Source organism: Kumtagia sp. (assembly GCF_059502445.1).
Window position 1 is genome coordinate 1 of the sequence record NZ_JCACER010000006.1, and the last position, 54,440, is coordinate 54,440.

The window sequence follows — 54,440 nt, forward strand, 5'->3', positions numbered from 1 at the left end:
CTACTGCCCTACTGCCCTACTGCCCTACTGCCCTACTGCCCTACTGCCCTACTGCTCTCCCGGCACCGGCTTCGGCCGCCCCTCTCCATCCAGCGCCACCATGATGAAATCGGCATCGGTGACCTTCTCCATGAGATCGGTAAGGTAGCGCTGCGCCCAGGCTTCGACCTTCAGCGTCATCGAGGTACGGCCGACGCGCGTGACGTTCGTATAGATGCACAGCGTGTCGCCGATCTTCATCGGCTTGGCGAAGGACATCTCCTTCACCGCCGCCGTCACCACTCTGCCCCTGGCGCGCTCGGCGGCGCGGATGCCGCAGGCGAGGTCCATCTGCGCCATCACCCAGCCGCCGAAAATGTCGCCGGCCGCGTTGGCATCCGCCGGCATGGCGAGCGTGCGCAGCGTCAGGTCGCCCGTCGGCTGTCCGTCGGCGTAGTGAACCATGCGTCCGTCTCCTCGTGCTGCGGCCTCTGCCTAGCCGCAGCGGCAAAGGCGGTCAACGCGTGATCGGCCACCCGATGTAGCGAGCGCATCCGTACGCCGCGACCGGCATCTGTCAGTCGCTTTTCTCACAGCCGATGCCGGAAGCCCGGACGACCCGTCGCACGGCATGCGGCTAGTCTCCGCCTGAAAATCGCCGGCCGGGAACACCGCATCCATGCAGACCTACGACTTCATCATCGTCGGCGCCGGTTCCGCCGGCTGCGTGGTGGCGGAGCGCCTGTCGGCCAACGGCCGCTTCTCCGTCCTGGTGCTGGAAGCCGGCGGCACCGACCGTCGCTTCTTCGTGCAGATGCCGCTCGGCTACGGCAAGACCTTTTACGACCCCAAGGTCAACTGGAACTACAAGACCGAGCCGGATCCCGGCCTTGCCGGCAATGCCGACCACTGGCCGCGCGGGAAGCTGCTTGGCGGATCGAGCTCGATCAACGCCATGGTGTGGATCAGGGGCCACCCGGCCGACTACGACGCCTGGGCGGCCGCCGGCAATCCGGGCTGGAGTTTTGCCGACCTGCTGCCCGCCTTCAAGGCGATCGAGGATAACGCAGCCGGCGCCGACCGGTGGCGCGGCAGCGGCGGTCCGGTGCACGTCACCGACTGCTCGGCCGCCGTCCATCCGCTGACAAAGCGCTATCTGACCGCGGCCGAGCAGGCGGGCCTCCCCTTCAATCCGGACTTCAACGGCGCCAGCCAGGAAGGCGTCGGCATCTACCAGATCTCGACCCGGAACGGCCGCCGCATGTCGGGGGCGCGCGCCTTTCTGCGCCCAGCGATGAAGCGTCCCAACCTGCGTGTCGAGACCGGCGCGCTGGCGACGAAAATCCTGTTCGAGGGCAGGCGCGCGGTCGCCGTCGAATACGAGCGCAACGGCGCAACGCACAGGGTCGGCGCGGCCCACGAAGTCGTCCTGTCCGGCGGCTCGATCAACTCGCCGCAATTGCTGCAGCTTTCCGGCGTCGGTCCGGCCGGCCATCTGAAGGCGCTCGGCATCGAGGTCGTCCATGGCAACGACAACGTCGGCCGCAACCTCGAGGACCATGTCGGCATCAACTATACCTTCAAGGGGCGCCAGGCGACGCTCAACCAGTTGCTGCGGCCCTGGTGGGGCAAGCTGTGGGTCGGCATGCAATATGTGTTCCTGCGCTCCGGGCCGCTGTCGCTGTCGATGAACAATGCCGGCGGCTTCTTCCGCACCGACCCGGCGCTTGAGCGGCCCAACATGCAACTCTACTTTCAGGCATTCTCGACCGTCATCCCGAAGGCCGGCGAGCGGCCGATTCTCACGCCGGACCCTTGGCCCGGCTTCTCCATCGGCCTCTCCAACTGCCGGCCGACCAGCCGCGGCGAGATTCTGATCCGCTCGAAAAATCCGCGCGACTATCCGAAGATCGTCGCCAACGCCCTGTCGACCGACGCCGACGTCGCCGAGATGCTGGCGGCGGTGAAATTCGTGCGCAGGATCGCCGCGCAGCCGGCCATGGCCGAGTTCATCGTCGAGGAAATTCTGCCCGGCCCGTCAGTCACTTCCGACGAGGACCTGATTCAGGATTTCAGGAAGCGCAGCGGCACGGTCTACCACCCGGTGTCCACCTGCCGCATGGGTCCCGATCCGGCCAAGTCCGTCGTCGACCCGCGGCTGCGCGTGCACGGGCTGGAGGGCCTGCGCGTCATCGATGCGTCGATCTTTCCCGGCAACATCTCCGGCAACACCAACGCGCCGTCGATCATGACCGGCTGGAAGGGCGCGCAGATGGTGCTGGAGGATTGGAAATGAAAGCGATGATGATGGAGGCGGCGCGGGCGATTGGCGTTTCCTCGCCCCCACAGAATGGGGGAGAGGTGCCGAGCGAAGCGAGGCGGTGAGGGGGCCATGCCCGACAAAGATCGCAGCCGCCGCAAACAATCGACTACCGATCGTGCCCGCTCGCTGCGAAAAGGAGACAATATCGCCGAGGCGCGGCTTTGGATGGAATTGAAGGACCGCAGGCTCGGCGGACACAAATTCGTTCGTCAGTTCCCGATCGGTCCGTACTATGCGGATTTCCTCTGCAGGAAGGCGAGGCTAGTCATCGAGGTCGACGGTAGCCAGCATGCCGACAGCGTCACCGACCGAGGCCGGGACGAATTCATGCGGGCCGAGGGATATTCTATCCTGCGGTTTTGGAACATCGACGTTCTGAAGCAGATCGGGCCGGTTTGCGAGACGATCCTGGCGGCGCTCGAAGGCCGGTATGCCGAGGATGTGGTAGCCACCGATCTTCGATACATCCATGCGCCGGTTTCCCATCGTGAATGACCCCCTCACCGCCTCGCTTCGCTCGGCACCTCTCCCCCACTTCGTGAGGGAGAGGAAACGCTAATCCCGGAGGACAGCCAATGAGAATCACCGACGTCAAAACCTGGGTCGTCGCCAATCCCCCACCGGGAATAGGCGGGCGCTATTTCATCTTCGTCAAGCTGACGACCGACTCCAACGTCGTCGGCTATGGCGAGGCCTACAACGCCACCTTCGGCCCGCATGTCACCGCCAGGATGATCGAGGATCTGGCGGCGCGCTATCTCGTCGGCCGTGACCCGCACGATATCGAAACCTTCTTCCGCCGCGCCTATTCCTCCGGCTTCTCGCAGCGGCCCGACATCTCCGTCATGGGCTGCTTCTCGGCGCTGGAGATCGCCTGCTGGGACATCATTGGCAAGGAGGCGGGAAAACCGGTCTACAAGCTGCTCGGCGGCCAGGTGCACGAGACGCTGCGCTCCTACACCTATCTCTACCCCAATGCCGGCAGCGTCGTTCCGGCGGAAGCCGGTCCGGTCAACGTCTACAACGATCCGGACCTGGCCGCGGCCTGCGCGCTCGAATATCTACGCCAGGGTTTTGACGCGGTAAAACTCGATCCGGCCGGCCCTTATACAGTCTATGACGGCCACCAGCCGCGGCTCTGCGACATCGACCTCTCCGCTCGCATGCTGAAGACGATCCGCGAGGCGGTCGGCGACAAGGCCGACATCCTGTTCGGCACGCATGGCCAGTTCACGGCGTCGGGCGCGCTGCGTATGGCGGCGGCGATCGAGCCCTACGATCCTCTCTGGTTCGAGGAGCCGGTGCCGCCGGACATGCCGGAAGTGATGGCAGAAGTGGCGCGCGGCACGAAGATCCCGATCGCCACCGGCGAGCGGCTGACGACGAAATTCGAGTTCGCACGCGTCATCGAGAACCGCGCCGCCGCCATCCTGCAGCCGGATCTCGGCCGCGCCGGCGGCATTCTCGAGACCAAGAAGATCGCCGCGATGGCCGAGGCCTACCACATCCAGATCGCACCGCACTGCTACTGCGGCCCTATCGTCGGGGCCGCCAACATCCAGCTCGCCGTGACGCTGCCCAACTTCCTCATCCTCGAATCCCTGAAGCAGTGGGACGGCTTCCACGAGACGCTGTTGAAGAAGAAGATCGAGTGGCAGGACGGCCGCGTCATCCCGTCGAAGGAACCCGGCATCGGGGTCGAGCTCGACGAGGCGGTGTGCGAGGCGCATCCTTATGACGGCAGCCTGCTGCACCTCGAAATGACGCAGGACGCGCTGTTTCCCTGACGGTCGGCCGATACCGGTCACCACAACCGTTTCCTGCCCGGAATCCGGCCTTCCCACCGTATCATCCGGGGCCGGACGCCCCGACGCGTGCGTCGGGAGGTCCGGGCGTTCACCTTCGTGGCCGCAGGTATAATCAGAGCACGAAAGAATAGACCTGCTCGGACATAGAATATCGACGATTCACCGGCCCACCAAGCAAACTGAACCAAATGGCTGTTTACTATACGAGAATCCCCGAGGAGGGACCTATTCCAAACGACAGAAAAGGATGTATGATTTGTTAACGACAGGTAAAGGGTCGCGGCAGTTACACACGCGTCAGTAGCAAGGGTCAGAAGACATGAATCTAGCCAACATCCTTACGCGGCGGGACCCGCTGAAAAGGGCGTTCGTAACCCTTGAAGACGACATGGCCGACGCGCTCGACGAAGAGTTCTTGCTGCCGGTGGAGGCGTCTGCGAATCCGGAAGACAGCGCTGAGACGCAAGCAGGTGAGGATAATCTTTCCCGGCCGGAGGAAGAACAGGTCGAGGAAGAGCAGGCGGCGCGGTGGCAGCCGGAGCAGCCTGGTCCGGGGGAGGCGCAGCGCATCAGCCCGCACACGCAGAACCGCCTCGCCAGCCACGCCGCTTTCGACGAGGCGCGCTCGCGCGCCCAGGACGACCTCAACCGGATCGCCGAGGCGCTCGCCGGCATCGTGGCCTCGCATCACATGGGCCGCGAGTTCCTGCAGGATTCCTACGCCGACATCCTGCGCGCCAACGATCTCGAGAACGCCAGCATCGCCCAGGCCGCGGAGAACCGGCGCCTCGCCGAACGGGTCGACAAGCTGGAGCGGCTGCGCGCCCGCTACGACCAGCTGGTCGAAGTGCTGAAGCGGCGCGAGGCACGGCTGCTCGACGAGGCCGACGCCATGCGCGAGGCGCAGAGCGCCCTGCGGCTCGAACTGGTGGAGGCGCGCAGCGCCATCGCCCGCAGCGAGTCCCTCTACGGCGAGTTGCAGACCACCCACGCCGCCCGCAGCAGCGAGGCGGAGCGCTACCTGCGCGAGGCGGAAATGCTGCGCGAGAAGAATGCCGGCCTGTCGGTCGAGCTCGAGCTCGTGCAGAAGCGGCAGGCGGAATCGCGCCGCCGCGCCGAGGAGCTGTCGTCCATGCATGCCAGCGACTCGGCCAGGCTGGCCGAGATCATGGCCCGGCTGGTGACCGAGGAGGCGGAGAGCACCCGCCTGCAGAAGCTGAACGACGCGCTCGAGGCGAAGCTGATCGAGGCCAACGAGCATGCCGGCCGGCTCGCCGCCGACCTCGCCGAGCGCGACACCCGCCACCAGAGCGAGACGCAGGCATTGCGCGGCGAGATCCAGGCGCTCAATGTCCGCCTGCAGAACGCCGCCGGCGAACAGCGGGGCGCGGCATCGGAGCTCGCGGAAATGCGGGCGAAAATGGCGGAATTCGAAACGGAACGCACGGTTTTGGAGAAGAAGCTCGCCGCTTTTGCCGCCGAGATGGAGCAAAATCGCGAAGACCGGCCATCTGCCGACCAGGCAGACGTGCCTTCCGACCAGCAGCAACTGCGAAAGCAGGCCGAGCAGATGCGCCGGCAGATCGCCGAATTGCAGGGGACCGTGGAGCATCTCAAGCAATACGAGGCGCTGCATATGGCGACGAAGGCGCGGAGCAAGGGCCGGGCCGAGGTGGCCAGCGGCTTCAGCGTCGCCGGCGGCAAGATCGTGCCGGAATTCGCCGCCGTGAAGCAGGCCGGACGGGCCTGAGCGGTCAGGCGCCCGGCCGTCCGGTCCGGCCGCGCTCGGCCACCGCGACCAGCAGAAGCAACGACACGACCGCGACCGCCGCGAAGCCGGCGGCGTAGAGCGGCGGCACCGGCAGGCCGGCCGAGGCGTTCATCAGGCAGGCGCCGACCACGCCGACGCCGTAGCTCCCGGCGAAGGCGAGCGACAACCGCGCCCGTCCCGCGTCATGGCGCGACAGCATGAAGGCGGCCGCGATGGTGAACAGCATGGCGGCGATCAGCCGCGACGTCAGCGAATCCCTGGCCCAGTTGAAGACCAGCGGAAAGGCCGTCGTGGGTGCCAGGAACAGGGCGATCCCCCACAAGCCGAGCAGAATGCCGGCGACGTAGAACCAGAGCGACACGGCCGGGCCGGGCCGCTCCGGAGCGCCATTATCGGCCGCGCCGCGCGTCAGCGCGGCCAGGGCACCGGCGACCAGCACGATCACGACGGCGAAGAAGCCGTAGGTGACGGGTGCGGCGAAGTCGAAGCGGTCGAGATGCAGCAGCAGGACGGCGACCGCCAGCGGCAGCAGATAGATGACGATCAGCAGCAGATAGAGCCGGGTGCGCGGCTCGCTCGGCCGCTCCAGCACCAGCCCACCGGCGAGGCCGAAGGCGAAGGCCGCCGCCGCCAGCATGCGCGAGGCGACCGGCGGCAGGTCCCAGGCGAAGCTCGGCGGCAGGTCGAGCCACCAGAACGGCGCGCCCAGCAGCCCGCCGATCGCCGTCGAGACGAGCACGAACTTTGCCGCCATCCCCTCGCCGCTCGGGCCGAGGTCGCGGCCGCCCAAGCGGCGGAAGCCGAGCGCAAGGCAGAGGATGAGCAGCGCCACCGCGACCGCGAACCAGCCGGCATCCGACATGACAGTCCCCTTTTTCGCGCCGGCAAGCATGGCACGAACGGCGGTGGCCGGAAAGATCGGGGCTGCCGGCCGTTGGATCCGCACCTGTGGGGAGGCGGTCGGCGATGGCGCAGACGGCCCTGTCCCCGTTGAGAAGAGCGCCCGGCGCACCGCCCCGCGCCTATCCGGCCGGCGCAGCCTCGTCAGCGCTGCCGACCTTGCGCACCAGCGCAGCGGTGGCAAGCAGCAGCGCCATGTCGGTGATGATCGGCTCGACATGGACCTTGTAGTCGAGCGGCTGCGAAACGGGCGGCAGCTCGAAGAAATTCTTCGCCGTCGGCAGAAGCAGAAAACCGTCGCCGCCGCGCAAGGCGATGCGCGCCGGCTCGCCGGGCCAGGTCTCCGCCAGCCATCGCAGCGCCCGCGCCAGCCGGCCGCGCACCAGCGGCTCGGCCGCCGCGGCGTTGTCGGTGCGGAACTCGTATGTCTCGTCCAGTTCGGCGACGCCGCTCGGTATCTCCTGCAGCGGCTTGCCGAACAGGCCGCCGAAGAAGGACCGCACCTGCTCCTGCTTGCGCGTCGCCACCAGCAGGCCCGGGAACGGCCGTTCGGTGGCGAAGGTGACGACGACGCCCCTGAAGCCGGTGAGTTCGGCACTGCCCGTCTTCTCCTTCAGCACCGCTTCGTAGAGCTCGAAGGCGAAGCCGTCATGCCTGCCGGAAACCACGTCGTCAAAACTCTGCCGGGCGAAGTCGCCGATCACCTCCCTCGGCAGCCGGTCGAAGGATTCCGGCGTGATGCCCTTGCCGTAGCGTAGATCGTCGATGAAGCCGAAGATGGCGGGCAGCAGCCGCGAGCGGGAAGACCGCTCCAGCACGGCGACCGGTCTCAGGCCGCGCCACCAGGCGAAAAGTGCGAGCGCGAGCGCGATCACGTAGAGCAGGACATGCGGTGTAGAGGTCCACTGCTCGTGCGGATCGGCGAAGCGGTTGAAGGCGATCGCCAGCAGGACAGCGGCAGCGAGGACAAGACCGAGGAACAGCGGCAGACGCCACATCACCCGGCGCCGAGCCGAAACGCGCTCCTGCTCGTAGCGGGCGATCTCCTGCCGGATCGCGGCGATGGTTTCGTCGTTTGGCAGGAAATTCCGTGAGTCCATCGCCCTTCCCCCAGTCGAGCGCCATTCTGGGGAGGTTCCGCCATGCTGGCAAGCGTCGCCTGACGCTCTTGCGGCAGTACCGGCGCGAGAGCGTCCTGCTGACACCGCCGTGTCAGGATCGCGCGCGCCGCTCAGGCCATGGGCCGGGCCGGGCTTTTCTTCCCGGCCGATTCCACCCATATTCGGACCATGGCCAGATCCCCCGAAAAGAAGCCGCCGGCGGCGAAGGACGACGGATACCGCAAGCGTGGCAACCCGCTGACCGATTACCTCGACGCGTCGGAACCGCTGCATCGCGACGGCTTCGAGGAAGCGCCGCAGCCGGAACTGTCCGGCACGCCGCTCTCCGGATCGGTGTCGGACTGGGCGGAGCAGATTGCGCGGGAGGCGGAGCAGGACGGGCGCCGGATCTCCCCCCTTGAGGGGGAGACGGCCGCGAAGCGGCCAGAGGGGGTAACCTCGGAAGGCACCTCCAAGACGCCGGGCGCTGCCGAAACGACCCCACCCGGCCGCTCCGCGGCCACCCTCCCCTCAAGGGGGAGGGAAAACAAGAAAATCCCCGAGCGCTCTTCCGCCCCGACAAAAACCGCACGCGGCACCTCGATGGGCGGCGCGGCGAGCGCGCGCGAGCGCACGGCGGCCGGGCTCAATCCGATCCCGGGCCTCGACATCAGCCTCGAGGACGCCGAGGCGATGCCGAAATCCGGCGTCACCGCCACGGTGGAAGCACTGTCGGCACTGATCGAGAGCGGCAATCCGCTACACAAGAACGGCCAGATCTGGACGCCGCACCGCCCCGCCCGCCCTGACAAATCGGAAGGCGGCATAACGATCAAGATGGTGTCGGACTTCGAGCCGGCCGGCGACCAGCCAACCGCCATCAAGGACCTCGTCGAAGGCGTCGACAACGCCGACCGCACCCAGGTGCTGCTCGGCGTCACCGGCTCGGGCAAAACCTTCACCATGGCCAAGGTGATCGAGGAGACGCAGCGCCCCGCCCTCATCCTGGCGCCCAACAAGACGCTGGCCGCGCAGCTCTATTCCGAGTTCAAGAAATTCTTCCCCGAGAACGCGGTCGAGTATTTCGTCTCCTACTACGACTATTACCAGCCGGAGGCCTACGTCCCGCGTACCGACACCTATATCGAGAAGGAATCCTCGATCAACGAGCAGATCGACCGCATGCGCCACTCGGCGACGCGCTCGCTGCTGGAGCGCGACGACGTCATCATCGTCGCCTCGGTGTCCTGCATATACGGTATCGGCTCGGTCGAGACCTATACGGCGATGACCTTCCAGATGACGGTCGGTGACCGCATCGACCAGCGCCAGCTTCTCGCCGACCTCGTCGCCCAGCAGTACAAGCGCCAGGACATCAACTTCGTGCGCGGTTCCTTCCGGGTGCGCGGCGATACGATCGAACTGTTCCCTGCCCACCTCGAGGACCGCGCCTGGCGCGTCACGCTCTTCGGCGACGAGATCGAGTCGATCACCGAGTTCGATCCGCTCACCGGCCAGAAGACCGGCGACCTGAAGAGCGTGAAGATCTACGCCAACTCGCACTACGTGACGCCTCGGCCGACCTTGAATCAGGCCATCAAGTCGATCAAGCAAGAGTTGCAGCAGCGCCTGCAAGAGCTTGAAAAGGCAGGGCGCCTGCTGGAGGCGCAGCGGCTGGAGCAGCGCTGCCGCTTCGACCTGGAGATGCTGGAGGCGACCGGCTCCTGCGCCGGCATCGAGAACTATTCGCGGTATCTGACCGGCCGCATGCCTGGCGACCCGCCGCCGACGCTGTTCGAATACGTGCCCGACAATGCGCTGATCTTCATCGACGAAAGCCACGTCACCATTCCGCAGATCGGCGGCATGTATCGCGGCGACTTCCGGCGCAAGGCGACGCTGGCCGAGTACGGCTTCCGCCTGCCCTCCTGCATGGACAACCGGCCGCTGCGCTTCGAGGAATGGGACGCCATGCGCCCGCTCTCGGTCGCGGTTTCGGCGACGCCGGGCGGCTGGGAGATGGAACAGGCCGGCGGTGTCTTCGCCGAGCAGGTGATCCGCCCGACCGGCCTGATCGATCCGCCCGTCGAGGTGCGTCCGGCCAAGACGCAGGTCGATGACGTGCTCGGCGAAATCCGCGACACCACGCGCGCCGGCTACCGGACGCTGGTAACGGTGCTGACCAAGCGCATGGCCGAGGACCTCACCGAATACCTGCACGAGCAAGGCGTGCGCGTGCGCTACATGCACTCGGACATCGACACGCTGGAGCGTATCGAGATTCTGCGCGACCTGCGCCTCGGCGCCTTCGACTGCCTGGTCGGCATCAACCTGCTGCGCGAGGGCCTCGACATCCCGGAATGCGGCTTCGTCGCCATCCTCGACGCCGACAAGGAAGGATTTTTGCGTTCCGAAACCTCACTGATCCAGACGATCGGCCGCGCGGCCCGCAACGTCGACGGCAAGGTGATCCTCTATGCCGACAACATCACCGGCTCGATGGAGCGGGCGATGGCGGAGACCAACCGCCGCCGCGAGAAGCAATTGGAATACAACGAGGCCAATGGCATCACGCCGGAGAGCGTGAAGTCCCGCATCGCCGACATTCTCGATTCCGTCTACGAGAAGGACCACGTCCGCCCCGACATCTCCGGCTTCGCCGAGAGCGGCGCGATGATGGGCAACAATCTGAAGTCCCATCTCGAGCATTTGGAAAAGGAGATGCGGAACGCCGCGGCCGATCTCGACTTCGAGCGCGCCGCCCGACTGCGCGACGAGATCAAGCGGCTGCGCGAGATGGAACTGTCGATCGCCGACGATCCGCTGGCGAAATACGCGGATATGGAGAGCCCGGTTTCAGGCCGAGAGAAAGGCAAGCACAACAAGGGCATCGCCAAGCACCGCACGGCCGAGGAGCAGGAGCGGTTCCGCAAGCTCGATGCGGCGCGGGCAGCAGAAGCCGCGGAAAAGGCCGCGCGGCCGAACCTGTTCCGCAAACCGGAACTCGACGAGATGGGCCGCGCCGGCGACTACGCAACGCCGGCCGGAAGAGAAAAGCCGGGCAAGCCGCTGTTCCAGAAACCGTCGATCGACGACATGGGACCGGGCACCGACATGCCGACGCCGGCCGGCGCGGTGTCGCGTTCGCTGTTCAAGAAGCAGAGCGCGCGCGAGGCGCACGGCGCCGACTATGGCACGCCGGACGACGGCGGAAAGTCGCTGTTCCGCAAGAACACGCTGGACGAGATGACGGTGCGGCGGACCGAGAAGCCGGTGGAAGGCGCCAAGCCGGTGAAGCGCGAAAAGATCGGCATCGGCAGCTACGAAGATCCGGCCGAGGAGCGCGCCCACGGCCGGCGGTCGAAGAAGAGCGGCCGGCCGGGACAATAGCGCTTTTCACTGAATCGACGTTGGTGCGAGGCAGATTGCACGACGACTTGATCGGCCTTGGTGGCTTTTGGCCACCACGCGTCCTTGCGCGGCCCTCGCCATCCTGACATTAGTCGCCGATGCAATCAGCCTTCGCCAAGCCTCAGACCGACCAGGCCTCCCCCGCTTGGCCGAAAATCCTGTCCTCCTACGCCAAGCCGGATCGAGGCAGGAGTCTGTTCGAACTGGCCGTCACGATCATTCCCTTCTGCGGCCTATGGGCGCTCGCCTCGGTCGCCGTCTACTACGGATGGTGGATCGGCCTGTTCCTGACCATACCGGCGGCCGGTTTCCTTCTGCGGCTGTTCATGATCCAGCACGATTGCGGCCATCGATCCTTCTTCGCGCACCGTCAAGGCGACGACTGGACCGGCCGCGCCCTCGGCGTGCTGACGCTGACCCCCTACGATTACTGGCGCCGCGCTCACGCCGAGCATCATGCATCGACCGGCAACCTCGACCGGCGCGGCATCGGCGACATCACAACGCTCACGATCGGCGAATATCGCGCCCTGTCCCGGTTGGGCAGGCTCGGATACCGGCTCTACCGCAACCCGCTGGTCATGTTCGGCATCGGTCCGGTCTGGCTGTTCCTGCTCAAGCAGCGGCTGCCGATAGGGATGATGCGCGACGGCGCCGAGCCATGGGTGTCGACGATGGCGACCAACGCGGCGATCGTCGTCCTGGCCGGGGGATTGATGTGGGCGATCGGGCCCTGGGCTTTCCTCGCCGTGCACCTGCCGATCGTCATTCTGGCCGGCGCGGCAGGCATCTGGCTATTCTACGTCCAGCACCAGTTCGAGGACACGCACTGGGACCATAACGCCGACTGGCGGTTCCAGGAGGCGGCGCTGCATGGGTCGTCGCATTACGATTTGCCCGGCATATTGCGCTGGCTCACCGGCAACATAGGTGTCCACCACGTCCATCACCTGTCGAGCCGCGTTCCCTGCTACCGGCTGCCGGAAGTGCTGCGCGATCACCCCGAACTTGGCGGCATCGGCCGCATCACGCTGTTGCGCAGCTTCCAATGCGTGAAACTCGTGCTGTGGTGCGAGACCCGCCGAAAACTGGTCTCCTTCCGCGAGGCTCGCGTGCTTGCATGACATCCGCTTCTTGAGACGGTCTGCCACCGGGCGCCCGACCGCATCTCAAGGAATCCGGCTAAAGCAGGTCGCGTGAAAAGAATTCACGCACTTTCGGCAGACATGCCTTACGCCCCGACCGCCTCGAAGCCGGCGCTGACGAGATTGAGCGGCTGCCGCCTGCCATCCCGCCAGGTAGAGGTGATTCCGGAAGTGATCCGGGCGCGGCGCTCGTCCGGGCGCTGACCGAGGCCGAGTTCGGCGCAGACCGCTTCGATGGCACGCTCGATCTCGGCGCGTTCCACCGAGTCCAAAGTGATGTCGCGTTCGATGGCGTCGGCATCCAGGCCCGCAGGCGTAATCCGGTGACGTGTCATGGCCGAGGCCTCCTTTCGCACGTTCGGCACAGGCATTTCCCCCGGCCGCTCTGACCGTCAGCCTTCCCTATAGGGAACCTCCTGATTCGGGATTTACCAAGTCCCAAAAAATCACTTTTGAAATCGTTCCGTAACCTTTCGTGACAATTGCGTTACCGCGAACCGTCGGCGGCGGCGTGGTCGGCCGTGTCCGCCGAATGGACTTGCCGACGGCGCACCGATAGACTCGGCGGCCAAACGGTCCCGAAGGTGATCGCCGAGATGACCAACGAACAAGTCCGGCGCCGGCTCGCGGCCATCCTGGCCGCCGACGTCGTCGGCTACAGCCGCCTCATGGAGCGGGACGAGGCGGGCACGCATGCCTTGCTCACCCGGCGGTGGAAGGACGTGCTCGACCCGCTGGTGGAGCGCCACCAGGGCCGCGTGTTCAAGCGCACGGGGGACGGCGTGTTCGTCGAGTTCGCCAGCGCCGTCAACGCGGTCGACTGCGCGGCGGCGCTGCAGCGGGACATGGCGGCGGCCAATGCGGACATGCCGGACGAGCGGCGCATCGTGCTGCGCGTCGGCGTCAATCTCGGCGACGTCATGGTCGACGGCAGCGATCTCTTCGGCGACGGCGTGAACCTGGCGGCCCGCATCGAGACGCTGGCGCATCCCGGCGGCGTGGCGATCTCGGACGCCGTCCGCCAGCATGTCGAAGGGCGCGTCGGCGTCGATTTCGCCGACGGCGGCCGCCATGAGGTGAAGAACATAGAGCGGCCGGTGCATATCTGGGTCTGGGCCCCAGGCGGGACGGCGCGCCCGCCGGCAACCGCACTCCCGGAAACGCCCCCTGCCCTTCCGGACAAGCCCTCGATCGCCGTTCTGCCCTTCGACAACATGTCGGGCGACGCCGAGCAGGGCTATTTCGCCGACGGCATCACCGAGGACATCATCACCGACCTGTCGAAGGTGTCGGGCCTGTTCGTGATCGCGCGCAACTCCTCCTTCGCCTACAAGGGCAGGTCGACGGACATCCGCCAGGTCAGCCGCGAGCTCGGCGTCCGCTACGTGCTGGAAGGCAGCGTGCGGCGGGTCGCCGGGCGCGTGCGCATCAATGCGCAGATGATCGACGGCAGCAATGGCGGCCATCTCTGGGCGGATCGCTTCGACCGCGACATCTCCGACATTTTTTCCGTGCAGGACGAGGTGACCCGCACCATCGTCGGCGCCCTCAAGGTCAAGCTCACGGCCGGCGAGGAAATCCGCCGCGAAAGCCGCGGCAAGGTCGACCCGGAGGTGTACGACCTGCTGGTGCGCTCGCGCCAGACGCTGATGCAGCTCAACCCGGCTTCCGCCGTGGAGGCGCGCAGGATGCTGGAGCACGTGCTCGCCATCGACCCCGGCCAGGCGCTCGCCCATGCGCGGCTGTCGATCATCGCCTTCGCCGACTATGCCAACCAGTGGAACGGCGCCACGCCGGAAAACCTCGATCAGGCGCTGGTACTGGCGCGCAAGGCGATCGACCTGGACGAGACCGAGCCGATGGGCCACATCGCCCTGGCGCTCGCCCTGTCCTGGCTGAAGCGCCTCGACGAGGCGGCGGCCGCGGCGGAACGCGCGGTCGAGCTCGGCCCCAGCCTGGCGGACGCCTATGCCGGGCTCGGCAACGTCCGCGACTTCCAGGGACGGCACGAGGAGGCGGCGGCGCTGTACACGCGGGCGCATCGGCTTGATCCGCAGTTCGACATGGCGCTGCATTTCCTCGGGCGGGCGCTGCTGGCGCTGGGTCGCTACGACGAGGCCGAGATCGCTTTCAAGCGCCGGCTCATGCTGTCGCCGCACTCCGACATGACGCGTTTCTATCTCGCCTGCCTCTACGGCCTTTCCGGCCGCCCGGACGAGGCGCGGCGCTGGTGGCAGGACACGCTCAAGGTGAACCCGAACTTCTCGGTCGCTCATCTGAAGCGCGCTTTGCCCTACAAGGATCCGTCGCTGATCGACCGGCTGGCGAGCGGCCTGCGCGACGCCGGGGTGGAGATTTGAGCATCTATCAGCAGTTGTAGAGCCGGTATCCTTGGTAACCAAAGGCTCCCAATAAATATCCGTCGCTTACCATAGATGCTTTTTCTTTATTTCTGCTTGCGGATTCTTTGGATAGGATCGCGCCGGACGGGGTTCTGCACATGGCCGGGCGGCGTGACCGCGACGGCCTCTGAGGAGGATAACCCAATGGCAACTACGCTCGCCGCGGGCGACATCGCCGTCGTCAACTACAATGCCGACGATCCCGACACCTTCGCCTTCGTGTTGCTACGCGACATCGAGGCAGGCACGACCATCAACTTCACCGACAATGGCTGGAAAGCCGCCGGCGGATTCCTGGCGAGCGAAGGCACCACCACCTACACGGCCGGAGCGGACGTCGCGGCCGGAACGGTCATCGAGATCACCGCGCCGGGAATCGGCGCCGTTGCCTTCAACGTCAACGGCGACCAGATCATCGCCTATCAGGGCACGGCGGGATCTCCGACCTTCATCTATGCCGCCGATTTCGCCGACAGCAATGAAACATTCGCCGGCGACGCCACCGACACGCTGACCTCGGCGCTGCCGACCGGGCTGACGCTGGGCGAGACCGCCCTCGCCTTCGGCTCCGACAACGGCACCTATACCGGCCCGACCAGCGGCACGCGCGCCGAACTCCTGGCCGCCATAGCGGACCCGACCAACTGGACGCTCAACAGCACGACGCGGCAGCCGGCGCCGGCCGGCCCGTTCACCATCACCGGAGCGCTGGCGCAGGACGACGACGTGACGACCGCCGAGAACGCGCCGGTCAGCGGCGATGTCTTCGCCGACAACGGTTCCGGAGAGGACACCGATACCGGCGGCGGCACCCTGGTGATCGCCGAGGTCAACGGCGTCGCGGCCGATGTCGGCGCCGAGATCACGCTGGCCTCCGGTGCGCTGCTGACGCTGAATGCCGACGGCACGTTCAGCTACGACCCGAACGGCAAGTTCGACCACCTGCCCGGGTCGGCCTCCGGCGCCACCAACGCAACGGCTGAGGACAGCTTCACCTACACGCTCGACGGCGGCAACACCGCGACCGTCACGGTAACCGTGTCGGGAGTGGACACCGACGGCGACGTGCTGGCCGGCGATGCGTCCGACAATACGCTCGACGGCGGCATCGGCGCCGACACGATGAATGGCGGCGCCGGCAACGACCTCTATTACGTCAATCACGCCGGCGACACCGTGATCGAGGCGGCCGCCGGCGGCACCGACCGCATCGCCGTCAAGGGCATCAGCTACACCCTTGCCGACGGCCTCGAGATCGAACTGCTGACCACCAACAGCACCAGTTCCACGCTGGCGATCGATCTTCGTGGCAACGCCCTGTCGCAGACCATCGTCGGCAACAACGGCAACAACTTCCTGCATGACGGCGGCACCGGCCCCGGCCCGGACGACGGCTCGCCCGACACGCTGCGCGGGCTGGGCGGCAACGACACCTATGCCGTCTACGACTCCGAGGCCGTGGTGATAGAGCTTGCCGACCAAGGAACGGACAGGGTGGCGGCCGGCGTCGACTACGTGCTGGCCGAGGGCGTGCATGTCGAGCTTCTCAACACCACCGCGCTGCACGCGACCTACTCGGTCGACCTGACCGGCAACTCCTTCGTGCAGGTCGTACGCGGCAATGACGGCACCAACCGGCTCGACGGTGGCGGCGGCTCGGACACGCTGCATGGCGGGCTCGGCGCCGACACATTCGTGTTCTCAACGGCGCTCGGCAGCGGCAATGTCGACACCATCGGCGACTTCACCGTCGCCGACGACACGATCGAGCTTTCCGCGGCGATCTTCACCGCGCTCGGCGGATCGCTGGATCCGGCCGCCTTCCTGGCCAACAGCACCGGCCTGGCGGAAGCTTCGGACGATCGGATCATCTACAACATGAGCACAGGCGAACTCTTCTACGACGCCGACGGCAGCGGTGGCGGCGCCGGCATCCACTTCGCCACGCTCAACGGTCTTCCAGGGCTAACAGCCACGGACTTCACGGTGTCTGCGCTGGTCTGACCTTCAGTGAATGCAGAAAGGGGCGCGCCGATCGCGGCGCGCCCCTTTTTGCGTTTACTCGTGCGGCGGCTCGACAAGCTTGCGGTAGAGATGCCAGGTCGCATGGCCGAGCACCGGGATCACGATGATCAGTCCGGCGAAGACCGGCAGCGAGCCTATGGCAAGCAGCGCCGCCACGATCAAGCCCCAGGCGGCCATCGTCACCGGATTGGCCGCCACCGCGCGAAAGGACGTCGCCATCGCTTCGTAGGCTCCAACGTCGCGGTCGAGCAGAAGCGGGAAAGCAATTACCGTCGTGCACAATACGAAGGCGGCGAACACGAAGCCGGCGAGGCAGCCGAAGATGATCAATTGCCAGCCTTGCCCGGTGGTCAGCACTTCCGAGATGAAGCCGCCCAGCGAGGGCGGCGCTACGTCGCCGTAGACAGCCATGTAGACACCGCGCGCCACGAGCAGCCAGGCGATGAACACGACGAGCAGGAAGGCGCCGACGGCGACGATCGCCGGTATGGCCGGCGAATGCCGGACGTCGAGCGTGTGCCACCACGACGCCTCGAGCCCCGCCTCGCGGCGGCGGCTGATCTCGTAGAGACCGATCGCGGCGATGGGACCGATCAGCGCGAAGCCGGACATCAGCGGGAACAGCATAGGTAGCGCGTTGCTGCCGGACGTCCAGGCGGCCAGGACGACACCCACAAGAGGGTAGACGATGCAGATGAACATGATGTGCGAGGGCTTCGCCATGAAATCATCGAGGCCGCGCCGCAACGCGTCCGTCAGATCCGAAAAGCCGATCCGGCGAATGTCCGGATGGACGATCCTGTCGTCCGGGCCTGCGATGACGTGAAATCCTGCCATGACCGTTCCTCCTGTCGGGTCGGATCGGTCGCGCCACGGCGGGCCGTGATCTGGTCGCTCGGCCACCAAGGACGCGACCTAAGGTCGCAGTATAGCGTCTTTGCACGGAAAGTCGCGTGTTCTTCCAAAACTTCGTTCGCAAAAACCGAACGTACGGACCTGGGGATCTCGGACCCATGCCAAGGGCAATCGCTTGAAGAGGTTGCCCTTGGGGGCAATGCTAACGCTTGCATGCCTGCCATATGATCCAGTATCGTTGAGGTGCTATCTGATAGTGCTCTTTGTATATTTTCTACAATTCCTGTTTGAGATTGAGTTCCATATTCAATTTCTGATTGTAGCTGCTGAATATTTCCAACGGGTTGGGAAAAGAGATGGCAGCAGACGGGCGCGAAGTAACCGCCATCACAATCGAGCGCGGTTGGAAGCTCAATACCATGCTGGCGAAATACGGGACCGGCTTCAAATGCTTCGCGTTTGCGCCGAAGGACCCGTACGACTTTGTCGATATGACGATCGCCTACGGTCACGACGCCGGCGACCTGATTCAAAAGGTGATCATCATCGGCCACGGAAACGCCAGCGGAATCCAGATCGGCGGTCATTTTGTCGAACTGAGCAATTTCAAGGACTATGAAGGCCATTTCGCCAAGATTCGCGAGGTGATCAGCGGCGAAAGTTTCGTATATCTTCGCGGCTGCACCGTCGGCCAGAACGAGAGGCTGCTGGCAAGCTTCGCGCGTGCCTTCGGGGTTCCCACCTACGCCGGAACAAGCGCGGAGAACGTCTTGTGGGATTTCAATTTCGGGGACATCATGGTTGCTTATCCGGGCGGCAGCGTGTCCAAGGCATCGCGTCCGTAAAGCCTCGAAACAATTCGACAAATCATTCCATCGGCAGTCAGGAACGCGCGAACGGCGGTACCGCAACGCCGCGCGGCAGCACGGCAAGCACCTTGAACAGCTCGCCCATCTGGTCCGGCCCGGCCAGGCGCTCGACGGCGGCGCGGATTTCCTCGCGGCCGGCCTCGTCGGCGGCGGCGCCGAGCCGGCCGGCACGCTCGAGCAGCCCGAGGCCGAGCAGGAACTCACCCTGGGTCGCGAAATGGGCATCCAGCCCCGCAACCCTTGCCCGGTCGGCGAGGGCGGAGAAATCGACATGCGCGGTGAGATCGGCCTCGCCGGGATTTTCCAACGGGTCCTCCGGCTTGTGCCTGCGCACCGCCTGCAGCGTGTCGCCGAAACCGTGCCGGAAATGGCCGTAATCGATGAACAGGCCGGCGCCGCCGGCGGCGGCGATGCGCTCGGCGATGCCCTGCATCACCGCCTCGCGTGCCGGTGCGGTCTCGAAGACGGTGCCCTCCGGCACCTCGGCCGCGTTCTGCGGCAGCAAGACAGGATCGAGCGAGCCGGCGCCGGCGACGAAGGCCAGCTTTCCGCTATCGCTCAGCCCGATCGCGCGCTCGCGCCAGCCGCCGCCCGCCTTGACGAACTGCCGGATGGGGATCGCGTCGAACAGTTCGTTGCCGACGATGAGCAGAGGCCGGTCCGGCAGGTCGTCGAGGCTGTCGTGCCATTGGATGTCGACGCCCGTTCCCTCCAAGGTCACCCTCTGCACGGTCTTGAGTCTCGGGCTGGTCTCGACCAGCCGGAAGGAGGCGGAGGAGCGGAGGCCGGGCTCGACCTTTTCCAGTGTGCGCAGCACATCCCTCGCCAGGGTGCCCCTGCCCGGCCCGATCTCGACGACCAGCGGGCGCTCTGGCCGGCCGACCGCCCGCCACGCCAGAGCAAGCCAGACGCCGACCAGTTCGCCGAACATCTGGCTGATCTCCGGCGCCGTGGTGAAGTCGCCGGCGCGGCCGAACGGCTCGCGCGTCATGTAGTAGCCGTGTCGCGGATCGGAGAGGCAGAGCGCGAAGTAGCTGGCGACACTGATCGGCCCGTCGACGGCGATCAGCCGGGCGATCCGCTCCGTCAGCGCGGTCATGCCGGCTGCGGCGTCTCGGTTCGGCGCGCCGTTGCCATCGCCCAGATGCCGAAGAGCACCATCGGCGTCGACAAGACCATGCCCATGGTCAGCCAGCCGCCGAGGAGATAGCCGAGCTGGGGGTCTGGCTCGCGGAAGAACTCGGCGAAGATGCGCGCCGCGCCATAGCCGGCGACGAAGGCGCCGGAGACGAAGCCGGGGCTTTTCAGCTTGCCGAAGGAGTGGGTGAGTATCCTCAGCAGCACGAACAGCACCAGCCCTTCCAGCAGCGCCTCGTAGAGCTGGCTTGGGTGGCGTGTGAACGGACCCCCGTTCGGAAACTCGATGGCCCAGGGCAAGTTCGTCGGCCGCCCCCACAGCTCGGAATTGATGAAGTTGGTGCAGCGCACCAGGCCGATCGCCACCGGCACGCCGGCCGCGATCACGTCGAACAGCGTCCACACGCGGATGCCCCGCTTGCGGGCGAACAGGATCATGGCGAGCGTCGTGCCGGCGAAGCCGCCATGGAAGGACATGCCGCCCTGCCAGACCGCGAAGATGTCGAGCGGGTTCTGCAGGTAGCGGGCAAGGTCGTAGAACAGAACGTAGCCGATACGCCCGCCGAGCACGATGCCGACCGCCGCCCAGACGAGGAAATCGTCGATGTCCTCCGCCCGCATCGGCCGCTGCCCACCGGCCCACAGGCGCTCGTCGGAGACCAGGCGCTTGGAATACCACCAGCCGAACAGGATGCCGACGACATAGGCGATGCCGTACCAGTGGACCGCCAGCGGGCCGAGCCGGATGGCGACCGGATCGATGTTGGGAAAAGGCAGCGCCGCGAGCGGCAAAAGCAGGAAGTCGGGCAAATCGGCCTCGCGGTCGGGGTGCGGACGGCGCGGACCATGTGCCAGCCTTGGGGCGGGGTCAAGGCGGCTTGCCGTCACCCTTGCATTGGCGGCAGAGCGGGATTACCTCGAATGAAACGAAGGAGCTTCGCCATGGCCGCCGGACCGAACCGCATCCTCGACGAATTCGCCAAGCTGCTGACCGATGCCGCCGGCGCCGCTCAGGGCGTGCGACGCGAGGTGGAGACGGCGTTCCGCTCGCAAGCCGAAAGAATCCTCAACACGATGGAGGTCGTCCAGCGCGAGGAGTTCGAGGCCGTCCGCGACATGGCGGTGAAGGCGCGCGCCGAGAACAAGAAGCTTACCGCGCTGGTCGATGCGCTGGCGGCCAGGGTGGCCGCGCTCGAGGCAGGGGCCGATGTCATCCCGGGAGAGGAGCCGCCGGAGACGCCGCGCGGCCGGGTAAGACGCTCCACCAAAAGCGATCCCCAGAAATAATTCAGTAGATTTTCCACAGCCGCGGCCGAGAAAAAGCGCTTTGCCGTGAATCGTTTAAGCCGTTTGCGTGAATCTGTTCCGCAACTGCTTTCCACATCTGGCGGCCTCTTCCGGAAAAAAGGGGCTGGTCACGCGACTCCCGATCAATACACTGAATTTGCTGCATGATTCGGGACGGATCATGCGCCGGCAGGCGGAGCCCGGCTCGGGGTAGGTTGCGCCAGCGTCCCTGTCGCTTCGGTTTGACGAAATATAACCTGCTGCCGGTCCGCCGGCAGGCGTGGGGACACAGGGAACGCATGATGGAATTGGTCGAACTCGACGTCGGACGTGACATTCACCCCGTCGATGTCATCGAGCAGGTCGCGCACAACAACGACTGGGCGTTCGAGCGCACGGGCGACGACGAGATCGCGATCTCCGTGGTCGGAAGCTGGACCGACTACCATGTCTCCTTCTCCTGGATGGAGGATTTCGAGGCGCTGCATCTCGCCTGCGCCTTCGACATCAAGGTGCCGGAGAACCGTACGCTGGAGATCCTGCGGCTCCTCTCGCAGATCAATGAGCAGCTGCTGTTCGGTCATTTCGATCTGTGGGAGCAGGAAGGCGCGATCATGTTCCGGCAGTCGCTGCTGCTCGCCGGCGGCGTCGAGCCGTCCAGCCAGCAGGTCGAGGTGCTGCTGTCGAGCGCGCTCGAAGCCTGCGAGGGCTATTTCCAAGCCTTCCAGTTCGTGATCTGGTCGGGCATCTCGGCCAAGGATGCGCTGTCGGCGGTGCTGTTCGAGACCCAGGGCAACGCCTGATGGCCGGCGGGCCGGCCAAGCCGGAGATCACCTACGCGGATTTCGACAAGGTCGACATCCGCGCCGGCACTATCGTCGAAGCCGAGCCCTATCCGGAGGCGCGCAAGCCGTCGATCAAGCTGAAGATCGATTTCGGGACCGAGATCGGCGTGAAGAAATCGTCGGCGCAGGTCACCAAATATTATACGCCCGAGACGCTGGTCGGCCGCCAGGTCTTCGCGGTCGTGAATTTTCCGCCGCGCCAGATCGGCAAGTTCATGTCGGAGGTGCTGACGCTGGGCTTTCCCGACGGCGAGGGCGACGTCGTGCTGGGCGCCATCGAGCGCAGGGTGCCGGACGGCGGCCGTCTGTTCTGATCTCCCGACGAGGAACCGTTCCGGCCCCTTGATGCTTTCCGTTCCGCTTGTCGCGAATGGAGCGGAAGTTGTTGAAGCAGCCCGACGCGGCGGATCTTTCCGCCAGGCCTGATCCCGAGATCTCCGCCAGGGAGGCATCGCTGGTCTATGTCAGCGATGAGGAGCCCGGCATCCGGCGGATGCGCGCCGGCAAGGGATTTTTCTATCGCGGTCCCGATGGCAACCGGATCGGCGACGCTGGCACGCTCGATCGGATCAGGATGCTGGCGATTCCCCCCGCATGGACGGACGTGTGGATCGCTCCGGTCGAGAGCGGCCACATCCAGGCGACCGGCCGCGACGCCAGGGGACGCAAGCAGTACCGCTACCACGAACGCTGGGCGCTCTGCCGCGACGAGGCGAAATTCTCCAGCCTCGCCGCCTTCGCCGAAGCCCTGCCCGCCCTGCGGGCGCAGGTGGACGCCGACCTGCGCCGCCACAACCTGCCGCGCGAGAAGGTGGTGGCGGCGGTCGTCTGGCTGCTCGACAACACGCTGATCCGCGTCGGCAATGCCGCCTATGCGCGCGACAACAAAAGCTTCGGCCTCACCACGCTGAAGGACCGGCATGTCGACATCGAGGGCTCGCGCCTGCGCTTCGCCTTCAAGGGCAAGTCCGGCAAGGAATGGCGCCTCCAGCTCGTCGACCGGCGCATCGCGAAGGTCGTGCGGCGCGCGCAGGACCTGCCAGGCCAGCAGCTCTTCCAGTATGTGGATGCCGAAGGCAGCCGGCATCCCATCGGGTCGCAGGACATCAACCGCTACATCCAGGACGTCTGCGGCCGCGATTTCACCTCGAAGCATTTTCGTACATGGGGCGGGACGATCCACGCCGTCTCGCTGTTCGCGCAAACGCCGGTGCCGGGCTCGGCTGCCGCGCAGAAACGGGCGATCAACGCCGTGATCGATGCGGTCGCGGCCCGGCTGGTCAACACCCGCGCCGTCTGCCGCGCCTGCTACATCCATCCGCGCGTGCTGGAGAGCTGGAGCGCCGGCAGGCTTGCCGGGGAACTCGCCGCCGCCCGCCGGTCGCGCCGTAAGGCGGACGGGCTCGACGAGCAGGAAGTGCTGGTCCGTGATTGGCTGGCGGGCTGCTGATCTTCCAATTCAACGTCGACCGCTCTCTTTTTGCTTCGGCGTTGCTAGCCCACCGAAAATGGCCGATAGATTAGGCGGGCTGTTGGAGGGGTTGGATGAGCGATTCGGTTCGCGAGGTTACGTCCGTATCTTGGTTCGGGCGCATCTGGCGCTCCCTGGCGGGGCTGATCATCGGTCCGCTGCTGGTCCTTGGCATGATCGTGCTGCTGTTCTGGAACGAGGGCCGGGCGGTAACGACCGCGGAGGCGCTCGATGAGGGCGCCGGCCTCGTCGCCTCCGTCCAGGCCGGCACGATCGATCCCGCCAATGACGGCAGGCTGGTGCATGTCGCCGCCAAAGCCGCGACCGACGTCAGCCTGACCGACCCGGACTTCGGCGTTTCGGCGGCGGGGCTTCGCCTCGTCCGGTCGGTGGAGATGTATCAGTGGCGGGAGGACTCCAAGTCCGAGACCACCACCAAGCTGGGCGGCGGCGAGGAGACGGTCACGACCTACACCTACTCCAAGAAATGGTCGGATCGTGCGATCGACTCGACGGACTTCAAGCAGCCGGCGGGGCACGCCAACCCATCGATGGAGATCGAGGGCCGGCGCTTCCAGGTGGATCGGGCGCGGCTCGGTGCCTTCGACCTCGACGAACCGGTCCTCGACCTTGTCGGCGGCGAAAGGGCATTGCCGATGGCGCCGGCCCAGAAGGACGCGATCCGCGACGCCTTTTCCGGCTCCGCCAAGGTGAGCATCGTCGACGGTCGCATCTTCATCGGTCGCGATCCGGCGTCTCCGGCGGTCGGCGACTACCGAATTCGTTATTCGGTGGCGCCGGCGGGCGACCTCAGCATCGTCGGCCGGCAGGCGGGCGACAGGTTCGAGCCTTACCAAACCAGGGCTGGGCGCGATCTGCTGATGGTCGAAACCGGCTCGGTGCCGGCCGAGAAGATGTTCGCCGATGCCGTCACGGAAAACACCGTCGTGACCTGGATCGTGCGCATTGCCGGACTGCTGTTCCTGTTCGTCGGCTTCGCCTTGTCCCTCGGCCCTCTCGGCGTGATCGCCGACGTACTGCCCTTCCTCGGAAGCATCGTGCGCCTCGGCACCGGGGCGCTCGCCCTGGTGCTGGCGCTGCTGGCCGGCTTCGTCACCATCGCCGTTGCCTGGTTCTGGTACCGGCCGCTGCTGTCGCTCGGCCTGGTCGCCATCGCGCTGGCCGTGGCCTTCGTGCTGTCGAAACTCGGCAGGGCCCGCGCGACCGCCGCCGCTCCCACCCCGGCGGCAGGGCCTTAGGACAACTTCATCTTGCCGACCGTGCCGGGTGCCCGCAGCGTCGCCGGCTGCGCGTGCGCATCGCGAGCATGCCGCAGGAACAGGCCGGCGCAGGCGGCCCAGCTGAAGGTTTCCGCCTTGCGCCGCGCGGTGTCGCGGCCGATCGACAGGGCGGCCAGCGCCGCTTGGTGCAGATCGTCCGAAAGCACCCCGCCGATACCATCGGCCAAAACATCGGCCGGCCCGGTGACCGGATAGGCGGCAACCGGCAGGCCGCTGGCGAGCGCTTCCAGCAGCACGATGCCGAAGGTGTCGGTACGGCTGGGAAAGACGAAGACGTCGGCGGACGCGTAGATGTCGGCGAGATCCGTGCCAGTCCGCGTGCCGAGGAACGTCACGTCGGGGTGGCTTTCGCGCAGCGTTGCAAGCGCGGGACCGCTGCCGACGACGACCTTGCTGCCGGGCAGGTCGAGGTCGAGGAAGGCCTGCAAGTTCTTCTCCACCGCGACCCGACCCACCGACAGGAAGATCGGCCGCGGCAGGTCGAGCACTTGCGGGCGGTCGGGCCGGTAGAGCTCGGTGTCGACACCGCGCGTCCACAGCCGCGCCTTGGTGAACCTCCGGTCTGTCAGCTCGCGCGCCAGCGACGGCGTGGCGACCAGCATGCCGTCTCCGGCATTATGGAAGCGCCGCAGCAAGGCATAGACCCAGCTTTCGGGGAACGGCGCACGGCTGCTCACATATTCCGGGAAGCGCGTGTGGTAGCTCGTCGTGAAGACCAGTCCGCGCGACAGGCAGTAGCGCCGCGCCAAAATTCCGAGCGGGCCTTCGGTGGCGATGTGGACATGATCGGGCCGGAACGCCTCGATCCGGCGCGCGACCCGGCCAGGGCCAGGCAGGGCAAGCCGGATGGCCGGATAGGAGGGAAGCGGCACCGTGCGGAAGCCGGCAGGGGTCAGGAACTCGACCGTAACGCCGGCCTTGGCCAGATGCTCGGCCAGGTTCTGCAGCGTGCGCACCACGCCGTTGACCTGCGGATGCCAGGCATCGGTGACGATGAGGATGCGCTTGAGCATGCCGGTCGCAGCCTCCGCGGCCGGCGCCGTTTCGGCTCCGAAGGTGGCGTTCTGCGCGGCTGGCCGTGGCATGCCGCCTTATTGTGCAGATTCCGTGACAGGGGGATGACGCTGCCGGCGGCTCTCTATGCCGGTATGCGAACGATCACCCTCAGCCCGCCCAGCGGGCTGTCCTCCAGCTTGATGTCGCCGCCGTGGCTGCGCGCGATGTCGCGGGCGATCGACAGGCCGAGCCCGGTACCGCTGGCATCGAGATTACGCGCGTTGTCCAGCCGCACGAAGGGCTTGAAAACCTCCTCCCGCTTGTCCGCCGGGATGCCCGGCCCGTCGTCGTCGATCGTGAGGCGCAGCGTGCCGCGTGTCCGCGATGCCTTGACCTCGATCGTCTTGGCATAGCGGAAGGCATTGCCCGTCAGGTTCGACAGCAGCCGGCCGAAAGCGTTCGGCCGCACATGGATTTCGGTTATGCCGGAGAGCGTCGTGGCGAGCTTGCGTTTGCGCAGCTTCGCCTCGTCGCCGAGTTTTTCGAAATAGCCGGCGAGATCGAAGCGGCCGGGATCCTCCAGCGCCTCGCCGCGCGCGAAGGCGAGATAGCCCTCGAGCATCGCTTGCATGTCGTTGACGTCCTGGTTGAGCGCCTCGGTGTCCGGCTTGGATCCGCTCAGCGCCAGTTGCAGCTTGAAGCGCGTCAGGATGGTGCGCAGGTCGTGGCTGACGCCGGTCAGCATCGCGGTGCGCTGCTCGATCTGCCGCTCGATGCGCTCGCGCATCTGGATGAAGGCATAGCCGGCGCGCCGCACCTCCTCGGCGCCGCGCGGGCGGAAGTCCGGCGGCAGCGGCCTGCCCTTGCCGAAGCTCTCGGCCGCCTCCGCCAGTTGGGTGATCGGCTTGATCTGATTGCGCAGGAACGGGATGGCAATGCCGAGCAGCAGCAGCGAGGTGCCGACCATCCAGACGAGGAAGATATGCGAGTTGGAGGCATAGGCCTGGTTGCGGCGCACGAAGACGCGCAGCACCTTGTCCTCGAGCTGGATCCGCAGTTCGACGATCTTGGACTCGCCGACCGTGTCGATCCAGAACGGCCGCCTGATCTGGTCGCGGATTTCCTCCGACAGCGCCTGATCGAGGATCGAGAAGAATGGTTTTGGCCCGGGCGCCGGCAGCGGGTCCGGCGGCAGGATGTCGATCTTCATGTCGAGCCGGTTCTGCGCGATGCGGACGAGCTCGGAATAGTCCCCGTCGGGATGCGGATAGGTCTCGATCAGGTCGATCATCGCCGCGACGTCGCGCACCACCGCTGTCGACAGGCGCTGCGTCACCAACTGCCAGTGGCGTTCCATGAACACCAGCGTCACCACCGACTGCAGCAGGATCATCGGGGCGATGACGATGATCAGCGAGCGTGCGTAGAGCCGCTTCGGCAGATAGGCCGAGATCCGCCGCCAGAACACGTTCCAGACCTTCTGGACGAGCCTGTAGGCCGGCCTGCCGCGACGGCGCCAGTCGGCATAGGCCGTCCGATCGGTGTCCGAAGTCGCCATTGCGCCTTTCCATGCGAGCGACGGGACCATCCCGGCCGCGCCGCCTATTCTAGGGCGTAGGCGGGCCGGAGGAAACCATGCGCCGGATGGTCAGGCGGATAGGCCTCAGGCGGATGCGCTCGAGCGGCGCTGCGCCAGTTCCTTGCGGAACTCGGCCTGCACGGCCTCGAAGAAGCGCAGCACCTCCCGGCGTGCGGCATCCATGTCGCGCCCCTGCTCGGTCAGCTCCTGCAACAGCCGGCGCGCGGTTGTGCGCCAATAGCCGTTCGCAGCCTCGCCGCTCAGCGCCGACAGTTCCCCTGCCGCCCGCTTGACGAGCGCCATCCGCCGGTCGATCGGAAAAGCGATCAGCTCGGCCGTTTGTTCATGCATTACGAAAATCCCCACCACTCACACGCGGCGAATCATCCCCTGCCGCGCGGCGAGAGTGGGGGTCGGGTTCAAACAAATGCTTAACGCAGCGACGGCCGCTTATTCGACACTCAGCCGGTAGCCGACGCCGCGCACCGTCTGCAGCCATATCGGATTGGCGGGGTCGCGCTCGATCTTGCGGCGCAACCGGTTGATCTGCACGTCGATGGTGCGCTCGCTGACCTCCGAATCGCCGGCGACCAGCTCGTGGCGCGGAATGGTCTCGCCGGCGCGCGCCGCGAAGATCGCGAGAATCTCCTGCTCGCGGTCGGTGAGCTTCAGCGGCTCGCCGCTCTTCTTCAGCTCGCGCCGCGCGATCTGGAACGTGTAGGGGCCGAAGACGAGTTGCTCGACCTTGGGCGTCGGCGACGGCCCGCCGCGGCGCAGGATGTTGTTGATGCGCAGGATGAGCTCGCGCGGATCGAACGGCTTGGGCAGATAGTCGTCGGCGCCGGCCTCGAGGCCGGCGATGCGACTGTCGGTCTCCGAGAGCGCGGTCAGCATCAGGATCGGCACCGACTTCTGCTCGCGCAGCGATCTGGTCAGTTCCACTCCCGATTCGCCCGGCATCATGATGTCGAGGATGAGCAGGTCGAAATCGAGGCCGGAAAGCTGCCGCCGCGCCTCGTCGGCGTTGCCGGCGACGGTGACGCGAAATCCGTTCTCGGTGAGATATTGCTTGAGCAGGTTGCGGATGCGGGTGTCGTCGTCGATCACCAGCAGATGCGGCGCATCGTCGTCCGGAGCCGAAGATAGATCCGTCATCAGCCTTCCCCCTCGTTCAACCCATGCGCGTCCTGCCGGCGATCGGAGAGCTGGTCAATCTGCTGCCTGAGATCGCTGTTGACCATGGCTTTCAGGAACCCTTCCACCGTTTGTCTTTCGTCCGCCGAGAGCGCCTTCAATGCGGCATCGATGCGGCGCGACTGTGGCCGCGCAAGGTCCAGAGCGAGCTGCCTGCCAGTCTGCGTCGGATAGAGTTCGCGCTGCCGCCGGTCGCGCGGTCCGGGCACCTGGATGATGTAGCCGGCGTCGACAAGCTGCTTGAGCACGCGCGCCAGGCTCTGCTTGGTGATCTGCAGCACGTCCAGCAGTTCCGCCACCGTAAGTCCGGGCTTGCGGTTGACGAAATGCAGGACGCGATGGTGCGCCCGGCCGAAACCGTAAGCTTCCAGGATCTGGTCTGGATCGGAGGTAAAGTCGCGATATGCGAAGAAGAATAGCTCTATGATGGAGAGATCGATCCCGTCCTCGCCGCTGAGCGGCGTACGGATTGGTCTGGGTGTGGTCTGGATCCGATCAGCCATCAGGGCCTGCGCTCGCAAATTTATGTCAGCCTTATTGACATATTTTACCCGCCTTGATAATTTTTGCCAAGCTTTTCGGCGGATTGCGATCGAAAAGGCAAGCCGGAGCGGAGATATCCGACACTTCGTGAGTTTGCCTTGGGTCGCGCATCGCCCTAATCTTTCACCATCAAGGACGGTAGCCGCAACGGCTGCCGTCACTGCAAGAAACGACAAGGGCTGCGGCCCGCGGGAGGCAGAAATGGCATCCGTTCCCTTCGACCAGCTCGATGGCTTCATCTGGATCAACGGCCAGTTCGTCAAATGGGCCGACGCTAAGATTCATGTGCTGACACACGGCCTGCATTACGCGAGCGCCGTCTTCGAGGGCGAGCGCGCCTATGGCGGCGAGATCTTCAAGCTGACCGAGCACACCGAGCGCCTGCACGAATCGGCGCGGATCCTCGGCTTCACCATTCCCTGGTCGGTCGCCGAGATCGACGAGGCCTGCCGGCAGCTGCTGAAGAAGCAGGGTTTCGCCGATGCCTATGTCCGGCCGATCGCCTGGCGCGGCAGCGAGCAGATGGGCGTCTCGGCGCAGAACAACAAGATCAACTGCGCCATCGCCATCTGGCAGTGGCCGAGCTATTTCGACCCCGCGCAGAAGCTGAAGGGCATCCGCCTCGACATCGCCGAATGGCGCCGCCCCGATCCGCGCACCGCGCCGTCCCGGGCCAAGGCCGCCGGTCTCTACATGATCTGCACGCTGTCCAAGCATGCGGCCGAGGCCAAGGGCTATGCCGACGCCCTGATGTTCGACTGGCGCGGCTACGTGGCCGAGGCGACCGGCGCCAACATTTTCTTCGTCAAGGACGGCAAGATCCACACGCCGGCCGCCGACTGCTTCCTTAACGGCATCACCCGGCAGACGGTGATCGATCTTGCCCGGCGACGCGGCTTCGAGGTCAACGAGCGGATCATCGAGGCGTCGGAGCTGGAAGGCTTCGAACAGTGCTTCCTGACCGGCACCGCCGCCGAGGTGACGCCCGTCTCCGAGATCGGCCCGTACCGATTCGAGGTCGGCGAGATCACCAGGACGCTTCTGGAGGATTATACGGCCGCCGTGCAGCCGAAACGGGCAATCGCTGCCGAGTAACCCCGGCATATCAGCCCTGGACCCATAAAAAGCGGTGGACGGCGTCGACGTCCACCTTTCCCCCACGTCAAGTGAATTGACTGCGGCCCTGATCCGAGTCTCTCATCCGTTGCCGGCACATGCCGGTGTCCGAGGAGGGAAATGGACATGGAAGCTCTTCTTCCCATCATCATCCAGGCAGTCACCGGTGCGATTGGCGGATACGGTGTCAGCGCCGCGATGAAACAGGTGGCGATGAGCGCAGTCACCAAGGTCATCTCGGGTGTGATCGGCGGTGTGGCCGGCGGCCAGATCCTGACCAACGTGCTCAGCGATCCGACGATGGCCAGCGCCTTCTCCGGCTCGCTCGGCGATGCGGTGGGTGGCGTCGTCGGCGGCGGCATCCTGACGGGTATCGTCGGCGCGGTGATGAAGTCGATGAGCAAGGCCTGAGGCCTTCCAGGGCAAGGCGCTTCGGCGCCTTGCCCTCTAAAGCGTGACCCGAAAAGTTGCAGACTTTTCGGGCAAGGTTCCTGCGACAAAGCAAATAGATGGAGGGGCATTGCCGTCCATCTTGATCGGGTTTTGCTTTCGGTTTTCGACCGGCACAGGACCGGTGGAACGCATACGGACCGGAAGCCCGGCACGTTCGGGCCGGCTTAGGGTATTGCCCGCTCCGCAGAGAAAGCTTTCAAAGCCCGGCGCTCCGGTGCATAGGAACGGCTCGCGTTCCGACCGGTGAGCACGAGGAGCAGCATGGGCAAGCTGAATGCGGGCATCGTCCCGGTGACCCCTTTCGAGCAGAACTGCACGATCCTGTTCGACGACGAGAGCAAGCAAGGCGTCGTGGTCGATCCGGGCGGCGACGTCGACCGCATCCTCGCCGCCATCTGCGACAACGGTCTGGAAGTCGGGCAGATCTGGATCACCCACGGCCATCTCGACCACGCCGGCGGCGCCATGGACCTGAAGGACGCGCTCGGTATCGACATCGTCGGCCCGCACGAGGCCGACCGCCCCTTGCTGGAGAACCTGGCGAAGCAGGCGCAGCGCTTCGGCCTGCCCGGCGCTTTCCGCAACTGCGTACCCGACCGCTACCTCGCCGAAGGCGACGAGGTCTGCTTCGGCGATCACAGATTCGAGGTGCTGCACTGCCCCGGCCATGCGCCGGGCCATGTCGTCTTCTACAACCGCGCGGCGCAGTTCGCGCATGTCGGCGACGTGCTGTTCCGCGGATCGATCGGCCGCACCGATCTTCCCGGCGGCGACCATGCCGCGCTGATCGCGTCCATCAAGGACAAGCTGCTGCCGCTCGGCGACGACATCGGCTTCCTGTGCGGCCACGGTCCCGGCGGCCGTTTCGGCGAGGAACGACGCACCAATCCGTTCCTGGTGTGACGCCGAGCTGGCATTCCACGGACCAGCAACAGGCAAACGGCATCGGGTTCGCTCTGCCCCGCAAGCGAAACGGCGCCGCTCCGAGAGCAGCGCCGCCCGATCCTGCAACCGAAATGTCGCTCAGTTCGCCTGGCAGAAGCGCTTCACGCCGTCATAGCCGGTGAAGGTGCCTGTGCGCGCGTTGAACGAGCGATATCGCGACGAGCAGTAGTCGTACCATTCGGGCGACCAGGGCTCGAGCGCGCCGCGATAGGCGTAGTAGTCGCGGGCCGGCTCCACTTCGCGATAGACCCGCACGCGCTCGCGATAGACGGGCTCGCGGTACACCGGCTCCCGATAGACCGGCACGGGCTCGCGGTACACCGGCTCGTAGTAGTCGGGCTCGGGAGCGGTCGCCACGCCGGCGGCGAGTGCCCCGACCGCAAGACCGAGCACGCCCGCCGCGACCATGTCGCCGGAATCGTAGCGATTGTGGTGATGGCGGCGCCAGCCGTCGCCGGCCTGGGCCGCCGGCAACGTCGCAAGCGTGGTCGCCGCAACGGCAAGGCCGAGCACGGCGGACTTCAGCAAACGGTTCATGTCGAATCTCCTTCGGCGATCCGGGCGGGCGTCGAGGCTCCGCCCTTACGTCGGATCAAGCAGTAGGCGCCTGCACCTGAACGCAGGCTGAACGGCGGATTCGGCAAAAAGATGTCGCGCCACGGCGCCGTAGGATGTCGCGTCGGCACATCGTTCCCGCTCGACGTTACTGCCGCGGCACATTTCCGGCGTGGGTACGGACATCTCGGCCGTCCGCAAACACCCTTTGGCAAGACCGCTGCGCGTGGTCCAGCAGAATGTCGCCATGCCGGCGCCCGAAGGAAGGCGCCGGAGGTACGGAGCAAGCGGCGCCGCTTATCCGACCTGCAGGTTTACCGCTTTCGGTCCCTTGCCGCGCTTGTCAGGCTCGGTGTCGAATGTGACCTTCTGGCCGTCCTCCAGGCCTGGCAGGCCTGAAGCCTGCACGGCCGAGATGTGGACGAACACGTCCTTCGCGCCGTCGTCGGGCGTGATGAATCCGAAGCCCTTGGCATGGTTGAAGAACTTGACGGTGCCGTGCTGCGGCATGGGTAGCTCCTTATCGCCCCATCAATAGAAGTCCGACGGGGATCCACCCGCACGGCTCCCGGTCATCTGGTGGAGGAGAAGAAAGGTCGCGCCGGGCTTCAATGCCTATTCCGGGGCTTCGAGCGCCCTCTTCTCGTTCGCTTACGCTTCGCCGACTAGTCTTCCGACGCCGTCGGCGCATGCCACTCCCATCTCCGGGCCCGCAAATGCCCGAGGTGGAAATTAGTCCTTCATTTTTTGACAACGGGCAAGCGAAAGTTTCTCCGCCCGCTCGCATGCGCGACGAAGAACCCGAGAAACATTCGAATATGGCGGCCGAACGGGAGTGATTTCGGCTGGAATATGATTATAGCTGCCGTTTCAGCCATAAAAAAGGCGCGGCGGTCAAACCGCCACGCCTTTCCTGTCATTGGGCCACTCCGGCGCACTCGGCGCAAGCCACAAACCATCGTGTCGGTCGACGGCGATCGCACCGATGGGCACGCCGCGCGTGTGCGCCGGAACGGCCGGCACAGTTCGTGGGTCAGTCGCCGGCGACGCGCAGATTGACCGCCTTGGGGCCCTTGCCCATGCGGTCAGGTTCGATGTCGAAGCTCACCTTCTGGCCGTCCACCAGAGTGCGCAGGCCCGACTTCTCGATAGCCGAGATATGGACGAAAACGTCCTTGGCGCCCCCATCCGGGGTGATGAAGCCGAAGCCCTTGGCTGCGTTGAAGAATTTGACGGTTCCGGTCTGAGACATGGGGGAAGCTCCTTCACCCGCTGCAGTTGGTCGGGCGGTGCGGGCCCGGGCGGACCCGGAGCTCGAACACCGGTGACTTGGCGGCAGTGCATGGCGCACCATCGGCCCACCGCCATGGGGCCGTCAGATATTTACGAGAGCGGGGAAAGGTTTCGTCCAAGAACGTCCAGTCTCCGGGTCAGCAAATGCCCGAACACGAAATATATCGCACGGAAATCCTCCTTGCGCAAGCGAGGTTCATACCGGTTCATACCGCTCCGCCATACGTCCAGGCGGTCAAGGCATTTGCCGGATCGCGGAGCCGCCCGAAAGGTGTGGTCTGGAGAAGGTGGATTGCCTTCTGCAAGAGAATCGCGATCATCACCGATGCGTCCGGCTGCAGGACGGTTCTGGAGGGGTCACTATGCTGTCAACGATCTGGTCGCGCTGCGCGATGCTTTTCGCGGTACTCGCCGTGCTCACGTCCTGCACCGTCGTGGTCGACGAGCCGGGTCCCGGCCCCCGCCCGATCCCGGACGACAGGTTCTGCACCCAGCAATACGATCCCGTCTGCGCCCGCCGCGGCGACAACCGCCGCACCTTCGCCAACGCCTGCATGGCCGACGCGGCCGGCTACAGGGTCATCCGCCGCGGCGAGTGCGGCCGCGGCAGCGATGAACCTCGTGCCTGCACGCGCGAATACCGCCCGGTCTGCGCCCGGCGCGGCGGCGACCGCCAGACCTTCAACAATCCCTGCCTGGCCGAGCAGGCCGGCTATCGCGTCCTAGGCGACGGCGAGTGCCGACGCGGCGGCGGTGGCGGTGGCGGTGGGGGTGGCGGCGACGGCGACCAGCCGCGTTTCTGCACCCGCGAATACGCGCCGGTCTGCGCCCGCCGCGGCGGCGACAGGCGCACCTTCCCGAATGCCTGCGAGGCACGCTCGGCTGATTACCGGATCCTCGGCGAAGGCCCGTGCTGATGGTGCGGCCGGCACGCTGCCGGCCGCCTCACCGCAAAAAATCAGTTGAACCGCGGGACCACACGCACGGCGCAGTAAGGGCCGACATGGCGGTGGCGCACCAGGACGCCGTTGATGCGGTGCACGCGAACGTCGCGGTGGCAGTCGCGGCGGATCGGCGGGGCCATGCCTGCGCGCACCGGCCGGCAGTTGCGGCGATGGTAGTGCGCGACCGACCTGCCATATTGGGGTACGTAGTGACGACGGACGTCGGCATGGCAGCCGCGCACCTGAACGACGTCGGTCTGGCCGGCGCCGGCCAGCGGCGCCGGCGGAGCCGCACCTGCCGGAGCCAGCGTCGCGAGCAGCAGGGCGGCAGCGAGGCACAACTTTCTCATGGAATCCTCCACATGATGCATGCCGCACGGTTTCGCACCCTGTTCGGCGGCAGCTAGATAACGCGCAAGCCTGTTAAAACTTTCCTCCGGAAGTTGTTCACATGTCCTCGATTCCCGCGGATCGGGACGACGGTTGACTTGATCAGACCGCTGGCTCACTTTTCGCGCCTGATCGGCGGCCGGGACCGTGCGGCGAATTTCGCCTTGACGATTCAGGCCTCGCGGAGAACAAGGCGGCGGATGACAGACGATGACAAGCCAGATCCGCTGCGCTCGCCCCTGCTCGAGGAGGCACGACGGCGCGGCATCCGCCACGGCTTCTTCACGCGCGCCGGCGGCGTGTCCGAGGGCATCTACCGCGGCCTCAACATCGGTAACGGATCGAACGACGATCCGGCGAAGGTCGCGGAAAATCGCCGGCGCGTCGCCACCTGGATGGGAGTCGCGCCGGAAGCGCTGCTTTCGGCCTACCAGATCCACTCTCCCGACGTGATTGTGGCGACCGGCCCCCTCCCCTCGCCGCGACCGCAGGCCGACGCCATCGTCACCGACCGGCCGGGCCTCGCGGTGGGCGCGACCTCGGCCGATTGCGGACCGGTGCTGTTCGCCGACGCGGATGCCCGCGTCGTCGGCGCGGCCCATGCCGGATGGAAGGGAGCGTTCACCGGCGTGCTGGAGAACACGGTAGCCGCCATGGAGACCTTGGGCGCCGAACGCGGCCGCATCGTCGCCGTGCTCGGCCCCTCCATCGGCCCGAAAAACTACGAGGTCGGCCCGGAATTCGTCGCGCGCTTCACCGATGCCGACCCCGACAACGCCGCCTGGTTCGTGCCGTCGGCAAAGCCCGGACACGCTCTGTTCGATCTCAACGGCTACACGATCGACCGGCTGCGCAAGGCCGGCGTGACGGCCGAGGCGCTCAATCGCTGCACCTATGCCGAAGAGGATCTCTTCTATTCCTACCGCCGCACCACGCACCGCGGCGAGGCGGATTATGGGCGTCTGATATCCGCTATCGTGCTGGAGGAGTTGTGATGGCCCTGCATTTCGAACGCAGCGAATTCGACGCCCGTCGCGACCGTCTGGTCATCGAAATGGCGGAGAAGAAGCTCGACGCGCTGCTGCTGTTTGCGCAGGAGAGCATGTATTGGCTGACAGGCTACGACAGTTTCGGCTTCTGCTTCTTCCAGTGCCTGGTGGTGAAGGCGGACGGCTCGATGCTGCTGCTCACCCGCTCGGCCGACCTGCGCCAGGCCAGACACACCTCGACCCTCGACAACATCGTGCTATGGCTCGACCGCGAAAAGGCCAACCCTTCGCTCGACCTGCGCAACCTGCTCAACGATCTCGACCTGCTCGGCGCGCGCATCGGCGTGGAATACGACACGCACGGTCTGACCGCCTACGAAGGCCGGCGGCTGGACGAGCAGTTGCATACCTTCGGCCAGGTGGTCGACGCCTCGGGCATGGTGGCGCGGCTGCGGCAGTTCAAGAGTCCCGCCGAGATCGAGAAGGCCGAACGCGCCGCCGCTCTGTCGGACGAGGCGCTTGACGCGGCGCTGCCGCTCATCAAGCAGGGCGGCGACGAAGGCGCCATCCTGGCGGCGATGCAGGGCGCGATCTTCGTCGGCGGCGGCGACTACCCGGCCAACGAGTTCATCATCGGCTCCGGCGCCGACGCGCTGCTGTGCCGGTACAAGGCGGGACGGCGCAAGCTCACCAAGAACGACCAGCTGACGCTCGAATGGGCCGGCGTCTTCCACCACTACCATGCGCCGATGATGCGCACGATCCTCACCGGCAAGGCCTCGAAACGGCATCAGGAGCTGTTCGAGGCGGCACGCGACGCGCTGACGGCGGTCGAGCGGGCGATGACGCCCGGCAACACCTTCGGCGATGTCTTCGACGCCCATGCCAAGGCGATGGAAGCGCACGACCTGACGCGGCACAGGCTGAATGCCTGCGGCTACTCCGTCGGCGCCCGCTTCGCGCCGAGCTGGATGGACACGCCGATGTTCTACCAGGGCAACGCCGAGCCGATCGCGCCCAACATGACGCTGTTCGCCCACATGATCATCATGGATTCGGAAACCGAGACGGCGATGACGCTGGGCCGCACCTATCTCACCACCGAAACGCAGCCCAGGCCCCTTTCCCGCCATGATCTCGACTTGATCGTGCAGTGAATCGGCAGTCGGCAAAAGGGTACGCGCATTGAACGATACGGTTGAGGGTAGGATGCGTAAGCCGCTGCTGGCCGGCGCCGTGATGGCGATGGCGGTCCTGGCGGCATGCAGCAGCACCCAGGACGTGCTGGAGCCCTCGGCGATCACCCCGCCGGCGCAGGGATCGACATCCTCGACCACGCCCGACCCGTCGCAATCGGCGGCCGCGCCAGCGGCTGCCTCCTCCACGCCGGCGCCGCCCACGGGACCGTCAGCCGCGCTGGTCGCCAATGCCCGCATCCAGTTCGCGCCGATCGTCGGCACCTCGGTCGAGGCCGCGACGGCGCTGTCGGAGCGGCTGGCCAGCCGCGCGCGCGAACGCGGCATGCGGCTGACCGGCAGCGCCGACACCAGCACCACCCATATGCTCAAGGGTTATTTCACGCCGCTGGTCGAGGGCAAGGAAACGACCGTCATCTACGTCTGGGACGTCTACGACCCGACCGGCAACCGCATCCACCGCATCTCCGGCCAGCAGAAGGCGGCCTCGGCCGGCGGCGACGGCTGGGCCTCCGTTCCCTCCACGGCCATGCAGGCGATCGCCGATCAGACCATCGACCAGTTGGCGAACTGGCTTGCAGGCGCCAGCGGCTGAGCACGATCCCGAACCGAACGCCAGCGCAGCGAAAACTGCAGGCTTTTCGGATAAGATCATGCGATGAAACAAAGAGTTGGAGCAAGATGAACGACTCTGTCCCGATTCATCCCGCTCCGAGACAAATGCGCTTTTGTCGGGAACACCGCCGCCTCGCGCTTGCAATAGCGCGGAAGGCGGTTAAAAGCCCGCTCAACTATCCCTTCGGAACCGACACATGAAACTTTTTGCGGGCAACTCCAACCGGACGCTGGCAGAGGGGGTGGCCCGCTATCTCAACATTCCGATCGGCAAGGCAACCGTCAGGCGGTTCGCCGACCAGGAAATCTTCGTCGAGATCCAGGAGAACGTGCGCGGCGAGGATGTCTTCATCCTGCAGTCCACCTCCTTCCCGACCAACGACAACCTGATGGAAATTTTGATCATGATCGATGCGTTCATGCGCTCCTCGGCGCGGCGCATCACGGCGGTCATCCCCTATTTCGGCTATGCCCGCCAGGACCGCCGCGCCTCCGGCCGTACGCCGATCTCGGCCAAGCTGGTCGCCAACATGATCACCCGCGCCGGCGCCAACCGTGTGCTCACGCTCGACCTTCATGCCGGCCAGATCCAGGGATTTTTCGACATCCCCACCGACAATCTGTTCTCGGTGCCGGTGATGGCCCGCGACGTGAAGTCCAAATACAAGCAGCTCGCCAACGTCATGGTGGTGTCGCCGGACGTCGGCGGCGTGGTCCGCGCGCGCGCGCTTGCCAAACGCCTCGACGCGCAGCTCGCCATCGTCGACAAGCGCCGCGAGAGGCCCGGCGAATCCGAGGTCATGAACGTCATCGGCGACGTGCGCGGCAAGGACTGCCTGCTGATCGATGACATCGTCGATTCCGGCGGCACGCTGTGCAATGCCGCCGACGCGCTGCTGGCCAACGGCGCCACCAGCGTCACCGCCTACATCACCCACGGCGTGCTGTCGGGCGGCGCGGTCGCCCGTATCACCGGCTCGAAGCTGCAGGAGCTGGTCATCACCGATTCCATCCAGCCGACGCAGACCGTCATGGACGCCCGCAACATCCGCGTCGTCTCGATCGCCGACCTGATCGGCGAGGCCATCTCGCGCACCGCGACGGAGGAATCCGTGTCGAGCCTGTTCGACTGAGCGTTTTCGCGCGGCCCGGTTCAGCTCCTGCTTCGCTCGATTTCAGGCCATCGTCCACGCGGCGCCGGCGAGCGCTGCGAATACCAGAACGGCGATCATATTCGCCTTCAGCCAAAGCAAGGCAACTGCCGCGGCAACCGCGATGGCCAAGGCCACCCAGTCGAGCGTCGCGAAGTCGGGCACCGGTACGGTGAACGGCCCCGCCCTCGCCTCGCCGACCGTGCCGAACAGCACATGCAGGCCGAACCAGACGGCCAGGTTGGCGATGACGCCGACTACCGCCGCGGTGACCGCCGACAGTGCCCCGGACAGCCAGCGCACGCGCCGCAGCGTCTCGACATAAGGCGCCCCGACGAAGATCCACAGGAAGCAGGGCACGAAGGTGAACCACAGCGTCACCGCCGCGCCGGCCAGCCCGCCGAGCAACGGATCGAGGCCGGAGAGCCGCGCCCCGCCGAGAAAGCCGACATAGACCAGCACCAGGATCAGCGGGCCGGGCGTCGTCTCGGCCAGCCCAAGCCCGGTCAGCATCTCGTCCGGTTTCAGCCAGCCATAGACGTCGACCGCCTGCTGGGCGACATAGGCGAGCACCGCATAGGCGCCGCCGAAGGTGACCGCCGCCATCTTGGAGAAGAAAAGCGCCTCGGCGGCGAAGACGTGGTCCCGGCCGAGCCACGCCACCAGAAAGGCGAGCGGCAGGAACCAGATCGCCACCCACACGGCCAAGGTCCGCGCAAACCGTGCCGGACTCGGCCGCGTCCATTCCGGCATCGGCGTAGCCGCCGCCTGTTCGTCCTCCAGCCGGACCGTCCGGGCTGCCGGGCGGAAATAATGCCAGAGCGCTCCGAACAGGGCGGCCGCAAAAATGATAGCCGGGAAAGGCACCTTCAGGAAGGCGATCGCCACGAAGGCGACGACCGCGAGCATCGCGGCCACGCGGCCGGTCAGCGCCCGCCTGGAGACCTTGATCAGCGCCTCCAGCACGACCGCGAGCACCGCCGCCTTCAGCCCGAAAAGCAATCCCTGCACCAGGGGCACGCCGCCAAAGGCGAGGTAGACCGCCGAGAGCGCGGTGATGACCACCGCGCCCGGCAGCACGAACAGCAGCCCGGCGATCAGCCCGCCGCGCACGCCATGCAGCAGCCAGCCGGCATAGGTGGCGAGTTGCATGGCCTCCGGTCCGGGCAGGAGCATGCAGTAGTTCAGCGCATGCAGGAAGCGCGACTCGTCGAGCCAGCGTTTCTCCTCGACCAGGATGCGGTGCATGAGCGCGATCTGCCCGGCCGGCCCACCGAAGGACAGCAGACCGATCTTCGCAAACACGCTCGTCGCTTCGGCAAAGGAGACGGGCTGCGGCTGCGATGACACCTGATCCATCTCACGCCGCCTTTGCCGGCCAGTTGTGGGTTTCCGCGGTCGCATGGCGGCACCACCCATAGAGGGCGTCATACAGGATCATGCCTTTTTCCAGTTGGCCGAGGTCATCGGCCTCGATCGCCGAGAGGCCGAGGGAGAGGGCGAGCAGCCCCGCCGCCCGAGGTTCGAGATCGAGGCGCGCGGTATCGGCACCCCGGACGATCCGCGCCAGGTGCAGCAGCGCCGGGTCGGTCAGGCCGAGTTCTGCGATCAGCGTGTCGAAGCTGCACTCCTCGCCGCGATGCGAGTAGAACACGTCCTTGATGTCGAAGGGAATCCAGCCGGTTTCCGCGGCTATGTCGGCGACCCATTCGGCGGCGACGAAATGAAACACGGCAAGCGGATCGACGAAGCGGCGGATCAGCCACGGGCAGGCGATGCGGTCGATCTTCGGCCGCTCGCGCGTGACCCAGACGCTGGGCCTCGGCAGCCCGGCCTCGATGCCCGGCGCTTCGCGCAAGACGGTCGGTCCGCCGGCGGCGATCCAGGCTTCGATGCCGCCATCCAGCATGGCGGCGTCGGCGCCCGCCGCCGCCAGGCGCGCCAGCGCGATCTCGCTGACATTGTGACCATGCGTGCAATAGACGACGATCCGGCGGCCGGCCGGCAGACGCCGCAGCCATTCTTCGACCGCCATGTGATCGCGCCAAAGCGCGGCGGCGATCCGCACCGGCGAGGCGGCAAGCGCGTTCGGCCGGCGTACGTCGATGAACAACGGGCTGCGGGCGGTGCCGACAAGCGGGATCAAGTCTTGAGGGGAAAGACGTCCGGGCATGGTTTTCCTCCGCATGCATAGCGAAGGCGGAGCTTGGGCAAAACGCCTCACGGGGAGTCCACCATGCCCCCGACGGTGCGAGCATACGCTCCAGTCGGCACCTTTGCCAACATTCTTTGTGAAATCACAGTCCTGCGCCCTATGGCTCGCCCGCACATTGCCACCATCATCCCCGAAGCTTACGCGCGCATGACAATCCGTGGAGACCGCTTATCGCCTTGAGTGCGAACGCCTTGCGCGAAAAAGCCCCTTCCGCTATAGAGCCGCCACCCGCGCAGACACCCTTGGAGGCAACGCGGGCGATCGCCGCCATCCTCGCATGGTCTTCCTTCCGGCTCCCGGCAGGGGCCACGCGCGAAGAAGGCGGCTTTCGACGTTTTCGGGTTCCGCGTAGCGGTGCTCGGAGGCGCTCCAGTAACGTGAAAGGAAAATGCCATGAGCGAGACTTACGAGCTCACGGCCGAGGCGCGCGAACAGGTCGGTAAGGGGTCCGCCCGTGCAGTTCGCCGCGACGGCAAAGTGCCCGCAGTCATCTATGGAGATAAGCAGCCTCCCCTGGCGATCGCTCTCCCCTACAAGGACGTCTACTACAAGATTCACGGCGGCGGCTTCCTGACCACCATCGCCACGATCGACGTCGGCGGCAAGAAGATCCAGGTCCTGCCCAAGGACTATCAGCTCGATCCGGTGAAGGACATGCCGGTTCATGTCGACTTCCTGCGGGTCGGCAAGGATACCGAGGTCAATGTCGAGGTGCCCGTCCACTTCGTCAACGAGGACAAGTCGCCCGGCATCAAGCGCGGCGGCGTGCTCAACATCGTGCGTCACGAGGTCGAGTTCCACTGCCCGGCCAACGCCATCCCGGAGTTCATCACGGTCGACCTCACCGGCGCCGACATCGGCGATTCCATCCACATCTCGGCGGTCAAACTGCCGGCTGGCGTGCGCCCGGTCATCCATGACCGCGACTTCACCATCGCCACCATCGCCGGCTCCGCCGCGATGAAGCCGGAGGTCGAAGAGACCGAAGCCGCCGAGCCGGCGGCGGAAGCCGAGGAATAATCCTCCCGCGCCCGGAGGCTGTGCCGTGCTGATCTTCGCTGGCCTCGGCAATCCGGGCGCGCCATACGCAAAAAACCGACACAATGTCGGCTTCATGGCGGCGGATGCGATCCACCGCCGCCATAATTTTTCTCCCTGGTCGAAGAAATTCCGCGGCCTCGTCGCCGACGGAACGATCGACGGCGAGAAGATCCTTCTCATCAAGCCGCAGACCTTCATGAATCTCTCCGGCCAGTCGGTCGGCGAAGCCATGCGCTTCTACAAGCTGGCGCCTGCCGACCTCTCCGTCTTCTACGACGAGCTCGATCTCGTCGCCGGAAAGGTCCGGGTCAAGACCGGCGGCAGCGCCGGCGGCCACAACGGCATCCGCTCGCTCGACCAGCATCTCGGCAGGGATTACCGGCGCGTGCGTGTCGGCATCGGCCATCCCGGCGTGAAGGAACTCGTGCACGGCCATGTGCTGGGCGACTTCGCCGAGGCCGACGCCGCCTGGCTCGAGCCGCTGCTGGAAGCTGTCGCCGACAATGCCGGCTATCTCGTGAAGGGTGACGAAAACGGTTTCATGAACCGGCTGAGCTTGGCGGTTCCGACAGTGGATCCCGCAGCTAAAGCCAGCGCTCGCAGCCAGTCCTTGCCGGCCGACGACAAGCCCGCCGCCAAGGGTCGCAGCCACATCCGCCAGGCCCGTTCGCAGCAGCCCGCCGTCCAGGTGCCGGAAACCGGCCCGATGGCCGCCATGCTGAAGAAACTGTTCGGCGGCAAGGGTTCGTAGAAGCCTTTTGCGTCAGACCGTCGCACTCACGCCGCCCTTTTTCGTCCCTTCTTCGGCGTGGCCTTGCGCGAAATCCCTTCCTTCTCCAGGCTCTTGCGCAGCACGTCGGCGAGATTGACCACATTCTCCTTCGGCCGCGGCGCCGCCCTGGGAGGCGCCTTGCCCTGCTGCTTGGCGCGGATCATCTCGATCAGCGCATTCTCGTAGGTGTCCTCGAACTTCGACGGATCGAACGTCGTCGCCTTCTTGTCGATCAAAAGTTCGGCGATCTCGATCATCTCGGCATCGGTCTTGACCTTCTTGAGCTCGTCGAAGACCGCATCAGCGTCGAGCACCTCGTTGCGGCTGCGCAGGGTGGTCATCAGCAGCCCGCCGTCCTCCGGCTGGATCACCACCTCGCGGCCGCGCTGGTAGAGCACGATGCAGGAGCGTGCCGCTGCCTTCTTCCGCAGCAAGGCCTCGCGGATAACGGCGAAGGGCTCGCGCGCCACCTTGTCGGCCGGCACCATGTGATAGGGTTTTTCGAGGTAGCGCTGGTCGATGGCATCGATGTCGACGAACGCGTCGACTTCGAGCGTGTGCTCGGAGGTGAGCTTAAGTCGCTTGATCTCGTCGGGCTCGATTACCAGGAACTCGCCATTGTCGAGTTCGAAACCCTTCACCTGGTCCTCGGCTTCGACAATCTTGTCCGTCCCTTCGTCTACATAGGCGCTCTTCACCGGCTCGCGGGTCTTGCGGTTGAGGATGCGGAAATGGACCTTCTCCGCCTCCGACGTGGCTCCGACCAGCTTCACCGCGCAGGCCACGGAGCCGAATTTCAGAAAACCCTTCCAGACCGCGCGCGGAGCCGCCATCGCATCTTTCCCGTGCTGACCAATTCTCGAACGGGAGGTGGGAGGATTCGTTCCAAGGGGTGCCACGCCCGTTTGCCGCGCGGCGCATCCATGCCATATTACACGAGGTTTGTGTTTTCGTGAGTCCGTGAGATGAAGAACGTTACCATTTCAATGGATGACGAGCTTGCCCGTCGCACTCGCGTCGCGGCGGCACGGGCCGGCAAGAGCGTTTCCAAATATTTGGCCGAGGCCGCCCGGGAAAAGATGAATGCCGAGGAGACCGCGGAACTGCGAAACCCGCAGCTTGAGGCGCTGGAGCGCCTGTGGACAAGTCCCAAATGGAACGTAACGGAAAACGGCAGAATGCCGACGGCCGAAGAACGCAATGCCAGACGTTAAGGTCTTCATCGACACGAACGTCCTTCTCTATTCGCACGACAGGAGAGATGTTCAGAAACTGGAGACGGCCCGGCAATGGTTGCGAGAACTCGGCGCCATTCAGGGGTCCATCGTCAACCTCCAAGTTCTCAACGAACTGACCGACGTCCTTCTCCGGAAAAAATGGCTTGCGGACGCCGAAGCCGTCTTTTCGCTGACAGGCCAGCTATCTGCTCTTGGCGACAGGCCGTTGACGCGGCGCGAGGTGGCTGTGGCCCGTGGCCTCCACATCGCTCATCGCTACTCGTGGTGGGATTGTCTATTGCTAGCCTCCGCGCTGGAACTCGGCTGCACGCATTTCCTGTCGGAGGATTTGCAGGACGGCCAGGCCATCGAAGGCTTGACGATCGTGGACCCGTTCGCCCATACGCCAGAGCAAATCCTGGTCTCCCGGTAGGAAAGAGAAAAATGGGCTTCAAATGCGGCATCGTTGGCTTGCCCAACGTCGGCAAGTCGACGCTGTTCAACGCGCTGACGCGCACCGCCGCCGCGCAGGCGGCGAACTATCCCTTCTGCACCATCGAGCCGAACACCGGCGAGGTGGCCGTGCCAGATCCGCGGCTGGACAAGATCGCGGCCATCGCCAAGTCGAAGGAGATCATCCCGACCCGCATCTCCTTCGTCGACATCGCCGGGCTGGTGCGCGGCGCGTCCAAGGGCGAAGGGCTGGGCAACCAGTTCCTCGCCAACATCCGCGAGGTCGACGCGATCGTGCATGTGCTGCGCTGTTTCGAGGACGACGACATCACCCATGTCGAAGGCCGCATCGATCCGGTCGCCGACGCCGAGACGGTCGAGACCGAGCTGATGCTGGCTGATCTCGAAAGCCTGGAACGCCGCATCGTCCAGTTCCGCAAGCGCGCCCAGGGCAAGGACAAGGAGGCGCTCACGCTGCTTCCGGTCATGGAGAAAGCGCTGGAGTTGCTGCAGGCCGGCCGGCCAGCCCGCGTCATGCTGCAAGGGATCGCCGCCGAGGATCTGCGAACCCTGCAGGGCCTGAACCTGCTCACCGCGCATCCAGTGCTCTATGTCTGCAACGTCGCCGAGGCTGACGCCGCGACCGGCAACGAGCATACCAGGGCCGTGGAGGCGATGGCGGCGACGCAAGGTGCGGGAACCGTGGTGATATCGGCCGCCATCGAGGCCGAGGTGGCGCAGCTTCCCGACGACGAGGAGCTGGAGTTTCTCGCCTCGATGGGGCTGGAGGAACCGGGCTTGGACAAGCTGATCCGCGCCGGCTACGACCTGCTCCACCTCATCACCTATTTCACCGCCGGCCCGAAGGAGACGCGCGCCTGGACGATCCTCAAGGGCACCAAGGCGCCGCAGGCGGCGGGCGTCATCCACACCGATTTCGAGCGCGGCTTCATCCGCGCCCAGACCATAGCCTATGACGACTTCGTCGCGCTGGGCGGCGAGGTCGCGGCCAAGGAGTCCGGCAAGGCGCGCGACGAAGGCAAGGAGTACGTGGTCCAGGACGGCGACGTGCTCTTGTTCAAGTTCAACACCTGAGGGACTCGCTCCCGGCGGCGCATCGTCCGCTTCCGCGCCGCCGTCGCTCACTCCAGTTCCTTGCGCAGGAATATCCTGGCGTCTCTGCCGGTGCCGAAAGCGACCCGGCCGAATTCCTCGTAGCCGTGTCGTTCGTAGAATCCCGGCGCCTGGAAGCTGCTGGTCTCCACGACCGCTCGCTTGCAGCCGCGGCGCCTCGCCTCGGCCTCAACGGCGGCGAGCAGGCGGCTTCCGAATGCCTGTCCGCGCAGTTCCTCCGGCAGGTAGAACATGTCAATGAACAGCAGGCCGAGCTCGGTCCTGCCCCACAGCCCGCCGAAGATTTGCCCCGTCTCCGGATCGGAGAGGCTGGCGCCGATCGGGATGCGGTCGTCCAGCCCCGTCCGTTCTACATTGTAGCGGTAAAGCGCTTCGGCGAGCCTGACTGTGAGTTGCGGCCCGGTCATGTCTTTCGATCTCCTGCTGGGAGAACAGGTGGCGCCCGACATGCAAACGGAAAGGAGACGACGGAGGATTTCGCGTCTCCTCGGCCCGGCTTGACGCAAGGCCCGTACGGGTCTATCGGGCTCGGGCGCCGGGCCGCTTCCCGCGAATGCTCCCATGGCGCAATCCATATCAACGGCGTCCAATTCGACGCGCCCACTCTTGGCTGAAATCAAGGGAGTCTTGGCGATGATCAAAGCCTTCGTCATGGACAACGACCGGCTGCGCGAGGTGCCGGACCTGCTCGCGGACCAGCAAAGGGTGATCTGGGCGGACCTGTTCGAGCCGTCCAAGGAGGAGGAGGCCACCATCGAGCAGTGGCTCGGCGTCAACGTGCCGACCCGCGAGGAGATGGAGGAGATCGAGATCTCCTCGCGCCTTTATTCCGAGGCTGGCGCCTATTTCATGACGGCGACGCTGCCCGCCCATGCGGAGGGCGACAATCACGTGATCGGCCCGGTCACTTTCGTGATCGCCAAGGACCGCCTGGTGACGGTGCGCTATCACGAGCCCCGCGCCTTCCAGACCTTTCCGATGCGCGCCGAAAGCACCGATCTCAACTGCGTCGACGGGAAGGCGATCCTGATCGCCCTGCTCGAAGCAATCGTCGACCGCCTGGCCGACCTTCTGGAACGCGCCAGCCGCGACGTCGTCGACCTCGCCCGCGAGATCTTCCATCCGACCGAGAAGAAGGCTTCGAAGCGGGACGTCAATTTCCAGATCATCCTGCGCCGTATCGGTCGCAAGGAGCAGTTCATCTCCAACGTCCAGGACAGCCTGGTCAGCCTGCAGCGCCTCTCCACCTTCCTGGGCAACGTCGCCATGGCCGGCAATGGCGGCAAGGATCTGCGTGGCCGAGTGAAGACGCTGTCGCGGGACGTGCAGTCCCTGGTGTCGCATGCCGAGTCGCTGTCGCAGAAAGTCACCTTCCTGCTCGACGCCACCCTCGGCATGATCAACATCGAGCAGAACGCCATCATCAAGATCGTCTCGGTGGCGGCGGTGGTGTTCCTGCCGCCCACACTGGTCGCCTCGGTCTACGGCATGAACTTCTCCCACATGCCCGAACTCGAATGGAGCTTCGGCTACCCGCTGGCGATCGGCGTCATGGTGCTGGCGGCAGTCCTGCCCTTCTGGTGGTTCAAGCAGCGCGGCTGGCTGTAGCTGGCCACATCCGGCCGGCTCTGCTAGGTCGTTCAAAGCTGAACAGGATGAACAAGGGCATGTCCGAAAAGCGCTGGGCCTTCGAGGATTTCGAGGTGGGAACGACCATCCCCCTCGGCGTCAAGCTGGTGACCGCGGAGGAGATCGTGGCATTCGCTGCCGAGTTCGACCCGCAGCCCATGCATCTCGACGAGGAGGCGGGCAAGGCAAGCATCCTCGGCGGGCTGTCGGCATCCGGCTGGCACACCTGCTGCATCTTCATGCGCATGATGTGCGACGCCTTCCTGCTCGACTCCACCTCGCAAGGGGCTCCCGGCATCGACCACGCCCGCTGGAAGAAACCGGTTCTGGCCGGCGACACGTTGACGGGCAGGAGCACCGTGCTCGCCAAGCGGACCTCGCAGTCGCGCCCGGCGCTCGGCTTCGTCACCTGCCGGCACGAGCTGCTCAATCAGAAGGGCGAAGTCGTGCTGGAGCTGCAGAACAGCGGCATGTTCCTCAGGCGGAGCGCGGCATGACCCTCGACGATTTTCTCCAGCTGGGCGAAACCGTCGAGATCGGCTCCGTCCATTTTCCGGCGGACGAGATCAAGGCATTTGCCCAGAAGTTCGACCCGCAGCGCTTTCACGTCGATGAGGCCGCGGCCGAGCATTCGGTCTTCGGCCGCCTCTGCGCCTCGGGCTGGCACACCGCCGCGGGCTGGATGAAGCGCAACGTCGCCGTCCCCGTCGGCGGCGCCACATCCTGGGAAGGGCCGGGGCCGAAGCCGGAGCTCGGCCCCTCCCCCGGCTTCACCGATCTCAAATGGCTGAAGCCGGTCTATGCCGGCGAGACGGTTTCCTATACCCGCACCATACTCAACCACCGCCCCTTGGCGACACGGCCCGGTTGGCGGCTGGTGTCGCTGCGCTCGGAGGGCTTCGACTCGACCGGCGACAAGGTGATCGCGTTCGACAGCACCATGCTGGTGAAGGCAGAGTAGGCGACGGGCGCCTCTCGATAGCGGTGCGTCCTTCCTGTCGCCCTCAACGCCCCTCGAAGCCGATCAGCGTCCTGACCGGCACGCCCAGCGCCTCCAGCTTGGCGCGGCCGCCGAGATCGGGCAGATCGATGACGAAGCAGGCCGCGACGATGTCGGCGCCAATCTGGCGCAGCAGCTTGACCGCCGCCTCAGCGGTGCCGCCGGTGGCGATCAGGTCGTCGACCAGGATCACCTTCTCGCCGGTCGCCACGCCGTCCTTGTGCATCTCCATCTCGTCGATGCCGTATTCCAGGCTGTAGGCGACGCGCACAGTCTCATGCGGCAGCTTGCCTTTCTTGCGGATCGGCACGAAACCGGCCGACAGCTGGTGCGCGATGGCGCCGCCAAGAATGAAGCCGCGCGCCTCGATGCCGGCGATCTTCTCGATCTTGGTCCCGGCATACGGATGCACCAACTCGTCGATCGCCCGCCGGAAGGCTCGGGCGTCACCGAGCAGCGTGGTGATGTCGCGGAACAGGATGCCCGGCCTGGGATAGTCCGGAATGGTGCGGATCGCCGCAAGCAGCGTGTCTTCGAGGGAAGCTTTCATGGGGAGGTAACTCCGGGCCGGGGAGCGCAGCGCATCACTGTGGCGGCTGACGCACAAAAAGGAAAGGGCGCCGAAGCGCCCGATCCGGATCGATGTCGCGCTGCGCGATCAGTGCGGCACGGCCGACCACACCTTGCGCTTGGTGAGATAGACCAGCCCGGCGAACAGGATCAGGAAGGCGATGACGCTGAAGCCCGTCTGCTTGCGCGCCACCATGTGCGGCTCGGCCGCCCACATCAGGAAGGCCGCGACGTCGCGGGAATACTGGTCGACCGTCTCGGGCGAGCCGTCCTCGTAGCTGACTTGGCCGTCGGTGATCGGCTGCGCCATCGCCAGCGATTTGCCGGCGATGAAATACGGGTTGTAGTGGGTGCCGGCGGCGATCTCCATGCCTTCCGGCGCCTCATGGCCGTAGCCGGTCAGCAGCGCGTGGATGTAGTCCGGGCCGCCTTCCGCATATTGCGTGAAGATGTCGAACACGAAGGTCGGGAAGCCGCGCTCCACCGCCCGCGCCTTGGCGATCAGCGAGAAGTCCGGCGGCACAGCGCCATTGTTGGCGGCGGCCGCCGCGGCGCTGTTCGGATAGGGCGACGGGAAATGGTCGGAGGGGATTGCCGGGCGCTGGAACATCTCGCCGTCGGCGTTCGGCCCGTCCTCGACCTCGTACTCCGCGGCAAGCGTCTTCACCTGCGCCTCGGAATAGCCGAGATCTTCCAGCGTGCGGAACGCCACCAGTTCCATCGAATGGCAGGCCGAGCAGACCTCGCGATAGATTTTGAGGCCGCGCTGCAGTTGCGCCTTGTCGTAGGTGCCGAACGGCCCGGCGAAGGTCCAGTCCATCTCGGCCGGCTTGTGGATCGGGAAATGCGTCGGCTCGGCCGCGCTGTGCCCTTCCTCTTCGGCGGCAGCCGCCACGCCGAGCGTGCAGGCGAACGCCAGGGAGGCCGCTGCAACGCCTTTGAGAATCTTGTTCATGCGGAAAGTCCCTCTCGAGATTCTCTGGCTCAGCCCTTGGTTTCCGGCGCGGCGGTGGCTCCCGCCGGATGACCGGCACCGCCCTTGTTCTTGTCCAGCACCGCCTCGGTGATAGAGTTCGGCAGACGGCGCGGCGTCTCGATCAGGCCGAGGACGGGCATGATCACGATGAAGAACGCGAAGTAGTAGAGCGTGGAGAGCTGCGAATAGCCGACATAATTGCCCCGGAACTCGCCTGCGAACAGCAGCGTCAGCAGGCCGCCGCCTTCCGCGGGCCGCGAGCCGAGCCAGCCGAGGAAGATGGCGTTGACCACGAAGAGCCAGAAGAACAGCTTATACCAGGGCCGATAGACGGCCGAACGCACCTTCGAGGTGTCCAGCCACGGTACGACGAACAGGATGGCGATCGAGCCGAACATCGCCAGCACGCCGCCGAGCTTGGAGTCGATCGGCCCGATGTTGAAGGTGATGGCGCGCAGGATCGCGTAGAACGGCAGGTAGTACCATTCCGGGACGATGTGGGCCGGCGTCTTCAGCGGATCCGCGACGATGTAGTTGTCGGGATGGCCGAGATAGTTCGGGATGTAGAACACGAACCAGGCGAAGAACAGCAGGAACAGCACCATGGCGAAGCCGTCCTTGATCGTCGCATAGGGCGTGAAGGCGACGGTGTCGGTCTTCGACTTGACCTCGATGCCGGTCGGGTTGGTCTGGCCGACCACATGAAGCGCCCACACGTGCAGCACTACGACGCCGGCGATCATGAACGGCAGCAGGTAGTGTAGCGCGAAGAAGCGGTTGAGCGTCGGGTTGTCGACGGCGAAGCCGCCGAGCAGCAGCTGCTGGATCCAGTCGCCAACCAGCGGGATGGCGGTGAAGAAGCCGGTGATGACGGTGGCGCCCCAGAACGACATCTGCCCCCAGGGCAGCACATAGCCCATGAAGCCGGTCGCCATCATCAACAGGTAGATGATGCAGCCGAGGATCCACAGGAGCTCGCGCGGCGCCTTGTAGGAGCCGTAATAGAGGCCGCGGAAGATGTGGATGTAGACGGCGATGAAGAACATCGAGGCGCCGTTGGAATGCAGGTAGCGCAGCAGCCAGCCCGAATTCACGTCGCGCATGATCTTCTCGACGGAATGGAAGGCGAGCGTCGTGTCGGCGGTGTAGTGCATGGCCAGCACCACGCCGGTCAGGATCTGCGCCCCCAGCATCAGCGAGAGAATTCCGCCAAAGGTATAGGCGTAATTCAGGTTGCGCGGCACCGGATAGGCCACGAAGGAATCGTAGACCAGACGCGGCAGCGGCATGCGCGCGTCGATCCACTTTCCGAGGCCAGACTTCGGCGTATAGGTCGAGTGTCCACCGCTCATGATGTGTCCCCCTGGAGCCTCAGCCGATGCGGATCTTGGTGTCGGAAATGAAGGAGAAGACCGGAACGGCGAGATTCTCCGGCGCCGGGCCTTTGCGGATGCGGCCGGCCGTGTCGTAGTGCGAGCCGTGGCACGGGCAGAACCAGCCGCCGAAATCGCCCTGCTGGCCGAGCGGCACGCAGCCGAGATGCGTGCACACGCCGATCATCACAAGCCAGTTTTCCTTGCCGTCGCCCGCCGCGCGATCCTGGTCGGTTGCCGGTGCGTCGGCCGGCAGGTTGGCGTTGCGGGCGACCGGGTCCTTGAGCTCCGCCACCGGCACGGCCTTCGCTGCCTCGATCTCCTGAGGCGTGCGGTTGCGGATGAAGACCGGCCTGCCGCGCCATTTCGCCGTCAGCGACATGCCGGGCTCGAGCGCGGTCACGTCGACCTCGATCGAGGCCAGTGCAAGCGTGGAAGCGTCCGGGCGCATCTGGTCGATGAAGGGCCATGCCACGGCACCGGCGCCGACGACACCCGCCATGCCCGTTGCAATGTAGAGAAAATCGCGGCGGGTGGGTTCGATCGTATCGTTAGCGCTCACGGAACTGGCATCCTTTCGCCTTACCCCTTGCCGGTGGCAGAGCCTTGGTTCCGCTCAATACGCCGACCCGCATTCGCGTGGCGAAACGGGCTGGCGAAGTCCTCCGGCATTCGCGGTTGGTTTATGCGCGAAGATATCGCTTGTCCAGACGGTGGACCCCGGGACGGCAGATTGTCGCGGGGATAGCCTTGACGACCACTGGTTTGACGCACAGTTGAGAATGAAGCATCGTAGCGCATGCCCGGGGCGCCCGTGAATGCACGCTCCAAAACCCCAACCATCACCATGGTCGTCAGGGTGCCGGCAGGCTCACTTCGCCCCCAGCCTCGCCAGCACCTCGCGCGGAATGCCGTAGTCGCGGATGACGTCGTCGTGGCGCCTGAGGCCGCACAACTCGCGCTGGACGAAATAGCCATAGACCGCCTCGGCCGCTTCGCTGAGCAGCGCCTTGCGTTGGTCGGCATCGCCCTGGTGGGCGCGAAGCCGCGCCATGACCGCCTCGACCTTGCGTCCGGCCGTGCCGAGCGAGGTAGCCATCTCGGCGACGATCTCGTAGTCGAGCACCTCGAGGCCGGTGTGGCCGCGCGCCGCGAGATCGGTGCTGCCGGGCAGTTTCAACGCCATGACGGTCAGTTCCCCTGCCGTCCGCGCGTCGGGGGTCGCGCCAATCGCATGCGGTGCGTGGCGAATTCCTCGCCCTCCACCGGCTCAAAGCCTAGCGCCTCGTAGAAGCCGAAGGCTGTTTGCGCCGACCGCGTGTTGAGCACAGGAAAATGCTTCCGGGCCTTGTCGATGGCACTCCACACCAGCTGCCGGCCGACACCATTCATGCGGTGCGCCGTGCCGACATAGAGATGTCGCACGCGGCCCTCGCGTCGTCCTTTCACGTAGGGATCGACATTGAGCCCGCACACACCGGCAAGTTCTTTCTCCAGCCACGCCCCGAACAGCGCCTCGCCGCGCTTGTCGAATCGGTTGCGGCCATCCTCCCAGTTGTTCGCGAGGGTAACGAGCATCCAGAACCCTTCCTTCCGGCTTTCCTCCGCCAGCGCGGCGAACGCCTCGTGATCTGGGTCCAGGCGCTTGATTCGGTAGCGTGGTGTGCGGGCCAGCATGGCTTCGCTCCATGAAAATCGGCATGCAGGTAAATGGGCATCGGGGCGGAAAAAACCACCGCCTCCGCCCCGCTCACGTGAGTTTCGGCAGACCTATTCCGCCGCCAGCCGGTCGGGAAGGAAACCGCCGGACTGTCGCTTCCACAATTGCGCATAGAGACCGCCCCTGGCGATCAGCGCCTCATGCGTGCCCTCCTCGACGACCCGGCCCCGGTCGAGCACGATCAGCCGGTCGAGAGCCGCGATGGTCGAGAGCCGATGCGCGATGGCGATGACCGTCTTGCCTTCCATCAGCCGGTAGAGATTGTCCTGTATTGCCGCCTCGACCTCCGAATCGAGCGCCGAGGTCGCCTCGTCGAGGATGAGGATCGGCGCGTCCTTCAGCATCATGCGGGCAATCGCGATGCGCTGGCGCTGGCCGCCGGAAAGCTTGACGCCGCGCTCGCCGACATGCGCGTCGTAGCCTTTGCGGCCGCGTGGATCGGCCACGCCCTTGATGAACTCATGGGCGGCCGCGCGCTTCGCCGCGTCCTCGATCTCGGCATGACCAGCGCCGGCGCGGCCGTAGCCGATATTGTCGTGGATGGAGCGGTGCATCAGCATCGCCTCCTGGGTGACCACGCCGAACTGGGCGCGCAGCGACGCTTGCGTTACCGAGCGCACGTCCTCGCCGTCGATCAGCACCCTGCCCTTCTCGACGTCGAACAGGCGCAGCGCCAGGTTGACGATGGTCGTCTTGCCGGCGCCCGACGGCCCGACCAGCGCCACCCGTTCACCGGAACGGATGTGCAGGTTCAGGTTCTCGATCACCCCGCCCCCCTTGCCGTAATGGAAGGAGACGTTTTCGAAACGGATGTCGCCCTTGGCCCGCGGCAGCACGGCTGCGTCGGTCGTGTCGCGGATCGCCGGCTCGACCGAGATGGTGCGCGTCGCGTCCTGCACGGTGGCGTAGTTGCGGATCAGCCCGTTGATGTTGAACATCATCCAGCCCGACATCTGGTTCAGCCGGAACACCAGGCCCATCGCCGCCGCGACGGCGCCCGTGGAAATCTCGCCGCGCGAAAAACTAAGCATGCACAGCGCCGCGATCACGCTCATCATGATGCCGTTGAGCAGTGCCACGGAGGAACGGACGGTGGTGACGGCCCGGGTCAGCCTTTTCACCGCGGCAAGAAAACGCTCCAGCCCGTCGCGGATATAGGCGTGCTCGCGCCGGCCGCTGTCGAACAGCTTTACCGCCATGATGTTGGTGAAGGCATCGACCAGGCGGCCGTTGAAGATCGAGCGCTCGTCGGCGGTCGCCCGGCCCGCCCGTCGCATCTCCGGCAGCAGGAAGTAGACGATCGCCGCATAGCCGGCGAACCACAGCGCCACCACCACGCCCATCCACGGATCAACGGAAACCAGGATCGTGATCGCCAGCACGATGAAGGTCAGGAACGACCACATGGTCTGCAGCACGTTGACGATGAAGTCGCCGACGGCCTCGCCGCCTTGCATGATCTTGGTGGCGATCCGCCCGGCGAAGTCGTTCTGGTAGAAATCGTAGGGCTGCTCGATGACCCGGCGGAACGCCTGCCAGCGCACCATCGAGAAGAAGCCCGGCACCACCACCTGCTGCTCGACCACGGCGGAGGCGATCATGACGATGGTGCGCACCACGAGCAGTAGAGCGAGCAGGCCTGCGAGTTCCCGCCAATGGTCGGTGAACAGCGTTGCCGGATTGGCGTGGTCGAGCAGGTCGATCAGCCAGCCGACGGCCCAGTAGAGCGCAGCGTCCACCGCGCCGGCCGCA

General features: G+C 65.7%; 57 protein-coding genes (1 of these 57 running past the window's edge). 30 read left to right on the forward strand and 27 right to left on the reverse strand.

Going from position 1 to position 54,440, the window contains the following annotated elements:
- Window positions 1–48 precede the first annotated feature (48 nt).
- Window positions 49–444: an acyl-CoA thioesterase gene (locus tag AC5JDC_RS02310; RefSeq protein ID WP_495838771.1), complete on the reverse strand. Its 396-nt coding sequence runs from the start codon at window positions 442–444 to the stop codon at window positions 49–51.
- 214 nt (window positions 445–658) lie between these two features.
- On the opposite strand from AC5JDC_RS02310, the gene AC5JDC_RS02315 reads away from it, so the two are divergent.
- From AC5JDC_RS02315 to AC5JDC_RS02330, 4 genes are all read left to right on the forward strand, one after another.
- Complete coding sequence (locus AC5JDC_RS02315; RefSeq protein WP_495838773.1) at window positions 659–2,275, forward strand: GMC family oxidoreductase; 1,617 nt, start codon at window positions 659–661, stop codon at window positions 2,273–2,275.
- Between the two features lie 96 nt (window positions 2,276–2,371).
- Entirely contained in the window at window positions 2,372–2,797 is a 426-nt protein-coding gene (locus AC5JDC_RS02320; protein ID WP_495838775.1) for an endonuclease domain-containing protein, read from the forward strand.
- Between the two features lie 80 nt (window positions 2,798–2,877).
- Entirely contained in the window at window positions 2,878–4,089 is a 1,212-nt protein-coding gene (locus tag AC5JDC_RS02325) for a mandelate racemase/muconate lactonizing enzyme family protein (RefSeq protein ID WP_495838777.1), read from the forward strand.
- Window positions 4,090–4,498: 409 nt separating this feature from the next.
- The gene (locus AC5JDC_RS02330; RefSeq protein WP_495838779.1) at window positions 4,499–5,860 is read left to right on the forward strand and encodes a hypothetical protein; all 1,362 of its coding nucleotides are present in this window, start codon (window positions 4,499–4,501) and stop codon (window positions 5,858–5,860) included.
- Window positions 5,861–5,864: 4 nt separating this feature from the next.
- Here the strand turns inward: AC5JDC_RS02330 and AC5JDC_RS02335 are convergent, their stop codons facing one another.
- A complete protein-coding gene (locus AC5JDC_RS02335) occupies window positions 5,865–6,743 on the reverse strand; it encodes a hypothetical protein (RefSeq protein WP_495838781.1) in 879 nt (292 codons plus the stop codon).
- A gap of 160 nt (window positions 6,744–6,903) precedes the next feature.
- Window positions 6,904–7,881: a hypothetical protein gene (locus tag AC5JDC_RS02340; protein WP_495838783.1), complete on the reverse strand. Its 978-nt coding sequence runs from the start codon at window positions 7,879–7,881 to the stop codon at window positions 6,904–6,906.
- A gap of 189 nt (window positions 7,882–8,070) precedes the next feature.
- On the opposite strand from AC5JDC_RS02340, the gene uvrB reads away from it, so the two are divergent.
- The gene (gene uvrB, locus AC5JDC_RS02345) at window positions 8,071–11,271 is read left to right on the forward strand and encodes an excinuclease ABC subunit UvrB (RefSeq protein ID WP_495838785.1); all 3,201 of its coding nucleotides are present in this window, start codon (window positions 8,071–8,073) and stop codon (window positions 11,269–11,271) included.
- A 119-nt stretch (window positions 11,272–11,390) separates the two neighbouring features.
- Complete coding sequence (locus AC5JDC_RS02350) at window positions 11,391–12,416, forward strand: fatty acid desaturase (protein WP_495838787.1); 1,026 nt, start codon at window positions 11,391–11,393, stop codon at window positions 12,414–12,416.
- 107 nt (window positions 12,417–12,523) lie between these two features.
- On the opposite strand, the gene AC5JDC_RS02355 is transcribed toward AC5JDC_RS02350, so the two are convergent.
- Window positions 12,524–12,772 carry a hypothetical protein gene (locus AC5JDC_RS02355; protein WP_495838789.1) on the reverse strand — a complete coding sequence of 83 codons (249 nt, stop codon included), beginning with the start codon at window positions 12,770–12,772 and terminating at the stop codon, window positions 12,524–12,526.
- Between the two features lie 261 nt (window positions 12,773–13,033).
- On the opposite strand from AC5JDC_RS02355, the gene AC5JDC_RS02360 reads away from it, so the two are divergent.
- Together AC5JDC_RS02360 and AC5JDC_RS02365 are read left to right on the forward strand one after the other, a co-directional pair.
- Complete coding sequence (locus AC5JDC_RS02360; RefSeq protein ID WP_495838791.1) at window positions 13,034–14,797, forward strand: adenylate/guanylate cyclase domain-containing protein; 1,764 nt, start codon at window positions 13,034–13,036, stop codon at window positions 14,795–14,797.
- Window positions 14,798–14,983: 186 nt separating this feature from the next.
- Window positions 14,984–16,843, forward strand: a complete 1,860-nt coding sequence (locus AC5JDC_RS02365; RefSeq protein ID WP_495838793.1) for a cadherin-like domain-containing protein — start codon at window positions 14,984–14,986, stop codon at window positions 16,841–16,843.
- Between the two features lie 54 nt (window positions 16,844–16,897).
- On the opposite strand, the gene AC5JDC_RS02370 is transcribed toward AC5JDC_RS02365, so the two are convergent.
- Window positions 16,898–17,701 carry a DUF2189 domain-containing protein gene (locus AC5JDC_RS02370; protein ID WP_106772300.1) on the reverse strand — a complete coding sequence of 268 codons (804 nt, stop codon included), beginning with the start codon at window positions 17,699–17,701 and terminating at the stop codon, window positions 16,898–16,900.
- Between the two features lie 374 nt (window positions 17,702–18,075).
- Here AC5JDC_RS02370 and AC5JDC_RS02375 point away from each other — a divergent pair, with 374 nt between their 5' ends.
- Window positions 18,076–18,564: a DUF4347 domain-containing protein gene (locus AC5JDC_RS02375; protein ID WP_106772301.1), complete on the forward strand. Its 489-nt coding sequence runs from the start codon at window positions 18,076–18,078 to the stop codon at window positions 18,562–18,564.
- Window positions 18,565–18,601: 37 nt separating this feature from the next.
- On the opposite strand, the gene AC5JDC_RS02380 is transcribed toward AC5JDC_RS02375, so the two are convergent.
- Window positions 18,602–19,687 (reverse strand): class I SAM-dependent methyltransferase, encoded by a 1,086-nt coding sequence (locus tag AC5JDC_RS02380; RefSeq protein ID WP_495838796.1) that lies wholly within the window; start codon window positions 19,685–19,687, stop codon window positions 18,602–18,604.
- Entirely contained in the window at window positions 19,684–20,535 is an 852-nt protein-coding gene (lgt, locus tag AC5JDC_RS02385) for a prolipoprotein diacylglyceryl transferase (RefSeq protein WP_495838798.1), read from the reverse strand. The genes AC5JDC_RS02380 and lgt overlap by 4 nt, the downstream gene beginning before the upstream one ends.
- A 132-nt stretch (window positions 20,536–20,667) precedes the next feature.
- Here lgt and AC5JDC_RS02390 point away from each other — a divergent pair, with 132 nt between their 5' ends.
- The 5 genes from AC5JDC_RS02390 (at window position 20,668) to AC5JDC_RS02410 (ending at window position 24,587) form a co-directional block, all read left to right on the forward strand.
- Complete coding sequence (locus AC5JDC_RS02390) at window positions 20,668–21,012, forward strand: accessory factor UbiK family protein (RefSeq protein WP_495838800.1); 345 nt, start codon at window positions 20,668–20,670, stop codon at window positions 21,010–21,012.
- Window positions 21,013–21,314: 302 nt separating this feature from the next.
- Window positions 21,315–21,815, forward strand: coding sequence for a type III secretion system chaperone family protein (locus AC5JDC_RS02395; RefSeq protein WP_106772305.1), 501 nt, complete (start codon window positions 21,315–21,317; stop codon window positions 21,813–21,815).
- Window positions 21,815–22,171, forward strand: coding sequence for a tRNA-binding protein (locus AC5JDC_RS02400; RefSeq protein ID WP_106772306.1), 357 nt, complete (start codon window positions 21,815–21,817; stop codon window positions 22,169–22,171). Before AC5JDC_RS02395 ends, AC5JDC_RS02400 begins: the two co-directional genes overlap by 1 nt.
- A 56-nt stretch (window positions 22,172–22,227) precedes the next feature.
- Complete coding sequence (locus tag AC5JDC_RS02405; protein ID WP_495838803.1) at window positions 22,228–23,307, forward strand: DNA topoisomerase IB; 1,080 nt, start codon at window positions 22,228–22,230, stop codon at window positions 23,305–23,307.
- Between the two features lie 95 nt (window positions 23,308–23,402).
- Window positions 23,403–24,587, forward strand: a complete 1,185-nt coding sequence (locus AC5JDC_RS02410) for a TMEM43 family protein (RefSeq protein WP_495838805.1) — start codon at window positions 23,403–23,405, stop codon at window positions 24,585–24,587.
- Here the strand turns inward: AC5JDC_RS02410 and AC5JDC_RS02415 are convergent.
- The 5 genes from AC5JDC_RS02415 to AC5JDC_RS02435 form a co-directional block, all read right to left on the reverse strand.
- Window positions 24,584–25,642: a glycosyltransferase family 4 protein gene (locus AC5JDC_RS02415; RefSeq protein WP_495838964.1), complete on the reverse strand. Its 1,059-nt coding sequence runs from the start codon at window positions 25,640–25,642 to the stop codon at window positions 24,584–24,586. The two genes, AC5JDC_RS02410 and AC5JDC_RS02415, sit on opposite strands and share 4 nt — an antisense overlap.
- Before the next feature lie 125 nt (window positions 25,643–25,767).
- Complete coding sequence (locus tag AC5JDC_RS02420) at window positions 25,768–27,183, reverse strand: ATP-binding protein (RefSeq protein ID WP_106772309.1); 1,416 nt, start codon at window positions 27,181–27,183, stop codon at window positions 25,768–25,770.
- Between the two features lie 105 nt (window positions 27,184–27,288).
- Window positions 27,289–27,555: a DUF6074 family protein gene (locus tag AC5JDC_RS02425; protein ID WP_495838807.1), complete on the reverse strand. Its 267-nt coding sequence runs from the start codon at window positions 27,553–27,555 to the stop codon at window positions 27,289–27,291.
- 99 nt (window positions 27,556–27,654) lie between these two features.
- Window positions 27,655–28,359 carry a response regulator gene (locus AC5JDC_RS02430; RefSeq protein ID WP_106772311.1) on the reverse strand — a complete coding sequence of 235 codons (705 nt, stop codon included), beginning with the start codon at window positions 28,357–28,359 and terminating at the stop codon, window positions 27,655–27,657.
- Complete coding sequence (locus tag AC5JDC_RS02435) at window positions 28,359–28,901, reverse strand: MarR family winged helix-turn-helix transcriptional regulator (RefSeq protein ID WP_495838809.1); 543 nt, start codon at window positions 28,899–28,901, stop codon at window positions 28,359–28,361. The genes AC5JDC_RS02430 and AC5JDC_RS02435 overlap by 1 nt, the downstream gene beginning before the upstream one ends.
- Window positions 28,902–29,142: 241 nt before the next feature.
- Here AC5JDC_RS02435 and AC5JDC_RS02440 point away from each other — a divergent pair, with 241 nt between their 5' ends.
- The 3 genes from AC5JDC_RS02440 to AC5JDC_RS02450 all read left to right on the forward strand — a co-directional run bounded on the left by AC5JDC_RS02440 (window position 29,143) and on the right by AC5JDC_RS02450 (window position 31,413).
- Window positions 29,143–30,036 (forward strand): branched-chain amino acid aminotransferase, encoded by an 894-nt coding sequence (locus AC5JDC_RS02440; protein ID WP_106772313.1) that lies wholly within the window; start codon window positions 29,143–29,145, stop codon window positions 30,034–30,036.
- 147 nt (window positions 30,037–30,183) lie between these two features.
- A complete protein-coding gene (locus AC5JDC_RS02445; RefSeq protein WP_106772383.1) occupies window positions 30,184–30,468 on the forward strand; it encodes a hypothetical protein in 285 nt (94 codons plus the stop codon).
- Between the two features lie 303 nt (window positions 30,469–30,771).
- On the forward strand, window positions 30,772–31,413 hold the full coding sequence (locus AC5JDC_RS02450) for an MBL fold metallo-hydrolase (RefSeq protein WP_495838812.1): 642 nt from the start codon (window positions 30,772–30,774) through the stop codon (window positions 31,411–31,413).
- Between the two features lie 120 nt (window positions 31,414–31,533).
- Here the strand turns inward: AC5JDC_RS02450 and AC5JDC_RS02455 are convergent, their stop codons facing one another.
- The 3 genes from AC5JDC_RS02455 to AC5JDC_RS02465 form a co-directional block, all read right to left on the reverse strand.
- Window positions 31,534–31,992: a BA14K family protein gene (locus AC5JDC_RS02455; protein ID WP_106772315.1), complete on the reverse strand. Its 459-nt coding sequence runs from the start codon at window positions 31,990–31,992 to the stop codon at window positions 31,534–31,536.
- A gap of 315 nt (window positions 31,993–32,307) precedes the next feature.
- Window positions 32,308–32,520, reverse strand: coding sequence for a cold-shock protein (locus AC5JDC_RS02460; protein ID WP_106772316.1), 213 nt, complete (start codon window positions 32,518–32,520; stop codon window positions 32,308–32,310).
- A 523-nt stretch (window positions 32,521–33,043) separates the two neighbouring features.
- Window positions 33,044–33,262: a cold-shock protein gene (locus AC5JDC_RS02465; protein ID WP_106772317.1), complete on the reverse strand. Its 219-nt coding sequence runs from the start codon at window positions 33,260–33,262 to the stop codon at window positions 33,044–33,046.
- Between the two features lie 403 nt (window positions 33,263–33,665).
- Between AC5JDC_RS02465 and AC5JDC_RS02470 the strand changes: the two genes are divergently transcribed.
- Window positions 33,666–34,220 (forward strand): Kazal-type serine protease inhibitor domain-containing protein, encoded by a 555-nt coding sequence (locus AC5JDC_RS02470; RefSeq protein WP_495838815.1) that lies wholly within the window; start codon window positions 33,666–33,668, stop codon window positions 34,218–34,220.
- Between the two features lie 41 nt (window positions 34,221–34,261).
- Here the strand turns inward: AC5JDC_RS02470 and AC5JDC_RS02475 are convergent, their stop codons facing one another.
- A complete protein-coding gene (locus tag AC5JDC_RS02475; RefSeq protein ID WP_495838817.1) occupies window positions 34,262–34,597 on the reverse strand; it encodes a hypothetical protein in 336 nt (111 codons plus the stop codon).
- 240 nt (window positions 34,598–34,837) lie between these two features.
- Here AC5JDC_RS02475 and pgeF point away from each other — a divergent pair, with 240 nt between their 5' ends.
- The 4 genes from pgeF (at window position 34,838) to AC5JDC_RS02495 (ending at window position 38,570) form a co-directional block, all read left to right on the forward strand.
- Window positions 34,838–35,632 (forward strand): peptidoglycan editing factor PgeF, encoded by a 795-nt coding sequence (gene pgeF, locus AC5JDC_RS02480; protein WP_495838819.1) that lies wholly within the window; start codon window positions 34,838–34,840, stop codon window positions 35,630–35,632.
- Complete coding sequence (locus tag AC5JDC_RS02485; RefSeq protein WP_495838821.1) at window positions 35,632–36,783, forward strand: M24 family metallopeptidase; 1,152 nt, start codon at window positions 35,632–35,634, stop codon at window positions 36,781–36,783. The genes pgeF and AC5JDC_RS02485 overlap by 1 nt, the downstream gene beginning before the upstream one ends.
- Window positions 36,784–36,835: 52 nt before the next feature.
- Window positions 36,836–37,417 (forward strand): hypothetical protein, encoded by a 582-nt coding sequence (locus tag AC5JDC_RS02490; protein ID WP_495838823.1) that lies wholly within the window; start codon window positions 36,836–36,838, stop codon window positions 37,415–37,417.
- A gap of 217 nt (window positions 37,418–37,634) precedes the next feature.
- On the forward strand, window positions 37,635–38,570 hold the full coding sequence (locus AC5JDC_RS02495; RefSeq protein ID WP_106772323.1) for a ribose-phosphate pyrophosphokinase: 936 nt from the start codon (window positions 37,635–37,637) through the stop codon (window positions 38,568–38,570).
- Between the two features lie 42 nt (window positions 38,571–38,612).
- Here the strand turns inward: AC5JDC_RS02495 and chrA are convergent, their stop codons facing one another.
- Both chrA and AC5JDC_RS02505 read right to left on the reverse strand, forming a co-directional pair.
- Window positions 38,613–39,947 (reverse strand): chromate efflux transporter, encoded by a 1,335-nt coding sequence (gene chrA, locus AC5JDC_RS02500; protein WP_495838826.1) that lies wholly within the window; start codon window positions 39,945–39,947, stop codon window positions 38,613–38,615.
- A 1-nt stretch (window position 39,948) separates the two neighbouring features.
- Entirely contained in the window at window positions 39,949–40,761 is an 813-nt protein-coding gene (locus AC5JDC_RS02505; protein WP_495838828.1) for a chromate resistance protein ChrB domain-containing protein, read from the reverse strand.
- Window positions 40,762–41,196: 435 nt separating this feature from the next.
- Here AC5JDC_RS02505 and AC5JDC_RS02510 point away from each other — a divergent pair, with 435 nt between their 5' ends.
- The gene (locus AC5JDC_RS02510; protein ID WP_106772326.1) at window positions 41,197–41,823 is read left to right on the forward strand and encodes a 50S ribosomal protein L25/general stress protein Ctc; all 627 of its coding nucleotides are present in this window, start codon (window positions 41,197–41,199) and stop codon (window positions 41,821–41,823) included.
- Window positions 41,824–41,848: 25 nt separating this feature from the next.
- Entirely contained in the window at window positions 41,849–42,595 is a 747-nt protein-coding gene (pth, locus tag AC5JDC_RS02515; RefSeq protein WP_495838830.1) for an aminoacyl-tRNA hydrolase, read from the forward strand.
- 26 nt (window positions 42,596–42,621) lie between these two features.
- Here pth and ku read toward each other — a convergent pair whose 3' ends face one another.
- Entirely contained in the window at window positions 42,622–43,449 is an 828-nt protein-coding gene (gene ku / locus AC5JDC_RS02520) for a non-homologous end joining protein Ku (RefSeq protein WP_495838832.1), read from the reverse strand.
- 132 nt (window positions 43,450–43,581) lie between these two features.
- Between ku and AC5JDC_RS02525 the strand changes: the two genes are divergently transcribed.
- The 3 genes from AC5JDC_RS02525 to ychF are packed head-to-tail and all read left to right on the forward strand — an operon-like array spanning window position 43,582 to window position 45,381.
- Window positions 43,582–43,830: a hypothetical protein gene (locus AC5JDC_RS02525; RefSeq protein ID WP_495838834.1), complete on the forward strand. Its 249-nt coding sequence runs from the start codon at window positions 43,582–43,584 to the stop codon at window positions 43,828–43,830.
- A complete protein-coding gene (locus AC5JDC_RS02530; RefSeq protein WP_495838836.1) occupies window positions 43,817–44,266 on the forward strand; it encodes a PIN domain-containing protein in 450 nt (149 codons plus the stop codon). Before AC5JDC_RS02525 ends, AC5JDC_RS02530 begins: the two co-directional genes overlap by 14 nt.
- 11 nt (window positions 44,267–44,277) lie before the next feature.
- Window positions 44,278–45,381: a redox-regulated ATPase YchF gene (gene ychF, locus AC5JDC_RS02535; RefSeq protein ID WP_495838838.1), complete on the forward strand. Its 1,104-nt coding sequence runs from the start codon at window positions 44,278–44,280 to the stop codon at window positions 45,379–45,381.
- A 47-nt stretch (window positions 45,382–45,428) separates the two neighbouring features.
- Here ychF and AC5JDC_RS02540 read toward each other — a convergent pair whose 3' ends face one another.
- Window positions 45,429–45,827, reverse strand: a complete 399-nt coding sequence (locus AC5JDC_RS02540) for a GNAT family N-acetyltransferase (RefSeq protein WP_495838840.1) — start codon at window positions 45,825–45,827, stop codon at window positions 45,429–45,431.
- A gap of 226 nt (window positions 45,828–46,053) precedes the next feature.
- Here AC5JDC_RS02540 and corA point away from each other — a divergent pair, with 226 nt between their 5' ends.
- From corA to AC5JDC_RS02555, 3 genes are read left to right on the forward strand one after another with little or no spacing between them, the layout of a single operon-like run.
- Entirely contained in the window at window positions 46,054–47,028 is a 975-nt protein-coding gene (corA, locus tag AC5JDC_RS02545; protein WP_495838842.1) for a magnesium/cobalt transporter CorA, read from the forward strand.
- A 59-nt stretch (window positions 47,029–47,087) separates the two neighbouring features.
- Window positions 47,088–47,546, forward strand: coding sequence for a MaoC family dehydratase (locus tag AC5JDC_RS02550; protein ID WP_495838844.1), 459 nt, complete (start codon window positions 47,088–47,090; stop codon window positions 47,544–47,546).
- The gene (locus AC5JDC_RS02555; protein ID WP_495838846.1) at window positions 47,543–48,010 is read left to right on the forward strand and encodes a MaoC family dehydratase; all 468 of its coding nucleotides are present in this window, start codon (window positions 47,543–47,545) and stop codon (window positions 48,008–48,010) included. The genes AC5JDC_RS02550 and AC5JDC_RS02555 overlap by 4 nt, the downstream gene beginning before the upstream one ends.
- A gap of 43 nt (window positions 48,011–48,053) precedes the next feature.
- Here AC5JDC_RS02555 and AC5JDC_RS02560 read toward each other — a convergent pair whose 3' ends face one another.
- From AC5JDC_RS02560 to AC5JDC_RS02590, 7 genes are all read right to left on the reverse strand, one after another.
- Window positions 48,054–48,599 (reverse strand): adenine phosphoribosyltransferase, encoded by a 546-nt coding sequence (locus tag AC5JDC_RS02560; RefSeq protein ID WP_495838848.1) that lies wholly within the window; start codon window positions 48,597–48,599, stop codon window positions 48,054–48,056.
- A 108-nt stretch (window positions 48,600–48,707) separates the two neighbouring features.
- Window positions 48,708–49,574 carry a cytochrome c1 gene (locus AC5JDC_RS02565; protein WP_495838849.1) on the reverse strand — a complete coding sequence of 289 codons (867 nt, stop codon included), beginning with the start codon at window positions 49,572–49,574 and terminating at the stop codon, window positions 48,708–48,710.
- 29 nt (window positions 49,575–49,603) lie between these two features.
- On the reverse strand, window positions 49,604–50,947 hold the full coding sequence (locus AC5JDC_RS02570) for a cytochrome b (protein WP_495838851.1): 1,344 nt from the start codon (window positions 50,945–50,947) through the stop codon (window positions 49,604–49,606).
- A gap of 19 nt (window positions 50,948–50,966) precedes the next feature.
- The gene (gene petA / locus AC5JDC_RS02575; protein ID WP_495838853.1) at window positions 50,967–51,530 is read right to left on the reverse strand and encodes a ubiquinol-cytochrome c reductase iron-sulfur subunit; all 564 of its coding nucleotides are present in this window, start codon (window positions 51,528–51,530) and stop codon (window positions 50,967–50,969) included.
- A gap of 309 nt (window positions 51,531–51,839) precedes the next feature.
- Window positions 51,840–52,154, reverse strand: a complete 315-nt coding sequence (locus tag AC5JDC_RS02580; RefSeq protein ID WP_495838855.1) for a DUF6665 family protein — start codon at window positions 52,152–52,154, stop codon at window positions 51,840–51,842.
- A 5-nt stretch (window positions 52,155–52,159) separates the two neighbouring features.
- On the reverse strand, window positions 52,160–52,645 hold the full coding sequence (locus tag AC5JDC_RS02585) for a GNAT family N-acetyltransferase (RefSeq protein ID WP_106772342.1): 486 nt from the start codon (window positions 52,643–52,645) through the stop codon (window positions 52,160–52,162).
- A gap of 93 nt (window positions 52,646–52,738) precedes the next feature.
- On the reverse strand, window positions 52,739–54,440 hold the 3' portion of the coding sequence (locus AC5JDC_RS02590; RefSeq protein ID WP_495838857.1) for an ABC transporter ATP-binding protein. Its footprint extends 167 nt past the window's final position; the window shows 1,702 of its 1,869 coding nt (coding positions 168–1,869); its start codon lies off the right edge, out of view; it ends in the stop codon at window positions 52,739–52,741.

Coding starts and splice junctions, on each gene's coding strand:
- ychF (WP_495838838.1), top strand. CDS start 44,278: ATGGGCTTCAAATGCGGCATCGTTGGCTTGCCCAACGTCGGCAAGTCG.
- AC5JDC_RS02555 (WP_495838846.1), top strand. CDS start 47,543: ATGACCCTCGACGATTTTCTCCAGCTGGGCGAAACCGTCGAGATCGGC.
- AC5JDC_RS02495 (WP_106772323.1), top strand. CDS start 37,635: ATGAAACTTTTTGCGGGCAACTCCAACCGGACGCTGGCAGAGGGGGTG.
- AC5JDC_RS02570 (WP_495838851.1), bottom strand. CDS start 50,947: ATGAGCGGTGGACACTCGACCTATACGCCGAAGTCTGGCCTCGGAAAG.
- AC5JDC_RS02460 (WP_106772316.1), bottom strand. CDS start 32,520: ATGCCGCAGCACGGCACCGTCAAGTTCTTCAACCATGCCAAGGGCTTC.
- AC5JDC_RS02355 (WP_495838789.1), bottom strand. CDS start 12,772: ATGACACGTCACCGGATTACGCCTGCGGGCCTGGATGCCGACGCCATC.
- AC5JDC_RS02325 (WP_495838777.1), top strand. CDS start 2,878: ATGAGAATCACCGACGTCAAAACCTGGGTCGTCGCCAATCCCCCACCG.
- AC5JDC_RS02580 (WP_495838855.1), bottom strand. CDS start 52,154: ATGGCGTTGAAACTGCCCGGCAGCACCGATCTCGCGGCGCGCGGCCAC.
- ku (WP_495838832.1), bottom strand. CDS start 43,449: ATGGCGGCTCCGCGCGCGGTCTGGAAGGGTTTTCTGAAATTCGGCTCC.
- AC5JDC_RS02465 (WP_106772317.1), bottom strand. CDS start 33,262: ATGTCTCAGACCGGAACCGTCAAATTCTTCAACGCAGCCAAGGGCTTC.
- AC5JDC_RS02375 (WP_106772301.1), top strand. CDS start 18,076: ATGGCAGCAGACGGGCGCGAAGTAACCGCCATCACAATCGAGCGCGGT.
- AC5JDC_RS02430 (WP_106772311.1), bottom strand. CDS start 28,359: ATGACGGATCTATCTTCGGCTCCGGACGACGATGCGCCGCATCTGCTG.
- AC5JDC_RS02395 (WP_106772305.1), top strand. CDS start 21,315: ATGGAATTGGTCGAACTCGACGTCGGACGTGACATTCACCCCGTCGAT.
- AC5JDC_RS02455 (WP_106772315.1), bottom strand. CDS start 31,992: ATGAACCGTTTGCTGAAGTCCGCCGTGCTCGGCCTTGCCGTTGCGGCG.
- AC5JDC_RS02310 (WP_495838771.1), bottom strand. CDS start 444: ATGGTTCACTACGCCGACGGACAGCCGACGGGCGACCTGACGCTGCGC.
- AC5JDC_RS02505 (WP_495838828.1), bottom strand. CDS start 40,761: ATGCCCGGACGTCTTTCCCCTCAAGACTTGATCCCGCTTGTCGGCACC.
- AC5JDC_RS02425 (WP_495838807.1), bottom strand. CDS start 27,555: ATGCATGAACAAACGGCCGAGCTGATCGCTTTTCCGATCGACCGGCGG.
- AC5JDC_RS02390 (WP_495838800.1), top strand. CDS start 20,668: ATGGCCGCCGGACCGAACCGCATCCTCGACGAATTCGCCAAGCTGCTG.
- AC5JDC_RS02585 (WP_106772342.1), bottom strand. CDS start 52,645: ATGCTGGCCCGCACACCACGCTACCGAATCAAGCGCCTGGACCCAGAT.
- AC5JDC_RS02540 (WP_495838840.1), bottom strand. CDS start 45,827: ATGACCGGGCCGCAACTCACAGTCAGGCTCGCCGAAGCGCTTTACCGC.
- AC5JDC_RS02485 (WP_495838821.1), top strand. CDS start 35,632: ATGGCCCTGCATTTCGAACGCAGCGAATTCGACGCCCGTCGCGACCGT.
- AC5JDC_RS02330 (WP_495838779.1), top strand. CDS start 4,499: ATGGCCGACGCGCTCGACGAAGAGTTCTTGCTGCCGGTGGAGGCGTCT.
- AC5JDC_RS02550 (WP_495838844.1), top strand. CDS start 47,088: ATGTCCGAAAAGCGCTGGGCCTTCGAGGATTTCGAGGTGGGAACGACC.
- AC5JDC_RS02450 (WP_495838812.1), top strand. CDS start 30,772: ATGGGCAAGCTGAATGCGGGCATCGTCCCGGTGACCCCTTTCGAGCAG.
- chrA (WP_495838826.1), bottom strand. CDS start 39,947: ATGGATCAGGTGTCATCGCAGCCGCAGCCCGTCTCCTTTGCCGAAGCG.
- AC5JDC_RS02365 (WP_495838793.1), top strand. CDS start 14,984: ATGGCAACTACGCTCGCCGCGGGCGACATCGCCGTCGTCAACTACAAT.
- AC5JDC_RS02360 (WP_495838791.1), top strand. CDS start 13,034: ATGACCAACGAACAAGTCCGGCGCCGGCTCGCGGCCATCCTGGCCGCC.
- AC5JDC_RS02440 (WP_106772313.1), top strand. CDS start 29,143: ATGGCATCCGTTCCCTTCGACCAGCTCGATGGCTTCATCTGGATCAAC.
- AC5JDC_RS02315 (WP_495838773.1), top strand. CDS start 659: ATGCAGACCTACGACTTCATCATCGTCGGCGCCGGTTCCGCCGGCTGC.
- pgeF (WP_495838819.1), top strand. CDS start 34,838: ATGACAGACGATGACAAGCCAGATCCGCTGCGCTCGCCCCTGCTCGAG.
- AC5JDC_RS02380 (WP_495838796.1), bottom strand. CDS start 19,687: ATGACCGCGCTGACGGAGCGGATCGCCCGGCTGATCGCCGTCGACGGG.
- AC5JDC_RS02410 (WP_495838805.1), top strand. CDS start 23,403: ATGAGCGATTCGGTTCGCGAGGTTACGTCCGTATCTTGGTTCGGGCGC.
- uvrB (WP_495838785.1), top strand. CDS start 8,071: ATGGCCAGATCCCCCGAAAAGAAGCCGCCGGCGGCGAAGGACGACGGA.
- AC5JDC_RS02405 (WP_495838803.1), top strand. CDS start 22,228: ATGGAGCGGAAGTTGTTGAAGCAGCCCGACGCGGCGGATCTTTCCGCC.
- AC5JDC_RS02400 (WP_106772306.1), top strand. CDS start 21,815: ATGGCCGGCGGGCCGGCCAAGCCGGAGATCACCTACGCGGATTTCGAC.
- AC5JDC_RS02445 (WP_106772383.1), top strand. CDS start 30,184: ATGGAAGCTCTTCTTCCCATCATCATCCAGGCAGTCACCGGTGCGATT.
- AC5JDC_RS02350 (WP_495838787.1), top strand. CDS start 11,391: ATGCAATCAGCCTTCGCCAAGCCTCAGACCGACCAGGCCTCCCCCGCT.
- AC5JDC_RS02475 (WP_495838817.1), bottom strand. CDS start 34,597: ATGAGAAAGTTGTGCCTCGCTGCCGCCCTGCTGCTCGCGACGCTGGCT.
- AC5JDC_RS02420 (WP_106772309.1), bottom strand. CDS start 27,183: ATGGCGACTTCGGACACCGATCGGACGGCCTATGCCGACTGGCGCCGT.
- AC5JDC_RS02335 (WP_495838781.1), bottom strand. CDS start 6,743: ATGTCGGATGCCGGCTGGTTCGCGGTCGCGGTGGCGCTGCTCATCCTC.
- AC5JDC_RS02340 (WP_495838783.1), bottom strand. CDS start 7,881: ATGGACTCACGGAATTTCCTGCCAAACGACGAAACCATCGCCGCGATC.
- AC5JDC_RS02435 (WP_495838809.1), bottom strand. CDS start 28,901: ATGGCTGATCGGATCCAGACCACACCCAGACCAATCCGTACGCCGCTC.
- AC5JDC_RS02415 (WP_495838964.1), bottom strand. CDS start 25,642: ATGCTCAAGCGCATCCTCATCGTCACCGATGCCTGGCATCCGCAGGTC.
- corA (WP_495838842.1), top strand. CDS start 46,054: ATGATCAAAGCCTTCGTCATGGACAACGACCGGCTGCGCGAGGTGCCG.
- AC5JDC_RS02490 (WP_495838823.1), top strand. CDS start 36,836: ATGCGTAAGCCGCTGCTGGCCGGCGCCGTGATGGCGATGGCGGTCCTG.
- AC5JDC_RS02565 (WP_495838849.1), bottom strand. CDS start 49,574: ATGAACAAGATTCTCAAAGGCGTTGCAGCGGCCTCCCTGGCGTTCGCC.
- AC5JDC_RS02320 (WP_495838775.1), top strand. CDS start 2,372: ATGCCCGACAAAGATCGCAGCCGCCGCAAACAATCGACTACCGATCGT.
- AC5JDC_RS02525 (WP_495838834.1), top strand. CDS start 43,582: ATGAAGAACGTTACCATTTCAATGGATGACGAGCTTGCCCGTCGCACT.
- AC5JDC_RS02370 (WP_106772300.1), bottom strand. CDS start 17,701: ATGGCAGGATTTCACGTCATCGCAGGCCCGGACGACAGGATCGTCCAT.
- AC5JDC_RS02530 (WP_495838836.1), top strand. CDS start 43,817: ATGCCAGACGTTAAGGTCTTCATCGACACGAACGTCCTTCTCTATTCG.
- AC5JDC_RS02560 (WP_495838848.1), bottom strand. CDS start 48,599: ATGAAAGCTTCCCTCGAAGACACGCTGCTTGCGGCGATCCGCACCATT.
- AC5JDC_RS02510 (WP_106772326.1), top strand. CDS start 41,197: ATGAGCGAGACTTACGAGCTCACGGCCGAGGCGCGCGAACAGGTCGGT.
- AC5JDC_RS02470 (WP_495838815.1), top strand. CDS start 33,666: ATGCTGTCAACGATCTGGTCGCGCTGCGCGATGCTTTTCGCGGTACTC.